Source organism: Paenibacillus campi (assembly GCF_034659835.1).
In the GTDB taxonomy this organism is placed as follows: Bacteria; Bacillota; Bacilli; order Paenibacillales; family Paenibacillaceae; genus Saccharibacillus; species Saccharibacillus campi.
Map to the genome: position 1 here is coordinate 1 of NZ_JAXSQZ010000008.1, position 57671 is coordinate 57671.

The window sequence follows — 57671 nt, forward strand, 5'->3', positions numbered from 1 at the left end:
GACCGGGATGGACGCACCGCTGGTGTACCAGTTGTTCCGCCAGGAGCATCGCTGGGTAGCTACGTGCGGACGGGATAAGCGCTGAAAGCATCTAAGCGTGAAGCCCCCCTCAAGATGAGATTTCCCAGTATGTAAGACCCCTTGAAGACGACGAGGTAGATAGGTTGGAGGTGGAAGTGCAGCAATGCATGGAGCTGACCAATACTAATCGGTCGAGGGCTTATCCTATCTTCTATACGCGATGATTCGTTTCGGATTCAGTTTTCAGGTGATTGACACCTGTCAGGGGTAGCTTGTACCAAGGAATTCATTTTCTTGTACAAGGTACGACGAAGCCTAGGCTTCGACAACTAAGGTTTGGTGATGATGGCGGAGGGGTTCCACACGTACCCATCCCGAACACGACCGTTAAGCCCTCCAGCGCCAATGGTACTTGGACCGCAGGGTCCTGGGAGAGTAGGACGTCGCCAAGCCGACAAGCAAGACCTAAAAGCTTTACGCAGTAGAGCTGACTTCGAAAGCGTAAGCGACCGCTCGTAAGAGCGGACAATATTCCCTGATAGCTCAGTTGGTAGAGCACTCGACTGTTAATCGAGTTGTCACAGGTTCGAGTCCTGTTCGGGGAGCCATATGGAGAGGTGTCCGAGTTGGCCGAAGGAGCACGATTGGAAATCGTGTAGGCGTCACAAGCGTCTCGAGGGTTCGAATCCCTCTCTCTCCGCCATAATACTTCTTTATAATTGCTAGGCCCGTTGGTCAAGGGGTTAAGACACCTCCCTTTCACGGAGGTAACAGGGGTTCGAATCCCCTACGGGTCATATTCTTTCTGAAAGAATGGCAAGATACCATTGTACATACTAATCGATTTGACATCGACTTTAAAATAATGATACAATATATCTTGTGTCCTATGGAGACTTAGCTCAGCTGGGAGAGCATCTGCCTTACAAGCAGAGGGTCGGGGGTTCGATCCCCTCAGTCTCCACCATATGAATTTCTTTTGACGACGCGGGGTGGAGCAGTCCGGTAGCTCGTCGGGCTCATAACCCGAAGGTCACAGGTTCAAATCCTGTCCCCGCAATTAAAGTGGAACCGTGGTGTAGGGGTTAACATGCCTGCCTGTCACGCAGGAGATCGCGGGTTCAAATCCCGTCGGTTCCGCCATTTATAGTACAGGCTCATATACACATCCGTCATTATGGATCGAAATTAAGAGTCGACACATAGCAGTACATCAGTTACGGCTCGGTAGCTCAGTCGGTAGAGCAGAGGACTGAAAATCCTCGTGTCGGCGGTTCGATTCCGTCCCGAGCCATCTTTATAACAATATGCCGGTGTAGCTCAGTTGGTAGAGCAACTGACTTGTAATCAGTAGGTCGGGGGTTCAAATCCTCTCGCCGGCACCATTTTTTCTTTTCTTTCATATGGAGGCTTAGCGAAGTGGCCAAACGCAGCAGACTGTAAATCTGTTCTCTCTGAGTTCGGTGGTTCGAATCCATCAGCCTCCACCAGTTTTATAGGGGCATAGTTTAAAGGTAGAACAGCGGTCTCCAAAACCGTTAGTGTGGGTTCAATTCCTGCTGCCCCTGCCAATTTTTTTTGTCAATTTATATGGCGGTCGTGGCGAAGGGGTTAACGCATCGGACTGTGACTCCGACATTCGCGGGTTCAATTCCCGTCGATCGCCCTTTATTTTTTTAATACTGTAGGGGGTTAGCCAAGCGGTAAGGCAACGGACTTTGACTCCGTCACGCATAGGTTCAAATCCTATACCCCCTGCCATATTTTTCAAATTAGCGGACGTGGCTCAGCGGTAGAGCATCGCCTTGCCAAGGCGAGGGTCGCGGGTTCGATTCCCGTCGTCCGCTCCATTTTAATTTTATACGGCGCCATAGCCAAGTGGTAAGGCACAGCTCTGCAAAAGCTTTATCCCCAGTTCGAATCTGGGTGGCGCCTCCAGTATTATTTTGCGCCCTTAGCTCAGCTGGATAGAGCGTTTGACTACGAATCAAAAGGTCAGGAGTTCGAATCTCTTAGGGCGCGTATGTAAAATAAGACTCATCTTGTCTGAATACAATTCAGACAAGATGGGTCTTTTTGTTTTGATTTTATTTATGTAGTAGTTTTGATTTTATTCATTTAGTATCAATACAAAATTTCATGGTGTTATTGTATCCTCGAACTGAAAATGATCTTTGTTGTTTTGTTTTTGGATGGTCAACATCTATTTCGGTCAACATGTTATTAGGAAACGAATCGACTGCTGTTGCAGTCTAGTGCAGTCCCCGTCTAAGGTCTAGGTCAAAATACCATCCGCAGTCCATTTCGGGCATGCGGTTATTTGTATAAGATGTAAATATGAAAGACAGCAATGAGGCAACCCGGGATGTTGTTAGCATCAGGTGGACGTCAACTAGCGTTTTACCGATTCACTGCTCATCGATAACATGAACGATGTATCGCACAAGTTTCACCATAATCACATAAGTTACACGGCAAAACATACCGATAAGGGAGGTGAATTACAATGAATATTAACCGTAAAAGCGTAGCGGCTGTCGGATTGATTGTAATCGGGGTTTTGATGGTGTTTGGTAAGCTTTCTCCCATGTTACATAGTCTGATGAGCCATTTGATTGGACTGATTTTCCCACTTGCGCTCATCGTGCTCGGTTATTATGCACTTCAGAATGGTCGTAAAGTGCTGGGAACTATTTTGGCAGTCATCGGTACACTCGTGATTTTCTCCAAACTGTCGTTTTTGATCGGACCGATGATTGGAATCGCGTTAGTAGCTGGCGGATTTTATATGTTGAAAAATCGTCATCGTACTTATTAATAAAGCGATTGTGGCATCATCGTTGAGGCTTCAAAGCGATCGCACTTTCGTAAAATTTAATATGATGCTCGTAAGTTGGCAGGATATTGAATAGGTCTGGAAGAATAAGGATTTCATGACGATAATGAATAGTAGATTCATCTTTACCGATTCAAAATAGGCGTCAAAATATTAAATGAATGGTAGAGGCAAACGTATGCAATGGGTTGGAAATAGATGTTTTGAAAAGCGATTTGCACAATTACCGGCATCGCCGTTTTAACAACGGCTTTCATCTCCTACGTTTAATATCGTAAGCCTGACGACTGCTTTACCTAGTAGCTTGTATCAAATACATTTACGGTTTGTCCATCTAACGATCGCTTAAGTATGAATAGGTTAAGGCAGGTTCGAACACAATTTTCACTTGAGACAGCTTACTATGCTTTCAAATTTGTACTATCGTAAGGGAGGGAATATGTATCCATGAACATGTTCAAACGTATACGGGATATTACCGTAGCTACTTTAAATGAAAAGCTGGAGCAAAGTCAGGACCCGGTTAAGCTAATTGATCAGTTTTTGCTTGATACCCGTCATGAAATTGCGCAAGCAGAGCAGCTTCACCACAATATTTCGCAGCATACCCGTCAATTGCAGCATCATATCGATAAAGCTTCTGCCATGCGTCAAAAGCGTGAAGAACAGGCGTTGCTTGCTTTGAAGGCAGAGGAAGAAGAACTGGCTCGGATGGCATTGCAGGAAAAAGTGATGTATGAAGAAAAAGAGACACAATATAATGAGCTGCTGGACAAAAATCGCGAAGCGCTTAACGAAATCGAGTACCAACTCAATACACTGAAGTCGGAATACCAGATCGTATACAGCAAACGTGAATATTACCATGCACGTATGGAGACGTTACGTTTACAACAACAGATGAACCGTCGTTTTGGTAACGGTATGTCGAATATGCCTTCTTTTAACCGTTTGGAAGATCGTATCTCAGACTGGGAGATCGAAGCGAAAGCGATGCGTGATATTCGCCAGGGTGAAGACAGTTACACTACCGGTTCCGATCCAGCCAAAACGATCGCTCTAGATGCTGAACTGGAGCGTCTCAGACGTAAACTTGATCAGCAACGGAGGGAGGGCTGAATATGCGGCCGAAGTTATACCGATCGGCACAAGACCAAATTATTAGTGGTCTGACCGGCGGATTGGCGCAGTATTTTCAATTTAATGCGACCTTGCTGCGAATATTGTTTATTTTATCGATTCCATTTACAGGTGGCACGACGGTGTTGATCTATTTGATCTCCATTTTCATCGTGCCGAAGGAACCGCCAATGTACCATCCGCCTGAATTTGGCGCATATGATCCGCGTTTTAAAGAGGATCGTTATGGTGGGCCGCGTGATACGTATGGCGGTTACTGGGGCACTTCGCAAAATGCTTATGAGCCGAATATGTACGATGCGCCACATAAAAGCAACTCGCGTGATTTTGGCAAAAATCGTCCGCCTCATGAACAGCCAGAGCCGCTCAATCGCAAAACAGCGAATTTGGACGCTATGATGGAAAATATCGAAACGAAGGCACTTCGTAAGGAAGTTGAAGCACTTCGCCAAAAAATTGCTCAATATGAGAAGGGAGAACAATAACATGGGAGTATTTAAACGACTGAAAGATATGACTAAAGCATCGGTAAATGAAATGCTGGATAAGGTGGAAGACCCGATTGTAATGCTGAACCAGTATTTGCGCGATATGGAGGCTGAGATTCACCAGGCTGAGGTAACGGTGGCAAAACAAATGGCTAATGAGCGCCGGATGAAGCAGCGTCTGGAAGAAGCGGGCCGTATGGCTGTACAGCGTGAGAGCCAGGCAACCGCAGCGCTGAAAAGCGGTCAGGAAGAAGTCGCTCGTCGCTTGCTGGAAGAAAAGCTGTATTTTGATCAAAAGTATACCGAATATGGCGATATGCATGCTCAAGCGAAAGAGCAAGTTGCTGGTCTGATGCAGCAGTTGCATGAAATGAAAGACGAGTTTTACAAAATGCGCAATAAGCGTAATGAGCTTGTATCCCGTGCACAAATGGCAAAAGCGAAAAAGCAAATGTCCAAAATTAACTCGGTCGATTCACTGAACCGTGGCGGCGCATCGCTTGGCTTTAGCCGGATGGAAGAAAAAATTATGCAAATGGAAGCCGAAGCCGATGTGCTGCGTGTACCGTATAACGGTTCCGGCTACAACACACCGTATATTAGTGCAGAACAAGCGGAAAAGCAGCTGAAAGTCGATGAGCAGCTTAATTTGTTGAAAAGCAAGCTGGCTGGCCCTTCCACTCCCAAAACGATTGAATCAAGCGCAAGACGGGCTGACGAATCGACACATTAATGATTAATGTACAGCGTCAGCTTATAATATGATATGCTATGACGTGTATGTACACGTCATAGTGAAGGCTAAAGCCATACAGCGTGTGTCTCATGCATGCGGTATGGCTTTTCCAATAATAGTTAGAATCGGCGGTAAAGGAGGTGTGACATGAGTAGAAAGAAGGAAGCGCTCGCGGTTGTGTTGATTGGGCTCGGATTGCTTATTTTGCTGGAACCGTTTGTAGGATTTTTTACAATTGTCGCACTTGTTTTGCTGCTGATTGGTGTGCTTGGTTTGCGCCGTGGCACGATGCGGCAAGGGTATATTTTTCTGGCAAGCGGGATTGGCTTGCTGTTGCTTGATCATATTATGCTGCTGTTTGGGATTGTAATGATTTCGCTCGGCTGGTTTTACATTCGGGCGAACAAAGCGCATCGCGGGCACAAGCATCGTACCCAGCAAGGCTTTGTGCGAACATCACAGCATAATCGTGATCCGTGGATGTTGCAAAGCACAAGCTCATGGCATGTGATTGGGGATATCGATTATGATCTGTCGCTTGCGATGGCGGAGGAAGCGGAAACGGTGCTGTATTTTCACGGCATTATTGGTGATTTGGACTTTACGATTCCAGAGGAGTACGGGGTGGAGATTGAAGCGCATGTGCTGTTCGGTCAGATCGGTTTTGATTCGGATGAACGTTCAAGTGTGCAGCGCCGCCAGGGCATTTGGAATCGAGTCGAGTGGAAGTCGCCCAATTATCATAACAGTGTGCAGCAGGTGAAGCTGATTATATTTTATGTGGCAGGGGATTTAAATATTCGGTTGTCCGCTTAAGTGGTAGGGATGTATGTGTAAATCGTTAACTGTACGGGAATCATGACGGAATGGAGGGACGGACGAGTGAAAAAGCAGAAAACTGCCGACCTGATTGTCCGCAGTATGAGTGAGGGATTGCTGCTGGCAGTCCTTTTATTAGTTGTCATTGTGTATGCGCTCTATTCGTCCGGTCATCTCGTTATTGAGGAATCGTGGGAGGCATGGGTTCGTACCGGGATCGCGCTGCTCATACCGGTGCTCGTTGTTGGGGCGTTATTTGGTCTGTATCATGCATTGCGGCTAAAGATGCGGATCGATAAGTTGCGTGAAACATTGTTAATGTGGGAAAAGGGCAACTGGTCGCAGACAGCACCAACATGGGGAAGTGACGAATGGGCGAGATTAAGCGAGCAAATGGATCGAATTGGCAAAAAATGGGGCGATCAGATTACGAGTTTGCAACGTTTGTCTACCGATAATGCCCAGCTTGCCGAGCAAGCGCGTGTGTCTGCCATTATCGAGGAGCGTCAGCGCTTGGCGCGAGAATTGCATGATGCGGTATCCCAGCAACTGTTTGCAATTTCGATGACGGCGACGGCGGTTGGGCGTACGTTTGACAAAGACCCGGATCGTGCCAAGCGTCAAGTACAGTTAATTGAAGAAATGTCTTCAGTAGCGCAGTCTGAGATGAGGGCGTTATTATTGCATTTGCGCCCGGTCTATTTGGAAGGGAAGCAGTTGTATGAGGGCATTAGCGAGCTTGTCCACGAATTAAAAGCAAAAATCCCAATGGATATCGTGCTGGAAATGGATAAAGAAATTCGGCTCGTCAAAGGGGTGGAAAATCATCTGTTCCGCATCGTACAGGAGGCATTATCCAATACGCTTCGTCATGCCAAAGCAAGCCGGATGGAAATTCGAATCGTGCAACGTGGAGATGCGTTACGGGTAACGCTGCGTGATGATGGCGTAGGTTTTGAACTGGATGATACAAAGCAAACATCATACGGATTATCGACGATGCGTGAGCGCATTAACGAAGTTGGTGGCACGATCCAATATATTACCGCACCAGGCAAAGGCACACGCATCGAGATCGTAGTGCCAATCGTAACCTTAAATACAGAAGAAAGCAGGTGGGCATAATAAGATGGATAATAGTGAACTGATCAAAGTACTGTTAGTAGATGATCATGAAATGGTACGTATCGGTTTGGCGGCTGTGCTTGATACAGAGGACGGTATTGAAGTAGTTGGTGAAGCGAGCAACGGCGCGGACGGTATTCGGCTCGCAACTGAATACCATCCAGACGTAGTGCTGATGGACCTTGTAATGGACGGTATGGATGGGATCGAAGCGACACGCAAAGTGCTAGAGATCAATCCAAATTGCAAAGTGATCGTGTTGACTAGCTATCTGGATGATGAAAAGATGTATCCGGTCATCGAAGCGGGGGCGTTTAGTTATTTACTCAAAACATCGCGGGCAAGCGAAATTGCCGATGCGATTCGTGCAGCCGTGCGCGGACAATCGGTGCTGGAATCACAGGTCGCATCCAAAATGATGAGCCGTTTCCGCGAGCCGGTAGAACGTGCGCTGCATGAGCAATTAACCGAGCGTGAGATGGATGTGCTGCGTCTGCTTGCACAGGGCAAATCCAATCAGGAAATTGCGGACGAACTCATTATCGGTATTAAAACAGTCAAATTTCATGTGACCAATCTGCTTGCCAAGCTGGGCGTGGAAGATCGTACGCAGGCGGCAATTTATGCGTATAAAAACGGTTTAGCCGAGTAAAGATGCTGCAATAGTGGTAGGGGATGTTTATTAGCTTGAGTTTGAGCGCGTATAAGTACATTTGATATGTGGTCAGATGGTCGAAACGAGGGTAAATATGATAAAATACGTTTGCCGGATCAATATGAGCGACTTCATCCATTGGACGTGTAAAATAAAACTCGTAAGACGTCATATTTTGCGGGCTAGTAAGGCTGGAATCCAATAGCCGACCATAATATCGGTAAAACAGAGCTTGTGTTGACACGGTGCGTATAGCTGATCATTACATCATGAGCATCATATCTACAGACGTGATTTTTGTACACCAAAAATTTACATAGAAAGTGGAGGAGCCATGACAGATAATCCTATGTTAGATACAACGCAGGCGCCCAGCGCGGTGTTTTTTATTTTCGGAGCGACAGGTGATCTCGCCAGTCGGAAACTGTTTCCCGCCATTTATAGTTTGTATCGTGAAGGCAAGCTGGCGGAAGATTTTGCGGTAATCGGTGTAGCACGCCGTCCGCGTACGAATGAACAATTTCGCGTCAATGTGCGCGATTCCATCGATGAGTTTTGCCGGTATAAAGTGAAGCCTGATGAAGATTGGGATACATTTGCCGCTCATTTTGAGTATAAATCACTCGATATTAACAATGTGGACGGATTCCGCGAATTGAACGAGCAGACCGAAGCATTGGAGCAGAAGTTCGGTATTCCGGGTAATCGTCTCTTTTTCCTTGCGCTTGCGCCAGAGCTGTTTGGCAGTGTGTCGATCAATCTGCGTGCTGGCGGCATGCTCGATGCAGAAGGTTGGAACCGACTGGTGATTGAGAAGCCATTTGGTTATGATCTCGATTCGGCGCGTAAGCTGAATGCGGAAATTAATGAAGTGTTTAAAGAGGATGAGATTTTCCGGATCGACCATTATCTCGGTAAAGAAATGGTGCAAAATATCGAGGTCATTCGCTTCGGTAATGCCTTTTTTGAGCCGCTTTGGAACAACCAGCATATCGCTAACGTGCAAATTACGCTGAGCGAAACGGTCGGTGTAGAAGAACGTGGCGGGTATTACGATCATTCCGGTGCATTGCGCGATATGGGTCAAAATCATATGTTACAAATGTTGGCGATGATCGCGATGGAGCCGCCGAGCCGCCTGATGCCGGAAGATATCCATGATGAGAAAGTAAAGGTGCTGCGTTCGCTGCGTCCGTACGTTACGCCTGAAGAAGTCGATAAAAATGTTGTACGTGCCCAGTATACGGCAGGCAAGTCGCGTGACAAAGAACTGAAAGGCTATCGTGAAGAAGATAAAGTTGATCCGAACTCCGATACCGAGACGTATTTTGCCGCGCGTGTATTTGTGGACAGTTTCCGCTGGGCAGGTGTACCATTTTATATCCGTACGGGTAAACGATTGCCGGTCAAAACGACGGAAATTATCGTTGAATTCAAACGGATGCCGACCAATGTATATCTCGGTCAAAAACATCATCTGGAACCGAATTTGCTCGTTATTCGCGTCAATCCGATGGAAGGCATTTACGTGAAAATCAATGCCAAAAAGCCAGGCTCGGATTCTGAAATTCAGCCGCTGGCGATGGAGTTTTGCCAGAGCTGTATGATCGGCATCAACTCGCCGGAAGCGTACGAGCGTCTGCTTGAAGATGCGGCACAGGGCGATTCGACGTACTTTACCCGTTGGGATGAAGTGGCGGCGGCGTGGAGCTTTATCGATCATATCGACAATGCCTGGAAACAGCATCCACAAGATGTGAAGACGTATCCGGCTGGCTCGTGGGGTCCTGAAGAAACGCATAAGCTGCTGGAGCAAGATGGTTTCCACTGGTGGCCGGTTAACGGACAGGACGAGGATGATGTGGTGTGGACGGCAAATAGCCGCTAATTTGACGTAAACGATAGACATAGCAGCGTTCATTCACGTACAATAGAATCATCGATGAATGCAGGAAAACACTCTTATGTTTGCTATACATAAGGGTGTTTTTGTTGTGGATATGTTACAATAATAACAGTCTATTTAAGCGATGAAGGGAACATGATCATGAGTAAAACGATAGATACAGAATTGCAACGTGAAGTCGACAAACGCAGAACGTTTGCAATTATTTCTCACCCGGATGCGGGGAAAACAACATTGACGGAAAAGTTGCTCTTGTTCGGGGGTGCGATTCGTCTTGCCGGTACGGTCAAAGCGCGTAAAGCGAGCAAACACGCGACAAGTGACTGGATGGAGATCGAGAAGCAGCGTGGTATCTCGGTTACGTCGTCTGTAATGCAGTTTGATTATAACGGACATCGAATTAACATTTTGGATACACCGGGTCACCAAGATTTCAGTGAAGATACGTATCGTACACTGACGGCTGCCGACGCTGCGGTCATGCTGATCGACGTTGCGAAAGGGGTCGAGGCACAAACGATCAAGCTGTTCAAAGTATGTGCACAGCGCGGTATTCCAATCTTCACCTTTATTAATAAACTTGACCGCGAAGGTCGTAGCCCGTTTGACCTGATGGAAGAATTAGAGCAAGTACTCGGTATCCGTTCGGTACCGATGAACTGGCCGATTGGTATGGGACGCGAGCTGTGTGGCGTCTATGATCGTATGAAAAGCCAAGTGGAGCTATTTCAGGGCGACGATCACTCTAAGATCGAAGTGCGCAAAGTCGAAGACTACCGCGATCCGCTCATCAAACAAATGGCAGGTGATTTCCTGTATGAGCAATTGAGCCAAGATATCGAACTGCTGGACGTAGCTGGCGATCCATTTGACTATGAAAAAGTGTTGCGCGGCGAATTGACGCCAATTTTCTTCGGCAGTGCGATCAACAACTTCGGTCTGCAAACGTTCCTTGAGAACTTCCTTGAGCTAGCACCAAAACCGGAGCCACGCCGCAGTACGGAAGGTCTAATCGAGCCAACGAATGAGAAGTTTAGCGGCTATGTATTCAAAATTCAAGCGAACATGAACCCGGCTCACCGCGACCGGATCGCTTTTTTACGTATCGTCTCCGGTAAGTTTGAGCGTGGCATGAGCGTGAAACATGTGCGTGTCGGTAAAGATATCAAACTGGCACAGCCGCAGCAATTTTTAGCGCAGGATCGGGATATCGTAGAGGATGCGTATCCTGGCGATATTATCGGTCTGTTCGATCCAGGTATTTTCCGGATTGGCGATTCGCTTAGCCAAGGCAGCAGCATCGTATTCGACGAGTTGCCGACATTCTCGCCAGAAATTTTTGCCAAAGTTACGGCGAAAAATGCGCTCAAATACAAGCAATATCAAAAAGGACTGGATCAACTGACCGAGGAAGGTACGATCCAAATTTTCAATACCGTCAGCTTTGACGATACGATTCTCGGCGTTGTCGGTCAGTTGCAATTCGAAGTATTCGAATACCGGATGAAAAATGAGTACGGCGTCGATGTGCAATTGCAGCGTATGCCGTTCCAATTTGCCCGCTGGGTTGTTGCGGAGAACCTCGATCCATCCAAATTCCGTATTAACTCGACATTGGTGAAGGACAAAAAAGGCAATTTTGTTGTCCTGTTCGAAAACGAGTATGCGATGCGTACCGCAATGGAGAAAAATCCGGATGCCCAGTTCCTGCAAACTGCTCCGTAAACAATAACGATCCGAAATTAACCTATAATCGCAGATTGTCCGGCAGCCTACAACGGTATCACTGCCTGCCGGACAGTCTGTTTTTATTTGGCACAATATATGGAGGTACACTATGGCAAGAAAGCAGTACGCAATTATCGGGATTGGACGCTTCGGTTCTAGCATTGCCCGTACACTGAGCGAAATGGGCTTTGACGTGCTGGCAATCGATTCGGACGAGCAGCGTGTACAGGAAGTATCGCATATCGTAACCCAGGCGGTAGTCGCTGATTCGACCGACGAAGAAGCGCTGCGAGCGATCGGCTTGCGTAATTTTGACGTTGTAGTCGTCGCGATTGGCGAAGATATTCAATCAAGCATCCTGACGACATTGATCCTAAAAGAAATGGAAATTCCAACCGTACTCGTCAAAGCGCAAAACGATCTGCATGCCAAAGTCGTACAGCGTATCGGTGCAGATAAAGTTATTTTCCCAGAGCGGGATATGGGGGTTCGTGTTGCCCACCATCTGACGTCGCCCAATGTGCTCGACTATATCGAACTGTCCGACGATTACAGCATCGTCGAAATGAAAGCATCCGATTCAATGGTCGGCCGCAATCTGATCGAACTGAACATCCGCGCCCGCTATCGCTGTAATGTGATGGCGATTAAGCGCAACAACCATATGAACATCGCCCCTTCCCCGGAAGAACGACTAGAAGCCGACGATATCGTCGTCATCGTCGGGCAAAAACATGATCTGATCAAACTGGAAATGGACATGGAGGACTAATGGAAATATTATCGACACAAAACGCCCGCGTCAAAGAATGGGCAAGCCTACTGGACAAGAAGCACCGTGACAAACTGGATAAGTTTATTATTGAAGGCATTCATCTCGTGAGCGAAGCGCTGCGTAGTGACTGGGATATTCAATATATCGTATATGATACGGAGAAAGGGATTCCGGCGGAGCTGAAGGAAGATATCGCGGCATATTCAGGTGGTGCACAATATGTAGCGGTGTCACAGGCGATATTGGAAAAATGTACGGATACACGTACACCGCAGCCCATATTTGCGATTGTGCATAAGCGCAATGCACTGCTGTCCAGCTTGCTGAAGGAACAATCCGCGCTGGTGATGGTGCTGGACGGTGTGCAAGACCCTGGTAATGTGGGGACGATTATTCGCAGTGCAGATGCGTCAGGAGCGAAGGGGGTTGTGCTAGGGAAGGGCTGTGCGGATTTGTACAATCCGAAGACGATTCGTTCGACGATGGGTTCGCTGTTTCATGTGCCGGTGTTGGAGGCGGATTTGAGAGATGTGCTGCCTGCGGCGAAGGAGCAAGGGATACGGCTAGTGAGTACGTCGCTACAGGCGGAGAAGTCTTGTTATGAGTTTGATTTTCGCAGTGGGGGTTGGATTGTGATTGGGAATGAAGGGAAAGGAATTTCGGCGGAAACGGCGGAGTTGGTTGGAGAGCATGTGTTGATTCCGATGCAGGGGCAGGCAGAGTCGCTGAATGCAGCGATGGCGGCGACGGTGTTGTTGTTTGAGGGGATGCGGCAGCGGGGGGAGTAAATTCTTTTTGTTTATGTCTAGCTGTCTTTAGTTTAGTGTTATATCAAATTATATTAAAAAATTAATATATTTGTTTCTGGTATAATTGTGTCTGTAGTGATTATAAGCTAAATGAACATAAAATAACTTAATAGTAAAAAGTACGGAATAAAGTTTAGATTTTTGTGCATTTTTAGAATGCTTAACATGCTATACTATAGTTATATTTTAAATATTTCTATGTGGATTTACTCAAGCAGAGTATCGGAGCTTATCGATGCTCTGTTTTGTTTTCTCGTTATAAACCTTTAAAAGACGATTTAAACTTTTCCAGATGCATTGAATAATATTTACTACTCATGTAAAATGAAAAATGCAAAATCAAAAATTACGTACGTAATTAAGGAGGATGCTGATGAACTTTAGTTATACTTTTCCTGCCCTTAGAGGTCTTCAAGCTAGTAGAGAGTTTTATACTGTGATGTGTCCTTTGCGCTTAATCCCAAAAATATTTCTATTTGATGAGGAAGAAATTCCAGCAGAACATCGTGCCCAACGTTTAATGAATAAAGCCAGAATTCCAGAAATGACGAATTACATCCTAGAAAATCCGAAAGACTACATATTTTCTTCGCTAACTGCTTCAGTAGATGGCGAGATGGTCTTCAAAGAACATTCTGAGGATTTAAAAGATATTGGTTATCTTACCATATCTCTTGATTCGAAATTTCTAATCAATGACGGCCAACATCGTAGAGCGGCGATTGAAGAAGCGTTGAAAATATCGCCAGACCTTGGTGACGAGACGATATCGATAGTCTTTTTTCATGATCTAGGTCTTACTCGCTCGCAGCAGATGTTTTCAGATTTAAATAGACATGCGGTAAATACTACTTCATCGATCGGAATATTGTATGATCATCGGGATCAGTTATCTATTATTACAAAGGAGCTTTTAATAAAAATTCCTTTGCTCGAAAGATACGTAGATCGCGAAAAAGTGAATCTTTCTAAAAACTCTCCTAAGTTATTTGCATTAAATCATATTTTCAATACAAATTGCCGCTTAATAGGTAAGAAAAAAGGCGAAATTGTTTCTGAACAAGAAAAATTATTCATTATGCAATTTTGGGAAACGCTTTGTAAATCGATTCCGGAGTGGAATGATGTGTTGCAAAAGAAAGTTTCTCCAAGAGAGCTACGAGCAACTTCAGTAGTCGCTCATGGTATTATTTTAGAAGCTATTGGTAGTATAGGCCATTATTTATATTTATATCATCCTGATGAATGGAATCAATATATTGATAAACTCAAAACGGTTGATTGGCAGCGAGATAACAGAGCAGATTGGGAAGGGCGAGCTTATGGACAAACAGGTCGAATTAACAAAAATAACGAGACTATACAATTAACATCCAACAAAATTAAAGCAAAGATTGGACTTCCTCTTACAGAACAGGAACAGAAAATCGAAGACAAAATAAAGGGGGGTTCCTCTCTTGGAACTTAATATATTCAGCACAGGTACTAAATTTACAGAAGCTAAAGAGCTGGTCAAAGAAGTGTATTTATCCGATGCTCGTCCTTGGGTAGTAGGCTTTAGTGGTGGTAAAGATTCTACGGCTGTCGTACAGCTTGTTTTCCAAGCTTTGAGCGAATTGGAGCCGTCTAAATTGCATAAAAAAGTGTATGTAATATCTTCCGATACATTAGTGGAAACTCCACTTATTATTGATAAAATCACTAGAACATTGGGAAGAATTCAAGAAAAAGCTCTGAAATTAGGACTTCCTTTTGAAACGCAAAAAGTACGCCCGAAAGTAGAGCAGACTTTCTGGGCTTCAATTATTGGTAAAGGTTATCCAACACCACGTCAGAAGTTTAGATGGTGCACAGATCGTTTGAAAATAGAGCCTGCTAATCGCTTTATTTTAGATAAGGTAGATCAGTTTGGAGAAGTTGTAATGCTATTAGGTGTACGCGACTCTGAGAGTGCAACAAGAGCTGCTGTTATGCAATCTCATACTATTGAAGGCAAAACATTGATGCGTCATTCTACGCTGAGAAATGCGTTTGTATTTGCACCTATTCGTTCATTTGATGTAGATGATGTATGGGAATTTTTACTTCAGTACGAATCTCCTTGGGGTGACGATAATAATGAACTGCTGGAGTTATATCAAAGTTCCAATAGCGAATGTCCATTAGTTGTAGATAAAGAGGTTAAAGAGAGTGCTGGTTCATGCGGAAATAGCCGCTTTGGATGTTGGACTTGTACAGTAGTTAGTGAAGATAAAGCATTAAGCGGATTTATTAATAACGGGATAGACTGGCTTCGTCCATTATACGATTTTAGAAACTTCTTAGTGCAAATCCGTGAAGACCATTCCAAAAGACAAAAGCAACGTATGAACGGTGAAGTCTACTTACTGCCATATCATAGTGATGAGCCAGAATATGGAGAAGTAGTTATATTAAAGTCCGAAATCAAAAAATATTTAGATGGTAATAACATTAATTTAGCTACTGTAGAAGACTTGAATATATTAGTTAGAGACGAAGATGATTCTCTTAAACGATTTGGTGTCGGGCCATTTACTCTTAAAGCTCGTGAAGAAATTCTAAGACAACTATTGCGTACTCAGAAGCAGATACGTGAATTACATGATCCAAACGTAGAATTAATTACAGTTGAAGAATTAAAAGCTATTCGTAAATATTGGCATGATGATTTGCAATGGGAAGATCGATTGCCTTTGATTGTGGAAGAAGAAACTGGCGAAACTTATGATTGGAATCATAATGACCGTCCTGTATTTAAAGAGGATCAATTGACCGATTTGGAGACACTTTGCCAAGAAGAAGGCGTTAATTTAAGTGTTCTTAAACAGTTGATTTCGGTAGAAAAAGATTATTCCGGTGTTAAAGTAAGGCGTGGCCTCTTTCAGGCATTTGACAAAACTCTGAAGCAAGACTTCTTGCATCTTTAAAGGTGGATTAGTTTTTCATGCAAATTAATAAGTTATTACTCCGTAATATAGGAGCGTATCATGGACCGCATCATTTTGATTTTAATACGACACCAGAAAAGAACATTATTCTAATCGGTGGTAAAAATGGTGCTGGTAAAACGACCATTTTGGAATCTTTACGAATTGTATTATTTGGTTCTTTAGCTTATGGGTTTGTTAATGACAATGAGCCATATTTCCGTAAAATTCATTCTTTACTCAATCGTTTTGCTATTGAAAGTAATAATAATGAGTTTCAAATTAAGCTTGAGTATACAGCTACTGAAGAATTTGAAACTGTTCATTATGTTTTGATGCGCGAATGGCGCTTTAAAAATGAAAAGATTAGAGAGAGCTTTAGTGTCTTAAAAAACGGTCAATATTTGAAGGCTAACCAGCAGTCTGACTTTCAAAATCGTTTGCGTGAAGAAATGCCACCTCGTTTATTTGAACTTTGTCTTTTCGATGGGGAAGACATTTCTAGAATCGTATCCGATGAAAAAATTCCAGAGTATTTAAATGAATCCGGGAAAATTTTATTTAATTTGGATTTATTTATGAATTTGGAAAAAGATTTGCATTCCTACCGAATGCAATATGCTCAAAAGAATGCTGATGCTGCCAAAGAAATTGCAGAACAAGAAAAACTGATAAAGCAGATTAACGAGCTGCAAACATCAATTGAAGCAAAACAAGCTCTGATCCAGTTAAGCGAAAGAGAAGCAGTACAATTAAATGATGAGATAAAACAGCATAAACAGGATTTTGATAATCATGGTGGTTTATTACGTGATAAGAGACAGAAATTGCTTGGAGAAATCAATGCAATTGAAAGTAAAAGAAAAGCAAATAGCGAACAAATCCGCTCATTTATAACATCCTTATTACCCTTTTATATTACTAGAGATTTATTAGGTAAAGTAGTCAAACAGCTTAATCTAGAAAAGGAAAATGAATCTTTTGAATATGTTGCTTTAGCGTTAGACAAACAAAAGCTAACCGATTTGATTCATCAACTTCAACACAAGATAAATCAAACAGATGTAACCTATAATATTGATTTTCTGCATCAAGGTATTCTAAATATGATGCAGCCAGAAAATATTGATTTGATTCATCGCGCATCATTTGCACAACGTAGTGAAATTCAAAATCTGTTTAATCAAATTCAAAAAATTGATGCAAAACAATATATTCAAATGTTTGAGCAAAATGCACAGATGCTCTCCGAATCGCAAGGTTTACGTAAAACAATTGAAATTAATGACCAATCTAGCGAATTCAAAGAAATTTTAGAACAAATTGAAGTGAAAACAAAACGCATCGAGCAATTGCGTTTACTAGTTGAACAGTATAACAAAGATATTCAAGAAGCTGATGATCATATTCGTCTGTACACTATATCTTCTAATAAAATAACAGATAAAATCCGTGAATATCATAAAGCGGAAAATTCTTTTGCGATGACTGAAAAGCTGCTAGTCGTCAGTCAACGATTCAGAGAACGTCAATGGCGTAAGAAATTAGATGATGTAGCTAATGAAGCAACGAAAATGGTAAACATTCTTTTCCGTAAAAAAGAGTATATTGATCGCATTCATATTGATCATCTAACATTCGAGCTTCATCTATATAATCGTCAACAACAGCATATTACTAAAGAACGCCTCTCAGCAGGCGAAAAAGAAATGCTGATGTTGACTGTCATTTGGGCGATGTTTAAGGTGTCTGGTTGGAAGCTGCCCTTTGTTTTTGATACATTGATGGGGCGCCTCGATCAAGATCATAAACGAGCGCTCATTCAATATTTTATCCCTAAATGCGGTGAACAAGTGTTAATGTTTACAACTGACTCTGAAGTTGGCGTGGAACAATTTACTTGGCTGAAAGATGTTACAGCCAAATGTTATACGTTAGAACTTAATCCAATCACACATAGCGCCGAAATTGTGAAAGGTCGCTACTTTACGATTAGTGAGGAGAGCAACCAATCATGAATTTTACATTACGAACTTCTAAATATGCCAAAGACATTTTGACTCAATTGCATGGATCAACAGGAATTACACCAAATATTTTGATTCGTTATGCGGTCAGTCTTTCGTTACGAAATACTGTGTTGGATGGAGCAGTAGAGCCTATAACTAAAGAGTCTACAGATGGGCTGGTGCTTAATCGTAATACAGTGACTGGAGAGTACGATTATGTATTTAAAGCTTTGATTACACAAGCAGCAGGCAAGGAATTAACAGATACGGAATATTTTCCTGGATATTTTAACGCTCATTTGGAGCGTGGGATTCGGTTGCTCGCTTCAGAATATAAGGGTGCAGGGAATTATGAACGCTTTATTCGTGCCTTGTTACTCTAAAGAAAGTAGGGAATGGCGATGTTGTATTTAGACAATAGCGCAACAACTAAAATTCATCCAGAAGTATTAGAAGCGATGATGCCATATCTTCAAGAAGAATATGGTAATCCATCGAGCAAATTTTATTCATTAGCTGAGAATGCGAAAAAAGCTGTAGCTAAAGCAAGAGAACAAGTAGCTACTTTGTTAGGATGCGATCCAGATGAAGTTGTTTTTACTAGTGGTGCTACGGAAAGCAATAATATGATTATTAAAGGGATTGCAGACTATTATGGACGTGAAGAAGGAACTAATAAACGCTTATTAACGACTAAAGTTGAGCATCCATCTGTTATTGAAACGTTTAACTTTCTTGGGGAACGCGGCTATGATGTGTCTTTTTTAGATGTCGATCAATATGCACGCGTAAGAGTAGAACAAGTAAAAGAAGTGACTGCACAAATGCAGCCACTTCTCACTTCAATCATGTGGGGAAATAACGAGATTGGTTCGCTTAATCCGATTGCAGAGCTTTCTGAAGTATTTGAAGATAATGGGCAGTTCTTTCATACGGATGCGACGCAAGTGATTGGTAAAGTTCCCGTTGATTTGAATAAGTTGAAAGGTATTCGCTTCCTTTCTATGTCTGGTCATAAGATTGGCGGGCCTAAAGGTATTGGTGCAGCGATTATTCGTAAACAGTCGAAAGAGATTTATACTCGTTTGACACCGTTGATGCATGGTGGTGGGCAGGAGAATAACTATCGTAGTGGTACTTTGGCTGTGCATAATATTGTTGGACTGGGTAAGGCTGCTGAGATTGCTGGGAAGAATATTGAGAAGAATGTAGAGCGGCTGAATGAGCTTGAAAGTTACTTGATTAGTGTTTTTGAGTTTAATCTATCTGGGAAGATCAAGTTTAATAGTGATAATAAGGATAAGATTCCCGGATTAATTAGTGTACAATTCATTGGAGTTAATAATGAATTGTTAATTAAAAAGCTAGCTAATTATGCCGCACTTTCTTCTGGCTCGGCTTGTAGCTCTAGCAAACCTAGCCATGTACTAAAAGCAGTAGATAAACCATTGGAAGAAATCAGGCAAACAATAAGAGTAACGTTAGAACCGAACACTGATGAAAAAGCATTGGATTTGTTTGGGCAACTTAGATAAAAAATACAAGGCACAATCAGTTGTGCCTTGTATTTTTTAAATATTGAAAATTTGTATCGCCATATCACAATATAGATTCTGTCTATTTTTAAGGTTAGTTTCATTCCAATCTGAATAGCTTATTAAATCTCTGGTAAGGCAAACATTTGAACCTGAATAATTACTTTTTTTAGAGTTAAAATCTTTATTCGAAGCAGCTTTATTATCGCCTGGAGACCAAAAAACTAAATTTCCAAGTTCATTTTTATATCTTTCAAGAGTTTTATCAGGATTTTTAGGGTTTTGAGGATATACATGCTCTATTTCTGTTAAATCAAGATCATAATGTAAATTCATAATTGGTGTAGGGCAAACATTTTTTTTGTTTTGAAACCACGGATAATAAGCTTCTAAAGTGGTCAAAAAATATCTTATTTTTTTAATTGTTTTTGTATTCTTCTTGTAGGTAAGGCTAATTTGTAATTTTTCTGCAAAGAATTGATCTGCACATTGAGTTGAAATAATAGTTTTTAGTTCTTGTTTAAAGTCTAAAATATCAAATGGATTTCCTCGACGCATACTCGAAATATGCTTTTTATAAACATCTGATAATCTATTTGCTCGTAATCCTGAAATAGTTATATAACGAAATACAAATTTCTCCAATGATAACACTACTTCTTTAAATTCTTGTTCAGTTGCACATTCATAAATAGTCATCAAAAATGGAATACATAACTTATGTTCTAAATAATTTACTAATAAAGATAATCTTTTTTGTTCCCATTGAATCACTTGTGACCCTATATAAGGATAATCTCCTTTTGTCAATAACTCATATACTTCAAATCTCTCTTTTATATTAGATATTCTATTCTTAATTTGTGTGTCACTAAGGGAAGATAAAAAGAATGTTTTTTGAAATTGTCTATGCACATTGCTTTTTTTTATGACGGCTATATGAGATGTTAAATAAGCTTTAATATACTTTTCTGAATTTTTTTTAGATAAGATTTGATCCCAATCATCTGAAGCTTTTTCCTGCAAAATTGGATTGCTATCTAGTTGCTCTAATGTAGAAGACCTAAGATAATCACCTATTGCCAGTTCTTTACCACGATCATTAAGAACTTCGAACAGCTGATATGCTTCGTCTAAATCATCGCATGTTATGTGAATTACTACCGAATTTTCTAATAGCTTATCTTTTAATTTTTGCAATTCTTCAACTTTTTCTTCAATAGTTAGAGTAGCATGATTCAGTATAGGTTCTATAAGTTTTTTTGAAATCATTATTCTAGCTTGATTAAGTCGATAGTGAGATTCTGCCGTAGGGCTATTCATTTTTCCTATTAATAATTGTTCAAAGTGATTAGCATCAACCTTGGAAAGTGTGAGTCTATTTTTTCTTGGTGGTGGGGTTTTTCCAATATTACCTTTAGTACTTCTATAAGTAAGGTAGTTTTCATATAGATCATCGGCCAAAATTTTTGCTGTATCTTCAATACTTTTGTTTCCTGTTTTTTTAGCTTCTTCAGATAATGAAGCAAATGTTTCTTTTAATATTGATAGAAGAATGGTAAAGGTTGCTAATCTTTGTTGTCCATCTACGACTCTATATATTCTTCCAGCAGTATTACTAGCATGTTCATGTACACTGACAATACCACCAAAAAAGTATTCTTCTTTGACGTCCTTGATGTCTTCACAAAAAGATTCAATTTCTTCTTCTTCCCAACTATACGCTCTTTGATGTTTTGGAATTACAAATGGATTTCTGTTGTTAAAAAGATCTCCAATACAATGTTTATCATTATTTAAAATAGCCATTATAACCATCCTTTTTTATATAAAATAGTTTTTATTACAACTCCCAAAACGCCTTATCCCGCATCCAAATCGGCTGTCCTGCGCCAGCCTTCACAATACTATAATGCTTCTGTAACGACTTAATTCGATTCATAATACTTTCTTCCTCAGCCTTACTCTGCGTGCTGAATACCATTCGAATCTCTTTAGCCGACATCTCAGCTACATTATGCACGATCCAAGTGAGAATGTAATTTGCATAGTCATTGTCCGAAGTTGAAAAGTGATTCATAAACTGTGTAGACAGGATCGTACCGACGCCATACTCGCGACCTTCTTTTAAAATTTTCTTGATCGATGTAAAATCTTTGCTCAAGAAGTTATCCGCTTCATCAACTAGAATCATTTTAGTGATCTCGCGATAGGTGCCTTCAATCGCACTGTGTCCTTGCATCTGCATTTGGTTATAAAATACATCCAATGTAATCGATACAACCAAATTTTGAATGCTTTCATTAAAGCCAGATAGATTAATAACGGTGATTCCATCGATCATGTTAAACAAAGGAATTGTCTTGGTTGCATCAGGCTCAAATACTTCGGTTTCATATAAGTCTTGCAATGCAGCATACAGGCTATCTACCTTGGTATCCTCTTTACTGGCAAACAGTTCATATACATCACTTAAAGTAGGGGCGGGTTGGTTCCAAGTAGAAGCATCGTTTTTGATAATCCCTTTTTTGGCATATGCCTCCATAATAGTTCCTTTGAGAATGATCGATTGTACCTGCCCTAATCCAAACGATTTGGCAACTGTGTCTGTAAGAGAACTGCTCGTATGAACAGGCAATAATGGTTTGATCGGCTGTGTGACATATAAAGATAACGGATTGTAAGGAAGATGGTACAGGTCGTATACTTTAGCACCTGTAATTTCGGTGAAATCTGGTTTGATATAGTCCCCTTTATAGTCAAAGATCAAAATACCGATTGGTGTACCATGGACGTTATCCTGGCTATTACGGGATAACTGTGTAATGAGCGATTTGGTGAATTGGGTTTTTCCTGTGCCCATTGTGCCGATAATCCCTGTGTTCGTATGCATCACTTTATCTGTAGTTGTAGGAAACCATTTGATCTCCTCATTATTTTGAACATTATGACCGAATAAAACTTCCAAAGGTTTTTGATTTGACTGCTTTACATTAAATGTATTCTGAGAACTTTCTTCATCAGTTACTTGCTGTGGTTGAGAATTTTCTGTAGCAGCAGATATAATCATTTCTTTGGAAGACATTTCAGCATCGCTTTGATCCATTGATGAAGTTGAAAGATCGTTTGAGTACAAATTGCAAAGCAATTGATCTTTAGAAATATCACCATACGCACTTTGCAGATGATTTTTAATATCTTCGATACTATTCATAATGAAATTGTAGCCGCTCTTTTCTGGGTAATTAAAGATCATCACTTGAGCAGAAGATTCGATTTCATTAAATATCGTATCTTTTTTGAATGATATGACTGCTCCATCTCCAATAAAGCTCTGTAGATGTGTTGCGATCGCATAGTCATCATTGAGTAAACGGCCTCTAAGTTGGCTATTGGTAATGTTTCCCCAATATTGTTCAGGCCAAATGTCATACAGATTCATTTTTTCAGCGCTAGCGATCGCAAGTTGAATGAAGAAATTGCGATAAAGTTTCGCTGTAAAACCATCTTCGTCAGTTAAAAAATCTATCAACAGTTTTTTTGTTTCTTTGACTTGGTTGATTGCTTTCTCATATACTGCATTTGAATTATTTCCAATCTTTACTTCGATTGGATAGTAGTGAACATATACTTGATCATTTTGTTGTTCAATTCCAATTAACAAAAGATCATCACTATATGAACCGAATCTACCTAAATTTTTGGCTGAGAATAATCCATCGGATTGACGTAAACCTGTACCACCAGATATACGGAGAATTTCTTCCATAGAAATGGGAACCCATATAATATCGCGATGAGCAAAAGCGGCTAAAGCCAATTTGACTGCTGATAAAATACTGATCTTTTCTCTAGGAAATTGATTTTTTTGTGCCAATAGCCGAAGTAGCCAATTACCATTAATTGCATTAAAGAAATTAATGATTGGAGGCAGCAGATCAGCTTTAACATCAATTTGCTGAGAACGAAGAAACTCGTCTATTAAGCGTTGGTATTGATTAGATCGTCTAGTTACCGTAATGGCATCGAATCCACTGGATGATGTGTACTGATCACTGTAGTGAATAACGAGCAATTCTTTTTGCTGATCATTATTTTTGAAGAAACTCAAATCGACTTTAGGTTCAATAAAGGTGACCCAATGTGCAGAATCATATACAAGATCCAGTTTTTGTTTATGTGTAGCGGAGATCGCCGTCACAATATTAATATCTTCCTGGTAGTTATCCAAAGTGCGTGCAACACGCAAAAGTGAGTTTAACTTAGGTATCATTTTGGATAAGGTGTGATCAGATTGTTGACCGTATTTTGTACCAAATCCGGTTTTGTAGTCTTCATTAATAAAAACAGATGGAACGCCAGATACTAAACCAAACAAAGACATACCCGTAATAATCTCTGTTGCATTACTTGTAGCGATCTGCTCGATTTTATTCATTTGATAAAATGTGATATGACTGTATTCGTATTGATTGGAATGGATATCTTGAGAATAAAACTTAACTTGATCACGGAAAATATTAAGTAATTCTTCAGGATGATAGCCTTCTAACTCTAATTTGAGATTAAAGTTTTTGGCGATTTCTTCGGCATGGGAATATTGAGACATTTCTTCAAACACATTATTAATTCCTTTTTCTGCATATATATGAAGTTCGATAGGTAGAAGATTTGTCTTTTCAACATTTCTACGCAACTGTCGCTTGTAGTATTCGAATAAACCTTGCAGAATCTCTTGACAATCGCCCATGTTCATCGTATTGATTTTCAAAGGTGCTCTGTAATCAAGATCAAATAAATATGAAAAATGCTCTGTAAATTCTTCGATTTTCTCCTGTACTAACTTACTTACAAAAAATTTAGAAGTTTCAAAGCGTGGCAAACTTTGATCAATATAAGTTGTCCATTCAAAGGAGTCATTTTGCTCGATGGCTTTATATAGTTTCGAGTTGTTAAAAGACACATAAGGCAAAAGATTGGTCGAACGTAATGAACGAAGAAGTTCATCATTTATAGGTTCCGAACCAATCAACTCATTAAGTTGCAGTTGATAAGCTAGGTTGAGTGGATGTAGAGGTGTATATAGCCACTCTGGTTCTTGAAGACCTTTTCGAATTGTACCAATTAATACAAGATCGCGTTGCGTTTGATCAAGAGATTGACCGTTGCTTAGTTGCTCTAGTTCTTTCCAATATGCATCGACATAATTTTGAGCTAACGCTGTATATTCTTCATCGAAATAAGCTAAGCTTGGTAAAAGTTGATTTGTTCTAAAATAACGAAGCAAGTCGAAATACGCCTCACGCAAATGATCTTTTATCGCAATCGACTCGGGAGCGAGTTCTCCGGCTTCTTCTATAAAATAAAGTTGATTACCCTCAATTAATTTTAATTCCCGTTCTAGATTTCGTTTGAATTCTCCTTGAGCATACGTTTCACGGGTACCTTGAATAATTTTCATCTTGTCATTATCGATACGGTATATAAAATGGTCTTGTTTCTCACGTTTTAACTTCCATACTGTAAACCCGCCAATCGGGACTGGTCGTTCGATTACATCTTGAATAGCAAAGGGGATTTCGATATAAGGAAGTTTGACGACAAATGGAATCAAATCTTCTTCCCCTGTGTTTTCCTCGTTCTTACTGATAGCCAGTTCTTCAGAATCATTGATTTCAAATATATTATCTGATCGATCAACTTGCAGGGCTGCTTGTACAACTTCTTCAGCACCTTTATTGAATATCCACTGTTCATCATCCGAATTGATTAAAATATGTGAACTTTTGTTTTTTGACAAAGTGAGTGTGTAGGAAGTTTGAACAGCTTGAATAAGCTTTTCCGATGATTCAAGTACTACAATTTTAAATTCATAAGCTGGAGATACATCGGTTTTATATTTGACTCCATAAAAGCATGTTTGACCAGGCTCATAGGTTAACTGAATTCGCAACTTTTTCCCAGCAGGTTCAGCTACCATTTTATGTTTGATTTCATTTTTAGTAATAAATTCATTTTTTATAAAATCATTAAAAGGAAGCTCGATAGTAATCTTGTTTTGTCTTTCTGGGTTAAACACGATAAGATTTCGTTTACGTTGTTTACTTTTCGTTTCGCCGTCGGGGCGTTCCCAGTACAATAATCCTTCCAATGTAGCTTTTTTGGTTGGTTCTACATACTCTAGCCCTTTTCCTTCCAGTTTCTTTTCGTTGGAGCGACGTACCGTGCTAAAATCTGTATCTTGCCAATCTGAAGCAGCAAGTAATTTTGCACCTGTATCATCAAAATGTCGTTCCAAACTGATATCAACGGGGCCATATTGATGAGCCATTTCAACATCATTAAATAAAGATTGGTTATGCTTTAAACGCTCTGTAATTTGTTTATTCGTCATCGCTGTATTAAACAATTCAGAATCATAAAATAAACCTAAATCTTTATAATCTGAAGGAGCTAAATTTTGGTTGTTTAAGACAGTTAAGATTTTTTCATAGTCAAATAAAGTGACTTGTTCGTGTAGCCCTTGCTGCGCTTTATTCGAAGACATACTGAACTCTAAAATCTGCTTTTGTTCTTTAGAAAGAACAGAGTTTTCCATTGATTGATGTAAGTTGCTCTCAATTTCATCGATGTGGAAGGGCATACCTTCTTTTGTAAACGAAGTCATACCTTGAACTAAGCTATCCAAGTTTGAATTATGGATCAAGAGCATCGCTTTATCTTGAAAAGGGTCTTCCTTTGTCCCTACTTTGTTGCGCAATGTAGTCAAAAAATCAGGTGTAATATCGTCTATTGTGGAGGCAATGAGCACTTGTGCTGATTCATCGACCAATGAAATCGATTGAAAAAATCCATCCTCTGTCATCATGGAGAATGGTTCAATGTCAGACAGGGTTTTCACTTCGGCGACTAAAGCAGCTACTTGCTCAGCACGCTCAAATTGAATATGATACTTTTCTCCAGGTTGCACATTGATGCGATTGAAAAATTTCTCAATCTGTTGTGCCAGATAATTATAAAAATGCTTTGACATATATAGCATCCCCACTATCGCTTTTTTTCTCTAGCAAGTTTAATTTTTCGAAGTAATCTACGATTGCAGTCTGGGTATCACGATCAAAGATCATACCTCTAGTCTCAAATTCGGAGAACAAATTTTTAAGCCGAATTTTTGGTTCATCTTTAATCATAAGCTTAGTTAAAAATAACAAATAATCTGTATCCAAAATCAGCATTTTGCCTGATCTGCCGCGTGATTTTAAAAATGATTTTTGACAAAAGTGTACAAACCATTGTTTAAACTCGTTATATGGTTTAGCACGACTACTCTGATTAAACTGGTAATCAATTATATGGAAGAAGGAATCCAATTTTTTGAGAACCGGTATATTTGAAGACGCGTGAAATGTGCCAAGCAACTCCCATTTAATATCACCAGAAAGATTTTCTTTGTATTCTTCAATTAGCTGCTCAACTTGTTGTTCCAATTCCAATTGTTCTTCTGTTGACATGCTTTCAACTTGATTTGCAATTTGTTGATACGATAATAAATCGTTGTTTTTAGAATCACTTGAAGTCGATTCGGTGAAGTTGATCATTTTTAGAAAATTAACATGGGCAAATGTTTGGTTAATCGCCCGTTCTATACTTTTCCATCCAAACTCGTAACTGACTCTTGTTTTGGAAAGCCGTTCTTCACCTTCAAAGGTGAAATATACAGGTTGGATTTCTTGTTCAATCGGTTTAAATAATATTTCATTTCGGCGTGCAAACTGACTAACGTATAAAAAGTAATAATAAGATATGATTTTTTCGATTTGGTTTGTAAATAAATCGCTTTTAGTAGCTAGCCATTTGAAATCTTTAATAAATAAATCGGATATTGTTGGAATAATATTGCTATAGTTCTTGGGCCTTTTAGTAGAAGTACTTAATTGTGGTAAAGACTTGAATAGCAACGCACTCATCAAATCGGAATGAGTGACATCATTATCCATACTCCACGGTTCTTCATTCATCCAAAGTACATTAAACAAAAATGTAGCCAGTTTTTTGTTTTCGTTTTCCACCGTATTGATGTAGTACAGTGTTTGTGGATGAAAAAGATACAATTGGTTGTTTTCGTCGACAAATAACGTTTTTAACATTTGTTTGAATTCGCTACGTTGAGGTGGCTTTTCAAACTCAATAGCATCCAACACGTTGTTAATAAGCTCATCCGTATTAACTGTTTCCTTTTCGTTCAATTGCTTTTGCCCAATCAAACGAATAAATTCACCAGTAACTTCTCTAAAATCATACTGGTTATCTTTAAATTTAGTATTGTATGGAAGGAGTTCTAGCTCAGTTTTGGGATTATGGCGGATTGATGAAGTGAATTTAAATTTATCCCGAATTGCATCTAAGCTTAATTTATAACTCATAGTTTCACGTCTCCATAAATGAGTATTGATTGAATGTAGTATCATATTTCAAGCGGTATCGGGTTGATTTGCCGAATTGTTTGCTTTCAAACACAATTTCTTCGCTTTGGTTACCAGTGCTGCTGAGTTTATCGATAAATTCCACAAATTTAATGAATTGGAATTTATCTTTCTTGTTTGGACGATAGCCGTTTTTGATTTGAATTAGCAGGGAATATAGTGAAAAATCAATATCGATCGCTGGAATAGCGTTCTCATCTGTATAGTTAACATTTCGAACTTTGAATTGGATCGTCATCATAGTCAAAAACTTATATAATTCGTTTTCTGCTATAGGAGTAATAGGTAAAACATAAGGTTCGATTTCCAGCTTTTGCAGCGCATAGTATTGCGTTTGAGGTTGCCCAATTTGTACATAAATAAGTTCTGAATTACCTTCACCATTCCACTTATATAGAGCTTCACGAACATCTTCGCGATACAATTTTGCAAGTTTATTGAGTTCTTTTTTGTTCCAATAAAATAGATTGTGCATAAATTCTTCGTACACTCGATCTCGGAAAGAATGATGAGTAGCTTTCGGAATCAGATAATAAAGATAGACGAACAGCTTGGTAAGTGTTCTTTTAAAATTTGAGTTTTTATCTTCTGGATTACGCCAAGGAGAATTTGGAATAAGCCCCCTAGCAAAATAGGATAAATGATTGATATCGATATATTGAGCAAAAAGATAGGCGCCATCTTTTCTCGACTTAAAATCAATAAGATGTTGATCTAGAGCTTCTGTTCTTATTCTTGTCGGATTGATTCGATCAATCGCTTGATGGATTGCAGAAGCATCTACTTTTTCGAATAATTGAAATGCTAGTAGAGACTTAGTATAAGATTCGAAATCTTGTGTACGTATCATGTTTTGTATTTGCTGATGAGTTGCATTTTCCATATTGGAAGGAACCAATATATTATAAATAAAATCCAATAATGCTCGTGTTGATATGAGCAGTTTTTCTTTTACCATAGCTTGGATAAGTAAATCAATGATTCGTTGTTGTACAACGTGTTGCTGCAATAATTCATAGTTTTGGAAAACAGGATTTTTGGCAGCTAATTCTTTGTCTTCTGCTACATCTCTTAAGTAGGCTTGATAGAAAGGATTATCTTCTGTTTTTTGGGTGATCTTATTGAGAATGCCTTCGATATAGCTGGATTTAGGACCTTGATCTGTTAATTGATACATGTGATAATCACTAAAATTCACGTATTGGAAAATATGATCATCTGCACTGGATTCATTGGTAATGACGGATTCTAGAATTTTTTTCTGCTCTACATAAATACGAAGTCTTTTAAAAGATTCTCCATATTCGGAATCGATAAAATTGTTTAAAGCACCTAAGTTGATGGCTAAAATGATATTTCGAGTATTATTTTGTTGTAATCCTTCGTCTGAAAAACTTTGCAGTACAGAAGCAAGTGTCTCAATTGATGTTTTGTATGGAGAGAAGCTTTCAGTAGCATCATTGTGCAAATAAAAAAGAGTATCATCATTTAAAAATTCATATTTGTTTTTTAGATAAGATAGAATATGAGATTTGCCATCTCCGACACCACCACAAACCAATATTAGACGAGCATTTAAAGCGGTGTATGTCTCTTTAATATAATGTTCTAATTCAAGTTCTACCGGGCGTTCAATATGCATGTATGTTTTAAATGCGCTAAAGCTTTCTAGATTTTCCACTGCTTCTTTTGACGATTGTTTACATCGTTTCAGTATATCAATAAAATGTTCTGATACAGTATCAGTCATGATTAATCCTCCATCGCTTGAAATGAGCTATAGTTAATTAAAATAGAGTCATATTTATAAGGGAGTTATAGTAGGAAATGTATGTAAGTCTAAAGAACCTGACTTATAGTTCGAAAGTTGTTGTTAACTTACTTTATTGTATCTTCTTTTACTGAAAATGGGAATCGCGAATTGTATTATTTTGTTTGAACATTAAAATATTGATGGTTTTAATTGATTTTGATATGTATAAACTTTAAATTAGCATGCTTTTCATATTTCTTTAATTTCAAAGGAGAATATCGATGACTTTACCAATAGAACTCCAAAATATATTTTTACATCGTCAAAAATCATACAAAATGGTGTTCGTCCTCGTTCTTATTGATGAGATGCGAGCCAGCCGTGAGCGTGAAGTATCCATGACACGCATAAAAGAGCGCTTCCTTGATTACTTCCAAAAGCGCGAAGCTCGTAGCCTACCTGTCGATGCGCCGCCTTCGCGGATTGCATTTCGTTGGGCGGATGTTGTAGTGAGTCGGGTGCAGTACATTGTAGATTCGACGATTGAATCGCTGATGAGTATTCTCGACTACCCCAGCTCCGGCTACACCATCGGCTTCAAACCAGATATTTACAACCAACTCAACCCAGCCGTATTAGACGAACTGTACCACTTCACCTTGGACGAACTGGACGTTTACTACGCACCACCGCAATCGGACTTCTCCCTGCGGGAAGACTTGCTCAACATCATCCGCAACTATCTTCCCGCTAAACAGCAGCCGCTTACCGGGCATCCGCTTGCAGAGTATGTGCGAAAGGTCGTACCGGAGCATTTGCGGTCGTTGCCGTTTGTGCATAATCATTTTAAGGTGCGGGGATCGGTAGGGCGGGGGAGTAATTGGGCGACGATTCCGTGGATTGCGGTGATGTATCCACAGCTCACGGATACGATTCAGCGTGGGGTGTATGTGGCGTATTTGTTTTCGGCGGATATGAAGCGGCTCTATTTGACGCTGAATCAAGGGCTGGGCGAGGTGCGCAGCCATTTGGGGCGCAGTGATAGTCAGGCGTATTTGCAGGAGCGGGCACAGGCGATTCGTGAGAAATTGCCAGCTGGGCGGATGCGGATGGATGAGGAGATTGATCTGGGGGACGGGCGGCTTGGGGACGATTACCAGACGTCGACGATTGCTTATTTTGCTTATGATACGGCGCAGTTGCCGGACAATGAGCAATTGGTCACCGATCTGTGGGATGCGATGGACAGTTATATGTTTTACATTGAAAGTACGGCGATTACGCCAAATACGATGTGGGCTGAGCAGGTGCAGGAAGATGATGGCGGGGAAGTGTATGTTCCTCGTTTGCGTGACCGGGATATGGCGGATGTGTTGGAGCGGATTGGGGACTATATAACGAGTAGCGGCTTTTATTTTCCGCAGCAGCTTGCGCATAACTTCTATTTGTCGCTGAAAACGCGGCCTTTTGTTATTTTGGCGGGCATTTCGGGGACAGGTAAAACGCGGCTTGTGCGGCTGTTTGCGGAAGCGATTGGAGCGACGGCGGACAATGGGCAATTTACGTTGATTCCAGTGCGACCGGATTGGAGTGATCCAGCGGAATTGATCGGTTATCGTGATCTGTCGGGGATGTTTCAGCCTGGGCCGTTGACGCTTGTCATTCGGGAGGCATCGCGGCTGGAAAATCGGAAAAAGCCTTATTTTGTCTGTCTCGATGAGATGAATTTGGCACGGGTGGAGCATTATTTTAGCGATATGATGAGTTTGTTGGAAACGCAAAAATGGCGGGAAGAAATGGAACATCCGTATTCTTCGCCAGAGCGTCGGCAAGAGTACGTGTATACGGCAGGACAGGAGTCGGAGTATCGGCAGGAACAGGAATATGTGCATATGATGGAACAGCAGCCGAAGCGTCAGCAAGATCAGGAATATGTGCATATGATGGAACAGCAGCCGAAGCGTCAGCAAGAGCAGGATGATATGCATATGGTGGAACAGCAGTCGGAGCGTCGGCAAGAGCAAGGTGATATGCATATGACGGGACAGGAACCGAAGCGCCGACAGGATCAGGGCTATATGCATATGGCAGGGCAGGAATCGAAACGTCAGCAAGAACAGGAATATGCGCGTATGGAGGGACAGGAGTCGAAGCGTCAGCAAGAACAGGAATATACGCGCATGGCGGGGTATGAGCCGAAGCGTCAGCAGGATCAGGAGCATGTGCCTATGGCGAATCAGGAATCGGGACGTGTACAAGGGCAACAGCGTGATTTAGCGCAGGAGCAGTTCCATAATGATGCGAATGCTGCTGATGTTTACGATGATGAACGTGAGCGCGATGAGCAGCGTTATGTGAACCAGGACGATGAGAATATGGAGGATGGAAATAATAAGGAAAATCGAAATAATGGAAAACGTGATGCTACGAACGGTGTGGAGCAGTATGCTGTTGAACAGCATGGTGCTGAGCATATGAGCAATAGTGGCGCTCGTTCCGGTTCTCATTTGGAAAAACGTGATGTCGGGGAACGTTTGGTTCGTGCTCGTGGGAATATGAAAAGTCGGGCTGACGCTAGCGAGTATAGGGATAATGATGCTCCGGTTCATAATGGTGGTGAAGATGAACGGAATAAAGTTAGGGGAGATTATGCTGCTAGTCCTACAAGTAATCCTACCACAGGACAGGCTAGCGGTCGCAAAATGGAGCGGCGCATCGTGACTGATCCGCTCATCGCGGCGGGCATGTTGCAGTTGGAAGAAGATCGGATGATGTATGGACAACTGGGCATACCGGACAATGTGTACATTGTAGGTACGGTGAATATGGATGAAACGACGTATCCGTTTAGCAAACGTGTGCTAGATCGGGCGAATACGATTGAGTTTCATACGATTGATCTGATGCAGTTGCCGCGTAAGGGGGACCATGTGGCTGTTGCTGAAATGGTGCCGATGGAGCAGCCTTTTTTGCGCAGTGATTATTTGCAGTTGGTTGATGCGATGGAAGAACATGAGGAGCTAATCATTCGCACGACAGAGCGGCTTGTGCAAGTTAACCGTATTTTGGAAAGTATTCATGCACATGTAGGGTATCGGATTCGGGATACGATTTGTTTTTATTTAATTTATAATCAGCGGTTTGGTCTGATGGATGAAGATGAGGCATTTGATTTGCAGTTGCTGCAAAAGATTTTGCCGCGTATTCAGGGCAGTCAATCGGCGGTACGACGTGCGCTTGTACGTTTGTTGGAGCTTTGTTTGAAAGGGAATGTGCGGGTGCCTTCGCCGCTTGAGGATGATGATGATTTTTGGAGTCAGTGGGAGAATGGGCAGTTGGCACCAGATGCTTATTACCCTGAAAGTGCGCGCAAGCTCGCGTATATGATTCGGCGGTTGGATGAGGATGGGTTCACGTCGTATTGGGTGTCGTGATGTAGTGGTGAGTTGAATAAAAGAGCTTGTAATATATCCTGTGTATAATGCGAGTCATATGAATCTGTATTGCAACAGGAACGAAATGATGGCATATGGAGCAGTAAAATTCGTTTAGCGCTATACTCAACCTATATCCAATCGAAATCGCCTCTGAGTGGAGGTGTAAAGCGCCAAACCTAACGAATTACCTCTGAGCGGGAAGGTAAGCGCCAAACCTAACGAAATCACCTCTGGGTGGAGAGGTAAGCGCCAAACCTATCGGAATCGCCTCAGAATGAAGATGTTCAGCGCCAAAATTAGCATGGAAAAAAATTGCGAGGTAGCGGTTGAACGTGTGAAATATATTGATGAAAGCATCAATATATCAGATCGAGGTTGTATGGCTCAATACACAGATACTTCTGTTTTATACAAACGAAAACGCGTCTGTCCCATTTATTTGCGCAAATGTGAACAGATTGGAGGTGAGCAGATGAACCCGGAGCAGACGGTGCGTTTATTGCAAATTACGACGAATATTGGTGAAATTTATATCGAAGGCAAGCCGTATCATCCGACGGTTGAAGCGTTGGAGCTGCATCGGCAGCAGGGGGAATGGGTGGAGGCGCATTTAAAATGTGTCTCACTCACACCTGAAGTGACGGTGCAGTCGGTGTGTATCTTTTCGCCGGTGGCGGGTGAGTTGGTGGAATGGGATCGGCAGACGGCTGTGCTGCCGTGCTTTTATGAGCAGCAGACGTATGAGTGGATATATGAACGCCAAGATGATGTGGAGATGCCGATTCGATTTTATCATGTGAATCGGAATTTGCGTGAAGCGGTGACATGGAAAGGGACGCGTATTTTGTCCGGGTTGCTTAATTTCCGTAATGAGGTTGGTTTTAGCGAATTGGAACTTCGTTCGGGTGGGCAGCGGTTGTTGGCGATTGAATTGGAAGTTTTTCCATCCAAGCTAGACTATCGTGAAGATTATGTGCGTTTATTGCGGGAAGTGAACGGGCAAATTTACAATTTGAGCTTTGATTTTTTGAAGCGGACGTATCAATCGGCTGCGTTGCGCGAGACAGAGCAGCAGAGTTTGACGGAATTTTTCTCGATTATTGCGTATTTGTTTGATCATATGGAGCGGGCGATGGAGCGGATTGCAGTGCAGCCGCATCATCGGATGGAGCGGCATACGGAAGTGCGCAAGGCAGGGCAAGCGAGGAGACCAGCGCGGAAAAATAGTCAGTATTTGGCGCAGCATCCGCAATATTTGCAGAAATTGTATCGGGAGCGTGGAGGGAATTGGCAAGCGCATGGGTTACAGCCGAGTGCTCGGTTTGGCAAAAATTTGAGTCGAGGTCATTCGAGTGTTGAATCTAGCCGAGGATCAAATCGAGTTCATCCAAGTGCTGAGTTTGGCAGAGAGTCGAATCAAGGTTATGCAGATGATCGGTCTGGTAGAGAGTTGAATCAAGGGCATGCAAATGATCGGTCTGGCAGAGAGTCGAATCAAGGTTATGCAGATGATCGGTCTGGTAGAGAGTCGAATCAAGGGCATGCAAATGATCGGTCTGGCAGAGAGTCGAATCAAGGTTATGCAGATGATTGGTCTGGTAGAGAGTCGAATCAAGGGCATGCAAATGATCGGTCTGGCAGGGAATCGCATCGAGGTCATACAAATGCTCGGTCTGGCGGGAAGTCGAGTCGCAATCACGCGAATAGGGTTTCTGACCAGCAAGCGCTTGATGCTCGTTCAACACAACGGTTGTCTATATCGCATACGCATTTAGATCATGTTGATGCACACCAACACCGAGACGGACAATTATTTCCACCCGGCACCATCCCCATCGCTGGCGAAACCTACCGCCCAACCCGTCTGCTTGATACGGTCAAACGGCTCTCCTACGATACAGCGGAAAATCGTTTTTTACGTTGGATGTTGGAGCGTATTCTTGTGCGGTTGGAACAGTTGCGGGAGCAGTATGAACAGCTGAGTCGTCCGGCGAATTATCGCAGTCGTAGCTATGATGAGCAGTTTAGTTTGGCGGTGGGGCAGATGATTCGGCGGTTGGAGCGGATGCTGGGGGCGGAATGGTTGCGGGAGCTGACGCCGATGCGCAGTATGAGCATTAGTCTCGTGATGCAGATGGCGCCGGGGTATCGGGAGATGTATCGTTACTATCTTACTTTGCTGAAAGGGTTATCGATTCAGAGCGATGTGCTGCGGCTATCGATGAAGGAAATTTCAGAGCTGTATGAATACTGGTGTTTCCTTAAGTTGAACGAACTGATGGCGCGTAAGTATTCGCTCGTGCGGCAAAATGTAATTCGGCTTAATCATGCGGGTTTATTTGTGACATTGGATCGGGGGCGGCGGTCGCGGATGGAGTATCGTCACCCACGGACAGGTGAAATGTTTGTGCTTTATTATAACAGTGCGCCGGATCGCGGGTCTGCGCCTACACTTGCACAGCGACCGGACAATGTGTTGGCGCTGCGTAAGTTGGATGCAGGGCGAGAGAAAACGTACAATTTTATTTTTGATGCCAAATACCGGTTGCATGTGGCGGAGCAAGGGTCGGCGTATGAGGCGATGTATAAAGCGCCCGGTCCGCAAGAAGACGATATTAATACGATGCATCGCTACCGGGATGCGATGGTGCATCGTGCGGAGCAAGTCGAGGATGGACAGGAGCGTTACGAGCGTACGATGTATGGAGCGTATGTGTTGTTTCCGTATGGGGATGAGGAGCGGTATCGGCAGCATCATTTTTACCAAAGTATTCGGCGGATTAATGTCGGTGCATTGCCGTTTTTGCCCCATGCGACTGCACTGGTGGAGGAGTTTCTAGATGAATTGATCGCAGATAGCCCGGAAAAGGCGTATCAACGTGCAACAGTGCCGCAGCGTACGGCGGAATATTATGCCGATCAGTTGCAGCAGCGTAATATGTTGATCGGGTCGGTGCGTGGAGCAGAGCAGGTGGAGTTGGCGCTTACGCATCATTTTTATCATATGCCGCTGCGTAATTTAAACGATGTGCAAGTGGTAACCCAGCTTGAGTATGTGGCGATGTACCAGTCGAAAAAGCGTTTTGGTACAGAGCAAGCAGGTATACGATATTATGGGCGTATTACCGGCTGGCAAATTATGCGGCGCGGCGATATTAGCGAGCTAAAGCCGGATGAACGGCGGCAGGAGCAGTTGTATGTAAAACTGAGTGTGGAGCAATGGCACGAACGTACACCAGCAATTATGCCAGGTGGGCAAGGTATCTATACATTGCTAATTACGAGCAAATATATATTTGACCGTGCCGATGAACTTGCCGAGCTGCGATTGGAGACGGAGCAGCAGTTGGAGCAATGGCGAGAGAAACGCCGTAAGGGACGTGTGAAAGTAACGCTTGATCAACATTATGTTGATTTGGCGGAACAGGTGCTGGACATTACGGTGGAGCCGGAACGAGAATAGTTGGTATGAAGTATGAAGTATGAAGTATGAAGTATGAAGTATGAAGTATGAAGTATGAAGTATGAAGTATGAAGTATGAAGTATGAAGTATGAAGTATGAAGTATATGGGATTATAAATGAACTCGGGTAGCGTCTAGACTCTACTTTTATGGATAAGAACAAATGACGCATATGGCTGCATAGTTGCGTCTAAATATTGAACATCCCTTATAATCAACATCATTCCCTTCGATATCGTGTAACCGATACGCGTTGATAGCGTAATAGTGGTAACTGACGATAAACGCCGATGGGCGGTGGAGGGATAGGATGAAATATTTTATCGGTAAAGGGCGTTTAATGCGTTGGATTGAAGTGTTGGTCGTCTGGATCGTATTAGGACGGATTTTTGGTATGATGTCGCATATGGCATGGTTTGGCGTTGCATTAATGGTACAGTTGCTATGTTACCAATTGTATGAGCGGCAAAAGGAAGTAGAACCGGACGCGATCAAAAAGCGGTTTACCTTTGCCGCAGCGATCGGAGCGGTCGCGCTTGGCGCTATAGTGAATGCATTTTGGGCGGAATATGATGCGTGGTGGTTTAAGCTGTTTATGGTATTATTTTGGGGATTTTGCTTTTATGGTGCGGTTCGGATATATAGAGAGACAGGGAAAAGGCAGGCGGCGATCGGTGTGTCGACCAAAAGTTCGTTATAAGGCAATGGGCATGAAGTAGGTGTGGCGGCACAATCGTCTCGTTTGCACAATTACAATATGATATCCAACATGTACGCCTACGTTGTCGCTTGTTCGATTAAGATTGCGATTTGGCATGGCTTAAAGATTGGCAGTGTATAGTCGGCAGTAGGGATATGCTCCTGTTAGTTCGCAGTTCGTTTAGATAGGCTGAGACGGTGTATAGTGCCAACGGACACCGCCTTTCATATGCATATACTAAATAATGCGGTATGAAAATAGTTAACTCGATTTTGATTATATAGTAAAATATGGAATATGTAATCGTTATTGTTATGTTTTATAACCGAATTGTTATATTCGCTAGATGAGCTTCAACTTGCTAAAGTAGTGAAATGAGGAAGAAACATACTGCTAATCTGGATGTGTGCCCATCATTCATTTGCGACAATTGCGCTCTCGTTATGTGCATTTGCTAATTTGCACAAAATAAACATAAACCAAACAAGCAGAACTTAAATCAGACCAAAAGGAAACTTTTGGTCTTTTTGCATGTCCGAGCGTGTTTGTTTATGAATCGTTTGTTGGCAAATGAATTACACGAGCCAGTCGATTAGCCGGAAATTAAAATATATATAGAAAAATTTTCCATATAACAAAAATGTCTATTTTAAACGACAGAAATTAAAAATGGAAATTAAAATCCATATTTTGAAATATACACCTAAATATTGCTTTCGTATAATCGATGGTATAAGGAGGTGATTCAGAAGGGGAATCAGTAAGCTGTCAGACGAATCGAAAACGCTTACTTGAAGCGAACGGCTTACTTTAACAAAATTAAAACGAAAGAAAGGTGAATGGATTGAAGTCGAACAAAGGATTTTGGCAAGGATTTAAGTATACGATGGCTGTATCGTTATTGGCTGGAAGTTTGCTGCCTGCTATGACTGCTGCACCGGTTTATGCGGAATCGCATGTGGACAATCCGTTTGTCGGCGCTACTGCATATATTAATCCGGATTATGCCAAAGAAGTCGATGGCTCGATTGCCAAAGTGACAAATGCAACGCTCAAGGCGAAAATGGCAACCGTCAAATCCTATCCAACTGCCGTCTGGCTCGATCGGATCGATGCGCTCGCTGGCGGTACAGCTAATGCGGGACGACTGAGTTTGGAGCAGCATTTGGATACAGCATTGGCACAAAAGAAAGGCAATACGCCGATTACCGCCATGTTCGTCATTTATGATCTGCCTGGACGTGATTGTCATGCACTTGCATCTAACGGTGAATTGCCGTTGACGCAGGCGGCATTGCAGCGTTACAAAACCGAATATATCGATGCGATTGCAGCGGTATTTGCTAATCCGAAATATAAAGACATCCGTATCGTCAACGTAATCGAGCCGGACAGTTTGCCTAACCTGGTGACCAACTTGAACGATGCACGCTGTGCGGCAGCTAATTCGAGCGGCATCTATGTGTCTGGTATCCAATATGCGCTGGACAAGCTGCATGCTATTCCTAACACATACAACTATCTGGACATCGGTCACTCGGGCTGGATGGGCTGGGATAACAACCGTACCGCTGCGGTTAGCCTGTACAAAACAGTCGTTGGTGGCACTACCGCCGGTCTGGCAAGTGTGGACGGTTTTGTGACCAATACCGCCAATACGACACCGCTCAATGAGCCGAATTTGCCGAACCCGGATTTAAATGTCGGCGGACAGCCGATCAAGTCGGCAAAATATTACGAATGGAATCCGTATTTTGATGAAGCGGATTTTACGAGCGTGCTCTATTCCGACTTTGTGAATGCAGGCTTCCCAAGCAGTATCGGTATGCTGATCGATACGGGGCGTAATGGCTGGGGCGGACCGGATCGCCCGACGATGGCTGCAGGTAGTGATATCAATTCATACGTAAATTCGGGACGTGTAGATCGTCGTTCTCACCGTGGGAACTGGTGTAATGTGAGCGGTGCCGGTATCGGTACACCGCCAACCGCTGCGCCAGCCGCTCATCTGGACGCTTATGTATGGGTAAAACCTCCAGGTGAATCCGATGGTTCCAGCTCGCTAATCCCGAACAATGAAGGCAAAGGTTTTGACCGGATGTGTGATCCGACGTATACGACACCGGATGGCGTACTGACAGGCGCGTTGCCGAATGCGCCCATCTCTGGTGCATGGTTCCATGATCAATTCGTAATGCTCGTTAACAACTCATTCCCTGTGCTGACAACAAGCGGTACAACGACTCCGGAAACACCGCCGACCACTTCCGTTCCAAGTAAGCCAACAGATGTGCAAGCAACGGCTAGTGATGCACAGGTGAAATTGAACTGGACGGCTGTGACGGGTGCGACCAGTTATACGGTTAAGCGTGCTACAGATGCGAACGGTTCGTTTACAACGATCGGTAGCAATGTGACGACAACGCTGTATACGGATAACAATGTCGTCAATGGTACGACCTATTATTACAAAGTGAGTGCAACGAATGCTACCGGCAACAGCGGTGATTCCGCTGCCGTGAGCGCAAAGCCGACAGCGGTTGAGCTGCCGCCGCCAACGCCAACGACATCTGATCTGGTCGTACAGTATCGTGCTGCGGATATCAATGCTACTGATGCACAGATCAAGCCTTATTTTAACATTAAAAATAACGGTACAGCAGCGGTCGATTTGAGTAAGCTGAAGCTGCGCTATTATTTTAGCGTGGAAGGTGGACAGGCGATGAGTTCGTGGATCGATTGGGCACAGATCGGTCAAGATAACATTACCCGTACATTTGGCAATGGCTATGTAGAGCTTGGCTTTACAGCTTCTGCCGGAACACTTCAACCGGGTGCGAGCACCGGAGAAATTCAGCTGCGGATGGCAAAATCGGACTGGTCTCCATTGGATGAAAGCAATGACTATTCATTCGATCCGACCAAAACAACGTATGCAGACTGGAATAAAGTAACACTGTATCAGGATGGCAATCTGGTATGGGGGATTGCGCCGTAAGTTGCAATTGGTACTATATAGTAGTTGGTAAAATACAGGAGTTGATGGCAAAATAATTTAGGTACAGGTACAGGTACAGGTACAGGTACAGGTACAGGTACAGGTACAGGTACAGGTACAGGTACAGGTACAGGTACAGGTACAGGTACAGGTACAGGTACAGGTACAGGTACAGTAGCTAGATGGTGTGGGCTTTAAGTCGGCTGGGCATCATTAGCTACGAGTATGGTTGATATTGTGTTGTAATCGATGAATCGGGTCTTCCTTGGATTAATGTGCCAAAGGGAGACTCGGTTTGTTGGCGAAATAGGCAATTTCGTAAACAGCAGTTAGGTGAGGGATCGCGATGATCGTATCGCCATAGGACATATTAGTATGCATGATGATTTGCCAAGTTGCGAGCTAATTGCCAATGTACCGGAAAGCGAGCGATCATGATGCGGCAAAACAATATCTTTTTCCATATAAACTTGCAGGCTCTTTGTTCACCTGTTTATCGTAGCGCAGAAGCTTAGCAACCTAAATATGTGCTTACTAACTACGGGCAGTACGCCTCGGTTCAGCGGATCAACTATGCTATGATAGGGTGAATAATGCATGATCCAGACGGGGCGATGACGTTAAGGCGGAAGCCTGTTCAGCGACCGGATGTTGATCGCAAAGGAGCTTTTCGAGGATGGGAATTGTCTATTCAGTGCTGCAAGGATTAGGAATGATTTTCCTAGTGCTCGCTATATTTGTTACAGTGAGTCTTGTTCATTTATGGAAACGCAACAACCGCAGATAAGTAGCTGTATCGTCTGCGGTTGTTTGCAGTCTATGTTGAGAAGTTAACAAGTTTGGGATGATTATATTTATTTTATTACAAAAGTGTATTATTTTGGTTATAATATAGATGTATAGTCAATGCTTCGCCAAACAATGGATAGGGATATGAATAATATGCAATTATTTTGGTAACAGAATAATGTTCGATCATCATTTGCAATTCGCAAGCAACAATTCACAAGCACCAAGCCATTCAAGCTGAAAAGGAGTGTTCAGGATGTGGATCAAACAATGGAAAAGGTGGACTGCCGGTGCGTCGGCAACCGTGCTAGCATTATCGCTAGGCATGTCGGCAATGCCTGCACCGGCAGCGGCGGCAACGACACCGGTCGCAGCGCATGGACAATTGTCGGTCGCTAACGGTAAGTTAGTTGATGCGAATGGCAAACCGGTGCAGTTGCGCGGGATTAGCTCGCACGGTGTGCAGTGGTACGGCAATTATGTGAACCGGGATACGATGAAATGGTTGCGTGATGACTGGGGCATCTCTGTATTCCGGGTTGCGCTGTACACTGCTGAAAACGGATACATTTCGAATCCATCGTTAGCAAACAAAGTTAAAGAAGCGGTCGCAGCCGCTAAAGAGCTGGGCGTCTATATTATTATCGACTGGCATATTTTGTACGACAATGATCCAAATACGTATAAAGCACAGGCGAAAAGCTTTTTTAGCGAAATGGCGGGGCTGTATGGCAATCTGCCGAATGTGATCTATGAAATTGCTAATGAGCCGAATGGTAATGTGACATGGAATGGACAAATTCGTCCGTATGCGCTTGAAGTGACGCAAACGATCCGCGCCAAAGACCCGGACAACCCGATCATTGTCGGCACGGGCACATGGAGTCAAGATGTTCAGGATGCGGCGGACAATCAGCTACCGGATAAAAATACGCTGTATGCGCTGCATTTCTATGCTGGTACACATGGTCAATATTTGCGCGATCGGCTTGATTATGCGCTCGGGAAAAAAGCGGCTATTTTTGTTACAGAATGGGGCACTAGCGATGCTTCCGGTAATGGTGGGCCCTATTTGTCCGAATCCAAAACATGGCTTGATTTCCTAAATAGCCGTGGTGTTAGCTGGGTAAACTGGTCGCTGTCGGATAAAACGGAATCGTCGGCAGCATTGCTGCCAGGCGCAAGCTCAACCGGCGGTTGGAGCGCCAACAATTTGTCTGCTTCCGGCAAATTTGTGCGTGAACAGACTCGTGCCGGCAGCACAAATTTGGACTCCGGCACAACGCCAGACTCAGGCAATGGCGGTACGACTCCTGATCCGGGCACAGGCGGTACGACACCATCTACGCCAACAACCGGATCGCTCGTACTGCAATATCGCAGCGCAGACAATAATGCTGCCGACAATGCGATCCGTCCTATTTTTAATATTAAAAACAATGGCAGTACAGCGGTCAAATTAAGCGATCTGAAGGTGCGTTATTATTTTAACAATGACGGCAAAGCTGGCGATCAGACGTTTATCGATTGGGCGAATGTGGGCGGAACGAATGTGACGACGGCATCTGCGGCTGTAAATGGCAGCAATGCAGCGGCAAATCGCTACGTGGAATTTTCATTTGGCGATGCTGCTGGTTATATTCCGGCTGGCGGTCAGAGCGGTGAAGTGCATGCCCGAATTCATGCGACAGACTGGAGCAATTGGGATGAAAATAATGATTATTCGTATGGTGGCACTTCATTGACGGATTGGAGCAAAATGACGGTGTATGAGCAAGGCAAACTTGCCTGGGGAGTGGAGCCGAAGTAAGGAGTTGTAGACAAGGTATAAGGGATGGATAAATAAAGCACATGGAAACAAACGTACAAGCGGAACAGCAAAAGTAAACGTGAGACAACAGGAGTCAAAAGTACAGCAACAAGCACAACGCCAAAAGACATATACCTTTATACCGGTATATGTCTTTTTCGTATACTCACGCTGACTGCAAACGCAGGCACTTCTTTACTTATTGCCGCCTTGCTCGCTCTTGCTTCTATGACAACGAGGCATCACTAAAAACTTTGTGCCGAACTAAGCTTGCCGTTCCAAAAATACAAATAGTTATGCGCATAAATCCACTGCTCATATGTCAGGTTTGCCGATTGATACGTATTGTAATCAGACGGTACACCCCATGATAAAATAACCTGTTCGTGCGTCATGCCTACAAATACTTCATTTGCGGTAATCGCATCCCATACTTTATTGCTCCATTTGTATACAGAACGTGGATTGGTCGTAAACAGGCGCTCGTTAAGCATATCGACGACTTCATAATGCGGTTCCAGTTCGAACGCATACAGATTGCCGTTCGTTTTGCGTACGATCGCGCGGATCGTATTGTCATCTTCAATTTTAAAGCCGACAAAGACGAGCTTGTCCAGATGGTTGATCTTCTCGACTTGAATAGTGCGATTATCGTACCAAACCGTTTTGCCACGTAGTCGATCTTGAAACTGACTTAAAGCGGAGGCTAACACAAACTCAAATGCAGCATAGTTGCTGTTCAGATGAATTTCCTGCGCACCGGAATTGCGGGCGGTTACATAATAGATCGTACTGTCCGGATCGTAAGTTACATCGGTCACCCAATAAGAGCCGGATTCGTGAAATGGATATATTTTTTGTCCGATCAGTGTGCCTGCGCCAGCTGGAAGCTGACTAATATTGTCCAAAATTTTGGCGGAAGCGGCTTTGCCTTTGTCTGTCGTCCAGACGAACAGTGTTGACGCGCTGGCAGCGTATCTTCCGTCCAATTCGCTAATGGCGAGCAATGTTTTGTATTTGACATACGTAGTGCCAGCATATACAAATGAGTTCGTACTGTTGACGGTGGCATGGCTGCGGCTGCCGGTTAGACGGAGCGGGCTGCCATAATTGACGGTGATACCTGGAATGCGATCCAATTGTTTGACCGGAATATACAATGTATCGCCGTTCAGCAATTGGGCAAGTTGTGGCATAATTTGCAATTCGCCATTTACGTAAAGAGACACAGCAGTGTATGTATTGCTTTTGGCATCCGCATTGGCGGATGGGATGAAGCTGGCGTATGCGGTACAGAGCAGCAACATAACACCAACTATAGCTAACAACCGGGTAAAGCTTGCACAGCTAACCAAACGAAGTCGTTTGGTACTAGGATAAGTTGGTAGTGCTCCGTGTTGGTCATCGTGGATGTGTGGATGTGTCGACATGAAATGTTCCCCTTTTGTGTAGTGTGTCTTGTGATGATGGCAGAGCACCTATTTGTATTTATTGTATCTGCCTCTATTCGTCATATCGGAAAAAGTAGCCTGTTTATAAAGAGATTCAGATAAACAGCGCAGTCATCTTTTATTCAAAGGTAAGCTGGTTACATAGTTGCAAACGATCCCCACATCAAACAGGACAGCGATCGCTCACTAACTCGATCGCTGCCCTGTTTGATTAGTAGCCCGTCTGTTTATTGATCGTCCATCTTCGTTCTGTCCGCGCTGATCGATTTAGTCGAGCAACCCCACCATCTGCAAGCCGTACAAAATGCCGTCCTCGTTCACCGGCTTGGTCACATAACGCGCTACCGCTTTCGCTTCTGGCTCGGCATTGCCCATCGCTACACTATGATGAATCTGTTTTAACATCTCTACATCGTTCAGCCCGTCACCAAAAGCATACTGGCGTTCCGGTGCAAAACCGAGCTTTGCGGTAATTTTGGCGATGCCATGCGCTTTAGAACCGCCGGCAGGCAGTACATCGACCGACATCGGATGCCAGCGGATAAAATCGAAATCTTTAAATTCCGCTGCATAGCGCTGTTCGGCACCTTCCAGACAAAACAGCAAACATTGGTACATCTCACGCTGCTCATAATAAGCAGGATCATAAGTCGGGAATTTGTCCACCTGTAATGTGCTAATGCTCGTCGTAATGTATTCATGTTCTTCCGGTACATTAGCACGCATATCGTCGGCATCCATGTACACGATCGGATTGTCGTTCTCGATCGCTTTCTCGGTTAGTGGGATCAACGCATCGGCATGGAGCGGATTGCGGTAGATGACCTCACCGCGCAGTACGACGTATTGCCCGTTATAGCTCACATACGTATCGATATCGAGTTCCTTCCGAATGTGGTCAAACATAAACGGAGCGCGTCCAGTAGCGATCGCTACCTCATGACCTTGCGCACGCAAATCAGCAAGTGCCTGCTTCGTGGAAGCGGGGATTTGTTTGTTAAAATCCAGCAATGTGCCATCAATATCGAAAAAGATAATACTCTGTTCAGACATAAGCAGCTCCTATCGTTGTCTCTGTATTTGGCATACCTATTATGCGGATATGATCCGCAACCTTCTCCAGTATACCAATTCAACAGGGAGGTGTCCCGTAACCGATCGCATTTGTGATCGGTAAGCATTCATTTAAGCAACTATGTGTAACAATCGTTTTGCCATACACCATTTTAACTTTTAACGACCAGATCGAAACGTCCTGCCTCGATTAGAATTTCTTAAATGAGCTGAAATTCCCTGCTAATATGAAACGAAGGGTTCTTATTTAATAATTTATGAAAAATAAGATTTTTATTGCAAATATATCCAGAAAATGGTTCATTCTACCCAAAAATATATGAATTTTAAATGGAAATATTAAATAAGTACATAAATCTTAGAAATTCAAAGTTATAAAAACGCTTACACAAGTCTAAGATAAACATGAAATCATCCAATGTTGCTTTTGGAAATTGAGTATCCTGTCTAATGATCTATGCTTAAAGTCATGCTTTACACCGACATTCGGATGATCTGTTGATAGGAGTCAACGAGGAGGTGGAATTAGCAAGAAGCAACTCAACTGGATGACGATGGTAAAGAGATATGCTTGAATTTATGTCTTGAACGAATGTAATGATGCTCAGCTGTATTCGAAGTTGTGGAAACGATAACGAAGCAAGTAAATCATTATGATCGGAGGAGTTATTTTGAGAAGGCTTACATTTAGATCATCGCTGTCCATTATGGTGATCATGACATTGCTCGTGGCGATGTTGCCGGTACAGTCTGTATTTGCGGCTGCAACGAGAACACCGCAGCCACCATCTGATGCGACATCGAGTGCCGTATCGGTTGAAGGTGAAAGCGGAACATATGCCAACGGTGCGCGTACCGCTGATGATCATGCTTATTCAGGTACAGGGTTTGCGGTATTGGATGGTGGAAGTGCCGACGCTAAAGTTACCTATAATGTATCGGTAAATGATGCAGGCACGTATGATTTTGCATTTAATTATATTGCAGGCGCAGTTAATGGTTGGAATAACGATCGTTCTATCAATCTGTATGTGAACGGGCAAAAAGTGAAAACATTGACATTCCCAGGCACTAGCTCATGGGATGACTGGCAGTATTTCAAAACATCCGTTCAATTTGCAGCAGGCGACAATACGATCGCTCTGGAGACGAATGGTACGAAAAACGGAATTTGCATCGACTATTTATACTACTGGTTCAGCCAAAATCAAGCTGCTGTACAGTCGATTCAATTCCAGCCGGATCAAGTGAGTGTGGAGGCAGGTAGTACAGCGCCAACTACCGTTATCGCTAAATATGATAACGATGGCACTGGTAAACTGGACAAAGGTGTAACGTATGCTTCCAAAGATGACACTATTGCCAGCATCGATTCACAAGGTGTTGTTACAGGCGTTAAAGGAGGTACAACCGTAGTGTCGGCTACATACGGTTCGTATCAGGCAAGTGCAACAGTTGATGTTACAGACTCCAACACTGTACCTTCTAATGCGACTGTTTATCAAGCTGAAGATGCAAGCTTGTCCGGTGGGGCAAATGTAGCGACAAATCATACCGGTTATACAGGAACCGGATTCGTTGCCGGTTATGATGGTAGCAGTACCGCCAAAACGACATTTACGGTTAATGTTAAAAACGGCGGCAACTACCAAATCGCACTGCGTTATTCAGCCGGTGAAGTGAGCGGCTGGCCAACCGATCGTACGGTAGGTCTAATCGTGAATGACGGCAATACTACTAATGTTACGCTGAAAAGCACAGGCACATGGGAGGATTGGGCAGACAGCATTCAAACGGTTAGTCTGAAACCAGGCTCCAATACGATTGCATTCACGGCATTAACGAGCAACGATAATTCCGATGTGATCAATCTGGACAAACTGGCATTGTGGACGAATATTGACAATCCAACTGTGTACAATATCCGCTTTGGTGAACAAAACTATACGGTTAACGACAATGGTAATGTAGTGCAAACGAAATTGTATGATGTGAAAACGGATGAGAAATTGTATCCATCCGAAACGAAAGTAACGTACAGTTCGTCCGACACATCGATCGCTACTGTAGATGATGCCGGTAAAGTCACCGGCGTAAAAGCGGGCAAAGTGACGATTACCGCGAAAAGCGACGATTATTCCGCCACCACAACGGTACAAGTGCTCGAAACGCCAACCGTAACCGTCGATTTCTCCAAACCGACAACAAAGGTTGACCCGAGTATGTTTGGTTATATTTTGACACCGAACTATGATGTTCCTAACAGCCGTATGACATTGCTTGGACCGATCATTAACCGTGAAACGATTCCGGTGCAAAACTTCCAAGCAGTAGGCGATGGCAGCATGGATCAATACAAAAACGAATCGAGCGTCTTACCAAGAGCGCTGGAAGCGTATAAACGCGCCAAAGATAACGGTTTGAAATGGTATATGCTGCTCGGTATGCACCCATCTTGGACAGTGCCGAACAATAACCCGTGGGGCGGTGCACCGACAAATTTACCAGAGTTCAAACAGTACATCAAAGACGTACTGCAATATTTCCGCGATAACGGTGCAACACCTGATTTTGCCGATTTGACAAATGAAAGTTGGACAGGTAACCAGGCAACTTATGAAGCGGTTTGGCAAGCGGTACGGGAAGTATATCCTGAATTTGTACCCGCTGTTGGTCCTGGTGCAATCGGCATTAATGGTGCTCCTGATCTGTACATTCCATTTGCTAGCCAACACAACTTAACTGTCGAAGGCCCATCATGGCATGAATTTTGGACAGACAATACGTATGCACCATTAAGCCAGCAACAAAGCTGGGTCAATCAAGTGTCCGGCTATCAGCAAGACTATCCACAAGCGAACGGCAAATATATTATTTGGGAAGAAAATAATGCCGGTTCTACCAATCCAACCGATTGGACACGCAGCATGGCAAACGTCATCCGTGTCGGCATTACCCAAAATATTAAAGGCTGCTTGCAAAACTACAACTGGAACGGCATGAGCGATCTGCTCAAAATTAACAAAAAAGCGCAAAACTCCGCGCAAAGAACGAGCATGTGGTGGGTATATTACATGTTCTCGCAAATGTCGGGCAACTATGTGAACGTATCGACCAATATGGGCGAAGATTTCACAGCGACAGCAAGTACAGACGCGAACGAATCAAAAATTATTATTGCCAAAAACAATGCAGACGGCCCAATCTACCTGAATTTGCAAAATCAACCGTATAGCGGTCAAGACATCAAAGTCGATTTTTACAAAATTACGAATACTGAAAACAATGGACTTCAGTACCAATTCAGCACGACACCGGCGTCGACTAGCAATCTGAAACTGGAAATTCCAAATGCGACGGCAAATGACACATGGTTTGCAATCGTGAAAAAAGTATCCACGGATACGCCAAGCTTTTTGCATCAAATGACACCAGACGATGGCGAAGTAGCAGCAAGCACGCTTACATTTACATGGTCACCGTCACAAGGTGCTACAAGCTACACTGTCATCGTATCAGCGAACAAAGATTTGTCGAATCCAGTTATCGATGAAGCTGGAATTACCGATACAAAATATACCGTTGCGAGCGCACTGAATGATGGTGCAACATACTACTGGACGGTCAAAGCGGTAAATGCTAACGGCTCTACAGCAGCAAGTCACAATGCTGTATATCAATTTATCGTTGGCAATCCGAATGTACCGGGACAATTCGGTCCATACTTGCCATCGATCAATGCGCAAAATGTACCGACACAGCCGGAATTTGACTGGTCGCCAGCGTACAATGCTACATCGTACCGTTTGGTCGTATCCAAAAACAAAGACCTGAGCAATCCGGTACTGAACGTATCCGGCATTACGAACATCCGTGATACCGCACAGTTCGGACCAAATTCGCAAGCGTACTATCAACCGACAACTGCACTGGACAATGATACACCGTATTATTGGAAAGTGTTCGCTGTTAATGATAGTGGCGAAAGACCGATGAACGGGCCGCTGAATTATTTTACAACCAAAATTCCAGGTGACGCTCCAGCACAATTTAACTTGATTGGCCCAACAACAGGCTCATTGGATGTGTCCACTCGCGCTGTACTGGATTGGCAGACATCCAAAAATGCGTTCTTCTACAAACTGGAAGTGTCCCCGAATGCGGATATGTCTGATCCAGTTATCGTTAGAGATCGGATGATTTACACCAAATATACGGTCGAACCGAATTTGCTGAAATCCGGTACAACGTATTATTGGAGAGTGACCGCGTACAGTAAAGATTTGAGCAAATCACAAGCTGCCGGAAATGGGATTCATCTGTTCACAACTGAAGCTGTGCCAAGCTCACCGCTGCTGTATGCTGAATATGCGACAGGCAACAATGTGACATTGTGGTTTGACGAGTCTAACGGTGCGACATCGTACAAAATTAAATACGGTACACAACCTGGAAAGTTAGATCAAACGATTACCGGTGTAACTTCCAGCCCGTATGAAATTAAAAACTTGCCGAATGGCACGTACTATTTCAGCGTTGTCGCGACGAATGATTTTGGCGATAGCTCGATTTGGAATGAACGCAGTGTAACGGTGGGCGGACGATCATAAGCGCGTTTGTTATGTAGGCTATGCGATTTGCTAAAGCGATATCGTAACATGTGAATACTACGGTTTGAACAAGCTATATGCATCGCTTTAGCCGTAGTCTAGTGTAATTGAGAGCAAACGGCAGTACTTGGTAAACGTGATTTGAAAATAGCCAATCATGACGGCAACGCTTGACGTAACAGGGTGTTCCGAAGCGCGTAGCATACGCGACATTCGGAACACCCTGTTTGTATGATGTTTGTATGATGATAGTAGTCAAATAAACGATTCTCTCCTATGATGTAATAAAATCATGTCGGTGAGGAAAGGGGCACAACTATGAAACGGTTATTTAAACACCGACCCGGTTTTCGCAAAAAGCTGATTATCGCTTTTATTTATGTAAGTCTGCTCCCGGTGCTCATCGTACAAGCATTATCGTATTATTTCTCGTCCCAAGTGATGGAGACGAAGATCAATCATGTCGTGCAAAACAGCTTGATCCAAACGTCCAAAGGCTTGGACATTACGCTTGATTCCTACGAGGATATTTTGTTTCAAATCTTTTCCAGTGACCAAGTTGTGCAATTGGTACGTAACATTAATGCAGGCGTGAATGTGGAGCTAAACAAAAACCGTTTGATGAATGTATTGTCCGGCTATTCTTATGCCAAACAAGGCATTCGTAGTGTCAGTATTTTTACTAAAAGCGGTGTGCTTGTATGTTATGATCTGCAAACCGGTTCTCCTTACCAAAACCTGTGGTCAGGTGCAGGCAATATTTTGAAGTTGCCGATTTACGAACAAATTATGCAGCAAAAAAAAATCGTAACGATCACTTTGCCACAGTTGATGGATACGATCAATAGTAATGAGCACTATATGTTTCATATTGGACGCAAACTTAACGATTTCCAATTAAATGAAGATGGAATTGGCGCGGTGATCATTACATTGTATGAGTCGGTATTGTCCGAAGCGATTAATTCAACTGCCGGCACGACAGCGAACAACCAGCTTCATAGTGTAAACTATTTAGTTGATAAGCAAAACCAGATCGTTTCGGCACCGGATGAACAATTAATCGGCAAGCCGATCGCTACGATTATGAACAATGACACCATCAGCAATACGTATACCGACCCGAATACCGACTTTAGCATTACAAACATAACGATGAAACAAGACCTGTTCCGTGAACTGTATACGATGCAGCGTATTAGTCTTACGATTACATTGTTGGCGATTGCGCTCTCGATTATATTGATTATTTATTTTTCAGGCAATTTAACCAAATCGGTGCAAACTATTTTGCGGGCGATGAAAATGGCGCAGACCGGTACGTTAACCGTTCAAATTACCGAAGACTCCAAAGATGAAATGGCACTGATTGCAGCTGGTTTTAACCGGATGATGAATCAGATCAATGAGCTTGTTTCGGAAGTGAAAATGTCAGAATATAAGAAAAAAGAATCGGAAATTCGTGCATTGGAAGCACAAATCAACCCTCATTTTTTGTATAATACACTCGATTCGATCAATTGGCTGGCGATTGAAAAGGATGAACATGAAATTAGTGAAATGCTACAAGGTTTGGCACAGATTTTGCGTTATAGCATTAAAGACAGTAATAAAATGGTGACATTGGAACAGGAACTGAACTGGACTGAGCAGTATGTGTTTTTGCAGCAGCATCGGTTTTGCTCCTCGTTTACGTTTGAGCTAGATATTGAGCCGGATGTGTTGCAAATGCCGATTTACAAATTGTTGCTGCAACCGTTTATTGAAAACGCGATCATTCATGGATTTGCTGGCATATCGAGTGGCGGGGTATTGCGGCTAAGCGCGCGCAGCGATAGCGCAAACATAGTATGTATCGTAATTCGAGATAACGGCTGCGGCATGGAGCCGGAAGTGCTGCACAATATTTTGCAAGGTAAGCCTGTTCATGCTGTACCGTCGCAACGATCAGGGATGGGCGTTCGCAATGCGCTGGATCGTATTGGCATGTATTATGGAGAACGAGCGAGATATGAGTTAATCAGTACTGTTAACGAAGGAACGGAAGTCCGTTTGTGGCTGCCTTGTACGTAGCGTCTATATACCGTTTAAGTACGATACAGATCAACTGGGGAGGGTCAGCAATGAGAATCGTAGTCGTCGAGGACGAACCGCGGACGAGGAACGGAATTGTACAATTGATTCATAAAATAAGCAGCACGTATGAAGTAGTCGGTGAAGCGGAAAATGGCTTGGTTGGTTTGGAAATGATTGAACGGCTGCGACCTGATCTTGTGTTTATGGATATTAAAATGCCGCTAATGACGGGGATGGAAATGTTGGAACGGCTGAACGAGCAAGGCATCACGCCAAAAACGGTCATTTTGACAGGCTATTCGGAATTTGAGTATGCACGCAAAGCGATTCAGATGAAAGTGTACGAATATTTGGAAAAGCCGATTACGGCGAAAGATTTGAAAGTTATTTTGGAAAAAGTGGAGCAGGAACTGTTATATGATGGTTTGCTTGGTATACGTGGTAGCGATCGTGCGGAGAAAATGCAGCAGATGCTGCAACGTTTTATGACGAGTGAAAGTGAATCTGATGCACTGGGACTGATGGTGTCCAAGTTACAGCAGTTGATCGGGTTTGACATAGCGCCGATCCAGGTGTTTAACATCTATATGGGCGATTGCCGGGAAGGGGCTTCGGCACAGCAACGTGCATTTCTGAAGCGAACATTCGATCGGCAACCGGATGTCGTCTATACATTATGTGAATTGCCTGCTTATCAGGAAATGGTAGCGATGTTTCAGGTGCCGGATGAGCAACATTTGCAAGGTCATCTGTCTAGTTTGGCGGATGCGGTCAACCAATATGATGATCGAACGATCTGTTGTTATGCCGAGATCAATCATTTGGACGAGCTGAAAGTATGTCTCGCTGAGCTGAGGCAATTACGAAAATGGTCGATTGTACTCGGTAATCAGCAAGCGATGCACTGCCAGCTAATCGAGCAATTACAGCCTAAACCGTTTCATTATCCACTGCATTTAGAGCAAAAAGCAAAAGCGGCGATCATTGCTTCCAATGGGACAGAAGTTGTACAATATCTCGACGAATTTGTAGCGGAATGTCAAAAGGAAATCCATCAACCACAAGACTTGTTTGAGGCTTATATTCACTTTTTTGCAGCGCTTACGCATGCAGCCAAAGAGATGCATCATCACGAAGTAGCGATCCAGCAGCATGAACTGTTGTTGCGGCTACTGCAATCACAAACTTGTTTTGAATTGCAAGATGTGTTCGAAGCGATCAAAAGCTGGATTTTAAATATGCATAAACCGCATGTACAATCGCTTAATTTGACCGTTAATAGGGCGTTGCATCTGATCCATCAGCAGTACCAGCAGGGCATTACACTCGATGAGATTGCCGGTATGTTGCATATTACGCCAGAGTATTTAAGTTCCTTGTTTAATAAAGAAGTGAAGCGGTCTTTTTCATCGTATGTGAAAGAACTGCGCATTAACAAAGCAAAAGAGCTATTGATCGTAAGCGGGCTAAAAGCGTATGAGGTCGCCAATCAGATCGGCTATTCGGATTCGACGTACTTTTCACGTGTATTTAAAGATGTGACCGGCATGTCGCCAGTTGAATATCAAAAGCTACACAGATAAACAATCATATAGTAATAAGGGCGATTCTTTTCCAAACGAAACGAATCGCTTATTTGTATCGTTAGACAAAAATATGACGTAGACAGTTAGTTAGAATGATCTTAATTTTATACAATGTTCTTAGCTATTTAAAATTTTAAAAGCGCTTTCATTGCTATAAGATAAAGGTGTAGACAAACCGAGGGGGGCGAATGGTAGTGAAGAAATTAGGATTTTTGCTCAGTATGTTAATCGTATTAAGTTTACTTGCAGCAGGATGCGGTTCCGGCAATTCGAGTCAAAATGCAAGCGCAACCAATTCCAGCGATTCCACAGCGAAGAAACATTTAAAGCTTTGGTTTTACTGGGAAGGCAAAGATCGCTTTGATGAAGTGAAAAAATTGACAGACGGCTTTACAGCGAAAAATCCGAATATCGAAGTTGATCCGGTATATGTACCGTTCGCAGATTTTAAAAAGCGGCTGTCGATCGGTCTTGCCTCGTCTGATCTACCGGACATCGTCATTATCGATAACCCGGATCAAGCGGCTTACGCTAAACTCGGTCTGTTCGCTGACATTACCGACAAACTGGCGGACTGGAAAGACAAAGACGAATATTTCCCAGGCCCGTGGAAATCGGTAACTTACAATAACAAAATTTATGGTATTCCGCTCGGCAGTAATGACCTGGCGCTATTCTATAACGAAGCGATGCTGCAAAAAGCAGGCGTCAAACCACCGCAAACATGGGATGAGCTACGAGCTGCTGCCAAAAAATTGACTGGCAACGGTGTCACAGGTTTCGGTCAAAGCGCGACTGCTTCTGAAGAAGGTACATTCCAGTTCCTGCCGTGGCTGTTGTCCGCAGGTGGTAACTATAATACGATCGGCAATGGATCAGGCGCGAAAGCACTCGGCTTGCTGACCGATCTGATCCAAGACGGATCGATGAGCAAAGACGTAATTAACTGGACACAATCCGATGTCGAAAAACAATTTGCCGCAGGCAATATCGCGATGATGCTGAACGGCCCGTGGCAATTGCCAACGCTCGCCAGCGATGCACCTAATCTGAAATATGGTATCGCACTGATTCCAAAAGATCAGAAATACGCTTCCGTACTAGGCGGCGAAAACTTGGGCGTTGTGAATGGCCCGAATGTCGATGAAGCTGTTCAATTTATTAAATATGTCGCTTCCCCTGATGTGAATAAACAGTTCTTGATCAAGTTCGGTTATTTCCCAGCACGCAAAGACTTGGCACAAGACGCATACTGGCAAGATAATCCGAAGCTGAAAGTATTCGCGGAAAGTTTGCAAACGGCTGAACCGCGTGGACCAAGCCCACAATGGCCTGAAATTTCGCAAGTGATCTACAATGCAATGCAGTTGTCATTGACGGGAGAAAGCACACCACAAGCTGCTGCTACCGATGCGCAAACGAAAATTAATGCGATTATTAATCAAAAATAAATCAACCAGGGGGTGTACATGTTCAACACATGTACACTCTCTTTACAGGCGGTGAACATATGAATAATGCAAACAAACTTAAAACATGGTCGATCGGCTACGCGTTTGTGTTACCTGCGCTGATCTATATGCTACTGCTCGTCGGTTATCCGATTATCGACAATATTCGGCTCGGATTTCTGAATGTAGATATGTCTAATTTTATTCAGTCAGATCATCAATTTGTCGGTTTTCAAAATTATATTGAGCTGTTTCAGGATGGTACGATTATCCGGGCATTGTTCAATACAGTCGTATATACCGTGTTGTGTATCATTTTGCAGTTCGTGATTGGCATTTCGTTAGCGCTGTTTTTTAATCAGAAATTCGCGCTTGCTAGTCGGTTACGTGGACTCGTTATGATCAGTTGGCTCATTCCAGCAACGATTACAGCGATGGTGTTCAAGTATATGTTTGCACTTGATGGCGGTATCATTAACAATGCGCTGATGAGTTTGCATCTGATCGATGCTCCGATTGGCTGGCTCGTACAGTCGAATATGGCGATGTTGTCGCTTGTGATCGCCAATACGTGGATTGGGATTCCCTTTAATATGATTTTGCTGACGACCGGATTGACGACGATTCCGAAAGACATTTATGAGAGTGCTGCTATTGATGGGGCGAATGCGATTCAGCGCTTTTTCCGACTGACATTGCCATTGCTGCGCCCGGCGATCCTGTCGCTGCTTGTACTTGGATTTATTTATACGTTTAAAGTGTTCGAACTCGTCGTCATTATGACAAATGGTGGCCCGGTTAATGCAACGGAAATGATGTCGACATTTGCTTATAAAATGTCATTTAATCAGTTCCAGTTTAGCCAGGGCGCTGCCGTCGCCAACATTATGTTTATCGTGCTGTTAATCGTTGGTTTCTGGTATTTCCGAGTCGTGCACAAAGAGGAGGCAAACTAGATGGGCATTATCCAATCATCTGCCAAACGAACACAAAACACACATACAATGCAAGCATCTGCCAAGCAAAAGCCGCAATGGATGCTTAATATTATCGGGATTATTATTGTGGCGCTGTTTCTGTTTCCGCTCTATTGGCTTGTTATTACCTCTTTTAAAACGGAAAATGAAATTTTTGCGCATCATATTACATTGCTGCCACAGCAATGGACGTTTCAAGCGTATAGCGATCAGTTGGACGGGTCATCGTACAATATTTTACTAGGCTTCCGCAATAGTGCGATTATCGCATTTGGGACGCTGATCATTTCGACATTACTGGCGATTCCGGCTGCATATGGGGTGGCACGTTTTAAATTTCCAGGTGTGAATATTATTGTTTTGCTATTTCTCGTTACGCAAATGTTGCCGTCGTCGTTAATTTTGACACCGCTGTTTATTCAATTCAAACATTTGGGCTTGATCGGCAATACGTATTGGGGCGCGATTTTGGCGAATGCAACTGCTGGCATTCCGTTTTCGGTCGTCATCTTGCGCACGTATTTTGCGACATTGCCGAAGGAGCTGGAAGAATCAGCGAAAATAGACGGTTGTAGTGTGCTCATGACCTTTTTGCGTATTATGATTCCGATTGCGATTCCAGGTGTTGTAGTGGCGATGGTATTCTCATTCCTGTTTGCATGGGGTGATCTAATCTTCGGTATGACGTTTATCGGTTCGGAATCGATGCGTCCGATTACAGCTGGCATTTACAATTTCCTCGGCTTCCAGAGCACATCGTGGAACAATATTATGGCATTTGGTACGGTTAGCATTTTACCGGTTGTATTGATCTTTATTTTTATTCAGCGCTTTATCGTCAGCGGTCTGACCAACGGAGCGGTGAAAGGATAATGACAGTTCAATGATTTTGGCAAGGTCGATGAAGGCTGGTGCGCGTTGCACAATGCGGTGAACGGGTATACGATTGGATTATCGGTTCCGATTGAGCATGTCTCGTATGTATGGGGATGGAGCGGTGTGATTGGAGATCGCAATGTGACGGCATTAGAGCCATGCACAGGCGATCTCGATCGATTGGATACGACGATTCAATGCAACCGAGTCAGCTTCATCAGCAGCAATTCAACCTGTCAATGGTATTTGAATGTCACGATCGATTCTGTTGCCCATGTACGACATATGGATGCGCACGCAAATGTACACTCATGAAATAGCTGAGGAGGGATAGAAATGGAAGATGTGTTTTCGGTAGTCGGTCATCGGCTTGTTCGTCAATATGATTCGGAGCAATTATGGATTGAACCGTGGGGTGACAATAGCTTGCGGGTGAGATCGACACATATGGCGCAGATGCCAACAGAGGACTGGGCATTGTTACCGTCGACTACACATACGGCACATATTACGATCGATGAACAGATCGCTTCGATTCGTAATGGCAATATTCGTGCCGATGTGTCTGCTGCCGGTAAAATTACATTTTATAATCAGCATGGCGAAG

The 57671-nt window shown here is 42.9% G+C and carries 35 protein-coding genes, 15 tRNA genes and 2 rRNA genes (1 of these 52 running past the window's edge); 46 read left to right on the top strand and 6 right to left on the bottom strand.

Going from position 1 to position 57671, the window contains the following annotated elements; all coding sequences use genetic code 11:
* The 33 genes from U1I11_RS17235 to U1I11_RS17395 form a co-directional block, all read left to right on the top strand.
* Positions 1–228: ribosomal RNA gene (locus tag U1I11_RS17235) — 23S ribosomal RNA — on the top strand; the annotation flags it as partial.
* Positions 229–356: 128 nt separating this feature from the next.
* Positions 357–473, top strand: a 5S ribosomal RNA gene (rrf, locus tag U1I11_RS17240).
* Between the two features lie 80 nt (positions 474–553).
* A tRNA-Asn gene (locus U1I11_RS17245) sits at positions 554–629 on the top strand.
* A gap of 3 nt (positions 630–632) precedes the next feature.
* A tRNA-Ser gene (locus tag U1I11_RS17250) sits at positions 633–724 on the top strand.
* A 22-nt stretch (positions 725–746) separates the two neighbouring features.
* Positions 747–818: transfer RNA gene (locus U1I11_RS17255), tRNA-Glu, on the top strand.
* A gap of 94 nt (positions 819–912) precedes the next feature.
* Positions 913–988 (top strand) — tRNA-Val (locus U1I11_RS17260).
* Positions 989–1007: 19 nt separating this feature from the next.
* Positions 1008–1081 (top strand) — tRNA-Met (locus tag U1I11_RS17265).
* A 7-nt stretch (positions 1082–1088) separates the two neighbouring features.
* Positions 1089–1164: transfer RNA gene (locus tag U1I11_RS17270), tRNA-Asp, on the top strand.
* A 78-nt stretch (positions 1165–1242) separates the two neighbouring features.
* Positions 1243–1315 (top strand) — tRNA-Phe (locus U1I11_RS17275).
* 15 nt (positions 1316–1330) lie between these two features.
* Positions 1331–1406 (top strand) — tRNA-Thr (locus U1I11_RS17280).
* Positions 1407–1426: 20 nt separating this feature from the next.
* Positions 1427–1511, top strand: a tRNA-Tyr gene (locus tag U1I11_RS17285).
* Positions 1512–1518: 7 nt separating this feature from the next.
* Positions 1519–1592 (top strand) — tRNA-Trp (locus U1I11_RS17290).
* 22 nt (positions 1593–1614) lie between these two features.
* Positions 1615–1687: transfer RNA gene (locus U1I11_RS17295), tRNA-His, on the top strand.
* A 20-nt stretch (positions 1688–1707) separates the two neighbouring features.
* Positions 1708–1782: transfer RNA gene (locus U1I11_RS17300), tRNA-Gln, on the top strand.
* 14 nt (positions 1783–1796) lie between these two features.
* Positions 1797–1871 (top strand) — tRNA-Gly (locus U1I11_RS17305).
* Between the two features lie 14 nt (positions 1872–1885).
* Positions 1886–1959, top strand: a tRNA-Cys gene (locus U1I11_RS17310).
* A gap of 10 nt (positions 1960–1969) precedes the next feature.
* Positions 1970–2043: transfer RNA gene (locus U1I11_RS17315), tRNA-Arg, on the top strand.
* Between the two features lie 484 nt (positions 2044–2527).
* Complete coding sequence (locus U1I11_RS17320; RefSeq protein ID WP_322907382.1) at positions 2528–2839, top strand: LiaF transmembrane domain-containing protein; 312 nt, start codon at positions 2528–2530, stop codon at positions 2837–2839.
* 465 nt (positions 2840–3304) lie between these two features.
* On the top strand, positions 3305–3976 hold the full coding sequence (locus tag U1I11_RS17325) for a PspA/IM30 family protein (RefSeq protein ID WP_322907383.1): 672 nt from the start codon (positions 3305–3307) through the stop codon (positions 3974–3976).
* 2 nt (positions 3977–3978) lie between these two features.
* The gene (locus tag U1I11_RS17330; RefSeq protein ID WP_322907384.1) at positions 3979–4482 is read left to right on the top strand and encodes a PspC domain-containing protein; all 504 of its coding nucleotides are present in this window, start codon (positions 3979–3981) and stop codon (positions 4480–4482) included.
* Position 4483: 1 nt separating this feature from the next.
* Positions 4484–5218 (top strand): PspA/IM30 family protein, encoded by a 735-nt coding sequence (locus U1I11_RS17335; protein ID WP_322907385.1) that lies wholly within the window; start codon positions 4484–4486, stop codon positions 5216–5218.
* Positions 5219–5368: 150 nt separating this feature from the next.
* Positions 5369–6037, top strand: coding sequence for a cell wall-active antibiotics response protein LiaF (liaF, locus tag U1I11_RS17340; protein WP_322907386.1), 669 nt, complete (start codon positions 5369–5371; stop codon positions 6035–6037).
* A 66-nt stretch (positions 6038–6103) separates the two neighbouring features.
* Positions 6104–7165: a sensor histidine kinase gene (locus tag U1I11_RS17345; protein WP_322907387.1), complete on the top strand. Its 1062-nt coding sequence runs from the start codon at positions 6104–6106 to the stop codon at positions 7163–7165.
* A 4-nt stretch (positions 7166–7169) separates the two neighbouring features.
* Positions 7170–7817, top strand: a complete 648-nt coding sequence (locus tag U1I11_RS17350; protein ID WP_322907388.1) for a response regulator transcription factor — start codon at positions 7170–7172, stop codon at positions 7815–7817.
* A gap of 337 nt (positions 7818–8154) precedes the next feature.
* On the top strand, positions 8155–9708 hold the full coding sequence (zwf, locus tag U1I11_RS17355) for a glucose-6-phosphate dehydrogenase (protein WP_322907389.1): 1554 nt from the start codon (positions 8155–8157) through the stop codon (positions 9706–9708).
* A gap of 159 nt (positions 9709–9867) precedes the next feature.
* Positions 9868–11451, top strand: a complete 1584-nt coding sequence (locus tag U1I11_RS17360; RefSeq protein WP_322907390.1) for a peptide chain release factor 3 — start codon at positions 9868–9870, stop codon at positions 11449–11451.
* 112 nt (positions 11452–11563) lie between these two features.
* Positions 11564–12226, top strand: a complete 663-nt coding sequence (locus tag U1I11_RS17365) for a potassium channel family protein (protein ID WP_322907391.1) — start codon at positions 11564–11566, stop codon at positions 12224–12226.
* Positions 12226–13017, top strand: coding sequence for a TrmH family RNA methyltransferase (locus U1I11_RS17370; RefSeq protein WP_322907392.1), 792 nt, complete (start codon positions 12226–12228; stop codon positions 13015–13017). The genes U1I11_RS17365 and U1I11_RS17370 overlap by 1 nt, the downstream gene beginning before the upstream one ends.
* A gap of 394 nt (positions 13018–13411) precedes the next feature.
* Positions 13412–14506 (top strand): DNA sulfur modification protein DndB, encoded by a 1095-nt coding sequence (gene dndB, locus U1I11_RS17375; protein ID WP_322907393.1) that lies wholly within the window; start codon positions 13412–13414, stop codon positions 14504–14506.
* Complete coding sequence (gene dndC, locus U1I11_RS17380; RefSeq protein WP_322907394.1) at positions 14496–15986, top strand: DNA phosphorothioation system sulfurtransferase DndC; 1491 nt, start codon at positions 14496–14498, stop codon at positions 15984–15986. Before dndB ends, dndC begins: the two co-directional genes overlap by 11 nt.
* A 17-nt stretch (positions 15987–16003) precedes the next feature.
* A complete protein-coding gene (gene dndD, locus U1I11_RS17385) occupies positions 16004–18004 on the top strand; it encodes a DNA sulfur modification protein DndD (protein ID WP_322907395.1) in 2001 nt (666 codons plus the stop codon).
* Positions 18001–18378: a DNA sulfur modification protein DndE gene (gene dndE / locus U1I11_RS17390; RefSeq protein WP_322907396.1), complete on the top strand. Its 378-nt coding sequence runs from the start codon at positions 18001–18003 to the stop codon at positions 18376–18378. Before dndD ends, dndE begins: the two co-directional genes overlap by 4 nt.
* A 12-nt stretch (positions 18379–18390) precedes the next feature.
* On the top strand, positions 18391–19530 hold the full coding sequence (locus tag U1I11_RS17395) for a cysteine desulfurase family protein (protein WP_322907397.1): 1140 nt from the start codon (positions 18391–18393) through the stop codon (positions 19528–19530).
* A gap of 36 nt (positions 19531–19566) precedes the next feature.
* Here the strand turns inward: U1I11_RS17395 and U1I11_RS17400 are convergent, their stop codons facing one another.
* Genes U1I11_RS17400 through dptF form a run of 4 tightly spaced genes read right to left on the bottom strand, consistent with a single transcriptional unit; the run spans position 19567 to position 29763 of the window.
* Positions 19567–21339, bottom strand: a complete 1773-nt coding sequence (locus U1I11_RS17400; protein ID WP_322907398.1) for a DUF262 domain-containing protein — start codon at positions 21337–21339, stop codon at positions 19567–19569.
* 34 nt (positions 21340–21373) lie between these two features.
* Positions 21374–26563, bottom strand: coding sequence for a DNA phosphorothioation-dependent restriction protein DptH (gene dptH, locus U1I11_RS17405; RefSeq protein ID WP_322907399.1), 5190 nt, complete (start codon positions 26561–26563; stop codon positions 21374–21376).
* Positions 26544–27953 carry a DNA phosphorothioation-dependent restriction protein DptG gene (dptG, locus tag U1I11_RS17410; RefSeq protein ID WP_322907400.1) on the bottom strand — a complete coding sequence of 470 codons (1410 nt, stop codon included), beginning with the start codon at positions 27951–27953 and terminating at the stop codon, positions 26544–26546. The genes dptH and dptG overlap by 20 nt, the downstream gene beginning before the upstream one ends.
* 4 nt (positions 27954–27957) lie before the next feature.
* A complete protein-coding gene (gene dptF / locus U1I11_RS17415; RefSeq protein WP_322907401.1) occupies positions 27958–29763 on the bottom strand; it encodes a DNA phosphorothioation-dependent restriction protein DptF in 1806 nt (601 codons plus the stop codon).
* Between the two features lie 284 nt (positions 29764–30047).
* On the opposite strand from dptF, the gene U1I11_RS17420 reads away from it, so the two are divergent.
* The 5 genes from U1I11_RS17420 to U1I11_RS17440 all read left to right on the top strand — a co-directional run bounded on the left by U1I11_RS17420 (position 30048) and on the right by U1I11_RS17440 (position 42963).
* Entirely contained in the window at positions 30048–33200 is a 3153-nt protein-coding gene (locus tag U1I11_RS17420) for an MrcB family domain-containing protein (protein WP_322907402.1), read from the top strand.
* 475 nt (positions 33201–33675) lie between these two features.
* The gene (locus U1I11_RS17425) at positions 33676–36666 is read left to right on the top strand and encodes a DUF2357 domain-containing protein (protein ID WP_322907403.1); all 2991 of its coding nucleotides are present in this window, start codon (positions 33676–33678) and stop codon (positions 36664–36666) included.
* Positions 36667–36976: 310 nt separating this feature from the next.
* A complete protein-coding gene (locus tag U1I11_RS17430) occupies positions 36977–37366 on the top strand; it encodes a hypothetical protein (protein ID WP_322907404.1) in 390 nt (129 codons plus the stop codon).
* 886 nt (positions 37367–38252) lie between these two features.
* Positions 38253–40364 (top strand): glycoside hydrolase family 6 protein, encoded by a 2112-nt coding sequence (locus U1I11_RS17435; protein WP_322907535.1) that lies wholly within the window; start codon positions 38253–38255, stop codon positions 40362–40364.
* Between the two features lie 1045 nt (positions 40365–41409).
* On the top strand, positions 41410–42963 hold the full coding sequence (locus U1I11_RS17440; RefSeq protein ID WP_322907405.1) for a cellulase family glycosylhydrolase: 1554 nt from the start codon (positions 41410–41412) through the stop codon (positions 42961–42963).
* Between the two features lie 245 nt (positions 42964–43208).
* Here the strand turns inward: U1I11_RS17440 and U1I11_RS17445 are convergent, their stop codons facing one another.
* Entirely contained in the window at positions 43209–44393 is a 1185-nt protein-coding gene (locus U1I11_RS17445; RefSeq protein ID WP_322907406.1) for a hypothetical protein, read from the bottom strand.
* 288 nt (positions 44394–44681) lie between these two features.
* Positions 44682–45467, bottom strand: a complete 786-nt coding sequence (locus U1I11_RS17450; protein WP_322907407.1) for a Cof-type HAD-IIB family hydrolase — start codon at positions 45465–45467, stop codon at positions 44682–44684.
* Between the two features lie 692 nt (positions 45468–46159).
* Here U1I11_RS17450 and U1I11_RS17455 point away from each other — a divergent pair.
* The 8 genes from U1I11_RS17455 to U1I11_RS17490 all read left to right on the top strand — a co-directional run.
* The gene (locus U1I11_RS17455; protein WP_322907408.1) at positions 46160–50098 is read left to right on the top strand and encodes an Ig-like domain-containing protein; all 3939 of its coding nucleotides are present in this window, start codon (positions 46160–46162) and stop codon (positions 50096–50098) included.
* A gap of 318 nt (positions 50099–50416) precedes the next feature.
* Positions 50417–52171 (top strand): sensor histidine kinase, encoded by a 1755-nt coding sequence (locus tag U1I11_RS17460; protein ID WP_322907409.1) that lies wholly within the window; start codon positions 50417–50419, stop codon positions 52169–52171.
* A 50-nt stretch (positions 52172–52221) separates the two neighbouring features.
* Positions 52222–53757 carry a response regulator transcription factor gene (locus U1I11_RS17465; protein WP_322907410.1) on the top strand — a complete coding sequence of 512 codons (1536 nt, stop codon included), beginning with the start codon at positions 52222–52224 and terminating at the stop codon, positions 53755–53757.
* 197 nt (positions 53758–53954) lie between these two features.
* On the top strand, positions 53955–55211 hold the full coding sequence (locus U1I11_RS17470; RefSeq protein WP_322907411.1) for a sugar ABC transporter substrate-binding protein: 1257 nt from the start codon (positions 53955–53957) through the stop codon (positions 55209–55211).
* A 59-nt stretch (positions 55212–55270) separates the two neighbouring features.
* Positions 55271–56167 carry a carbohydrate ABC transporter permease gene (locus U1I11_RS17475; protein WP_322907412.1) on the top strand — a complete coding sequence of 299 codons (897 nt, stop codon included), beginning with the start codon at positions 55271–55273 and terminating at the stop codon, positions 56165–56167.
* Positions 56168–57061 (top strand): carbohydrate ABC transporter permease, encoded by an 894-nt coding sequence (locus tag U1I11_RS17480; protein ID WP_322907413.1) that lies wholly within the window; start codon positions 56168–56170, stop codon positions 57059–57061.
* A gap of 45 nt (positions 57062–57106) precedes the next feature.
* Positions 57107–57379, top strand: coding sequence for a hypothetical protein (locus U1I11_RS17485; RefSeq protein ID WP_322907414.1), 273 nt, complete (start codon positions 57107–57109; stop codon positions 57377–57379).
* A 21-nt stretch (positions 57380–57400) separates the two neighbouring features.
* Positions 57401–57671 carry the start of a glycoside hydrolase family 31 protein gene (locus tag U1I11_RS17490; RefSeq protein WP_322907415.1) on the top strand. 1727 nt of this gene lie beyond the right edge of the window, so the window shows 271 of its 1998 coding nt (coding positions 1–271); it begins with the start codon at positions 57401–57403; the stop codon falls past the right edge of the window.

Coding starts and splice junctions, on each gene's coding strand:
- U1I11_RS17400 (WP_322907398.1), bottom strand. CDS start 21,339: ATGGCTATTTTAAATAATGATAAACATTGTATTGGAGATCTTTTTAAC.
- U1I11_RS17365 (WP_322907391.1), top strand. CDS start 11,564: ATGGCAAGAAAGCAGTACGCAATTATCGGGATTGGACGCTTCGGTTCT.
- U1I11_RS17360 (WP_322907390.1), top strand. CDS start 9,868: ATGAGTAAAACGATAGATACAGAATTGCAACGTGAAGTCGACAAACGC.
- U1I11_RS17330 (WP_322907384.1), top strand. CDS start 3,979: ATGCGGCCGAAGTTATACCGATCGGCACAAGACCAAATTATTAGTGGT.
- dndB (WP_322907393.1), top strand. CDS start 13,412: ATGAACTTTAGTTATACTTTTCCTGCCCTTAGAGGTCTTCAAGCTAGT.
- dptG (WP_322907400.1), bottom strand. CDS start 27,953: ATGAGTTATAAATTAAGCTTAGATGCAATTCGGGATAAATTTAAATTC.
- dptF (WP_322907401.1), bottom strand. CDS start 29,763: ATGACTGATACTGTATCAGAACATTTTATTGATATACTGAAACGATGT.
- U1I11_RS17425 (WP_322907403.1), top strand. CDS start 33,676: ATGAACCCGGAGCAGACGGTGCGTTTATTGCAAATTACGACGAATATT.
- U1I11_RS17445 (WP_322907406.1), bottom strand. CDS start 44,393: ATGTCGACACATCCACACATCCACGATGACCAACACGGAGCACTACCA.
- U1I11_RS17430 (WP_322907404.1), top strand. CDS start 36,977: ATGAAATATTTTATCGGTAAAGGGCGTTTAATGCGTTGGATTGAAGTG.
- dptH (WP_322907399.1), bottom strand. CDS start 26,563: ATGTCAAAGCATTTTTATAATTATCTGGCACAACAGATTGAGAAATTT.
- U1I11_RS17465 (WP_322907410.1), top strand. CDS start 52,222: ATGAGAATCGTAGTCGTCGAGGACGAACCGCGGACGAGGAACGGAATT.
- U1I11_RS17395 (WP_322907397.1), top strand. CDS start 18,391: ATGGCGATGTTGTATTTAGACAATAGCGCAACAACTAAAATTCATCCA.
- dndD (WP_322907395.1), top strand. CDS start 16,004: ATGCAAATTAATAAGTTATTACTCCGTAATATAGGAGCGTATCATGGA.
- liaF (WP_322907386.1), top strand. CDS start 5,369: ATGAGTAGAAAGAAGGAAGCGCTCGCGGTTGTGTTGATTGGGCTCGGA.
- U1I11_RS17440 (WP_322907405.1), top strand. CDS start 41,410: ATGTGGATCAAACAATGGAAAAGGTGGACTGCCGGTGCGTCGGCAACC.
- U1I11_RS17350 (WP_322907388.1), top strand. CDS start 7,170: ATGGATAATAGTGAACTGATCAAAGTACTGTTAGTAGATGATCATGAA.
- U1I11_RS17420 (WP_322907402.1), top strand. CDS start 30,048: ATGACTTTACCAATAGAACTCCAAAATATATTTTTACATCGTCAAAAA.
- U1I11_RS17435 (WP_322907535.1), top strand. CDS start 38,253: ATGGCTGTATCGTTATTGGCTGGAAGTTTGCTGCCTGCTATGACTGCT.
- U1I11_RS17370 (WP_322907392.1), top strand. CDS start 12,226: ATGGAAATATTATCGACACAAAACGCCCGCGTCAAAGAATGGGCAAGC.
- dndE (WP_322907396.1), top strand. CDS start 18,001: ATGAATTTTACATTACGAACTTCTAAATATGCCAAAGACATTTTGACT.
- U1I11_RS17460 (WP_322907409.1), top strand. CDS start 50,417: ATGAAACGGTTATTTAAACACCGACCCGGTTTTCGCAAAAAGCTGATT.
- U1I11_RS17320 (WP_322907382.1), top strand. CDS start 2,528: ATGAATATTAACCGTAAAAGCGTAGCGGCTGTCGGATTGATTGTAATC.
- U1I11_RS17335 (WP_322907385.1), top strand. CDS start 4,484: ATGGGAGTATTTAAACGACTGAAAGATATGACTAAAGCATCGGTAAAT.
- U1I11_RS17325 (WP_322907383.1), top strand. CDS start 3,305: ATGAACATGTTCAAACGTATACGGGATATTACCGTAGCTACTTTAAAT.
- U1I11_RS17450 (WP_322907407.1), bottom strand. CDS start 45,467: ATGTCTGAACAGAGTATTATCTTTTTCGATATTGATGGCACATTGCTG.
- U1I11_RS17475 (WP_322907412.1), top strand. CDS start 55,271: ATGAATAATGCAAACAAACTTAAAACATGGTCGATCGGCTACGCGTTT.
- U1I11_RS17480 (WP_322907413.1), top strand. CDS start 56,168: ATGGGCATTATCCAATCATCTGCCAAACGAACACAAAACACACATACA.
- zwf (WP_322907389.1), top strand. CDS start 8,155: ATGACAGATAATCCTATGTTAGATACAACGCAGGCGCCCAGCGCGGTG.